53 protein-coding genes, 2 tRNA genes and 1 other RNA gene (2 of these 56 cut by a window edge) are annotated in these 56,446 nt (G+C 68.4%); 34 read left to right on the top strand and 22 right to left on the bottom strand.

Features of this window, described 5'->3' with window-relative positions; genetic code table 11:
- Window positions 1-798: the 3' portion of a YlbL family protein gene (locus tag AJAP_RS32915; RefSeq protein WP_179948475.1), read on the top strand. 207 nt of this gene lie to the left of the window's left edge; only the last 798 of its 1,005 coding nucleotides appear in the window; its start codon lies beyond the left edge, outside the window; the stop codon is at window positions 796-798.
- 131 nt (window positions 799-929) lie between these two features.
- Here the strand turns inward: AJAP_RS32915 and AJAP_RS32910 are convergent, their stop codons facing one another.
- Entirely contained in the window at window positions 930-1,478 is a 549-nt protein-coding gene (locus AJAP_RS32910; protein WP_037345940.1) for a PPA1309 family protein, read from the bottom strand.
- 156 nt (window positions 1,479-1,634) lie between these two features.
- Here AJAP_RS32910 and AJAP_RS32905 point away from each other — a divergent pair, with 156 nt between their 5' ends.
- Window positions 1,635-4,628, top strand: a complete 2,994-nt coding sequence (locus AJAP_RS32905; protein ID WP_038518766.1) for a UPF0182 family protein — start codon at window positions 1,635-1,637, stop codon at window positions 4,626-4,628.
- Window positions 4,629-4,695: 67 nt separating this feature from the next.
- Window positions 4,696-4,769: transfer RNA gene (locus AJAP_RS32900), tRNA-Met, on the top strand.
- Here the strand turns inward: AJAP_RS32900 and AJAP_RS42620 are convergent.
- Window positions 4,729-6,375, bottom strand: a complete 1,647-nt coding sequence (locus tag AJAP_RS42620; protein WP_267284164.1) for an FAD-dependent monooxygenase — start codon at window positions 6,373-6,375, stop codon at window positions 4,729-4,731. The genes AJAP_RS32900 and AJAP_RS42620 overlap by 41 nt on opposite strands.
- 147 nt (window positions 6,376-6,522) lie before the next feature.
- Between AJAP_RS42620 and AJAP_RS32880 the strand changes: the two genes are divergently transcribed.
- From AJAP_RS32880 to AJAP_RS32845, 8 genes are all read left to right on the top strand, one after another.
- The gene (locus AJAP_RS32880) at window positions 6,523-7,116 is read left to right on the top strand and encodes a TetR/AcrR family transcriptional regulator C-terminal domain-containing protein (protein WP_038524336.1); all 594 of its coding nucleotides are present in this window, start codon (window positions 6,523-6,525) and stop codon (window positions 7,114-7,116) included.
- A gap of 83 nt (window positions 7,117-7,199) precedes the next feature.
- A tRNA-Met gene (locus tag AJAP_RS32875) sits at window positions 7,200-7,273 on the top strand.
- Window positions 7,274-7,552: 279 nt separating this feature from the next.
- Window positions 7,553-8,053 carry a PadR family transcriptional regulator gene (locus tag AJAP_RS32870; protein WP_016331641.1) on the top strand — a complete coding sequence of 167 codons (501 nt, stop codon included), beginning with the start codon at window positions 7,553-7,555 and terminating at the stop codon, window positions 8,051-8,053.
- Window positions 8,054-8,119: 66 nt separating this feature from the next.
- The gene (gene prfB, locus AJAP_RS32865) at window positions 8,120-9,223 is read left to right on the top strand and encodes a peptide chain release factor 2 (protein ID WP_037345950.1); all 1,104 of its coding nucleotides are present in this window, start codon (window positions 8,120-8,122) and stop codon (window positions 9,221-9,223) included.
- Window positions 9,224-9,358: 135 nt separating this feature from the next.
- A complete protein-coding gene (ftsE, locus tag AJAP_RS32860) occupies window positions 9,359-10,048 on the top strand; it encodes a cell division ATP-binding protein FtsE (protein ID WP_005168409.1) in 690 nt (229 codons plus the stop codon).
- Between the two features lie 51 nt (window positions 10,049-10,099).
- The gene (ftsX, locus tag AJAP_RS32855; protein WP_038518756.1) at window positions 10,100-10,993 is read left to right on the top strand and encodes a permease-like cell division protein FtsX; all 894 of its coding nucleotides are present in this window, start codon (window positions 10,100-10,102) and stop codon (window positions 10,991-10,993) included.
- 52 nt (window positions 10,994-11,045) lie between these two features.
- On the top strand, window positions 11,046-11,528 hold the full coding sequence (smpB, locus tag AJAP_RS32850) for an SsrA-binding protein SmpB (RefSeq protein ID WP_038518755.1): 483 nt from the start codon (window positions 11,046-11,048) through the stop codon (window positions 11,526-11,528).
- Window positions 11,525-12,421: an amidohydrolase family protein gene (locus tag AJAP_RS32845; protein WP_038518753.1), complete on the top strand. Its 897-nt coding sequence runs from the start codon at window positions 11,525-11,527 to the stop codon at window positions 12,419-12,421. The genes smpB and AJAP_RS32845 overlap by 4 nt, the downstream gene beginning before the upstream one ends.
- Here the strand turns inward: AJAP_RS32845 and AJAP_RS32840 are convergent.
- The 5 genes from AJAP_RS32840 to AJAP_RS32820 all read right to left on the bottom strand — a co-directional run bounded on the left by AJAP_RS32840 (window position 12,411) and on the right by AJAP_RS32820 (window position 16,654).
- Window positions 12,411-13,736, bottom strand: coding sequence for an acyltransferase family protein (locus AJAP_RS32840; RefSeq protein WP_038518751.1), 1,326 nt, complete (start codon window positions 13,734-13,736; stop codon window positions 12,411-12,413). The two genes, AJAP_RS32845 and AJAP_RS32840, sit on opposite strands and share 11 nt — an antisense overlap.
- Window positions 13,737-13,830: 94 nt before the next feature.
- The gene (locus AJAP_RS32835) at window positions 13,831-14,064 is read right to left on the bottom strand and encodes a hypothetical protein (RefSeq protein WP_038518749.1); all 234 of its coding nucleotides are present in this window, start codon (window positions 14,062-14,064) and stop codon (window positions 13,831-13,833) included.
- Between the two features lie 82 nt (window positions 14,065-14,146).
- Window positions 14,147-14,788 carry a response regulator transcription factor gene (locus AJAP_RS32830; RefSeq protein ID WP_038518748.1) on the bottom strand — a complete coding sequence of 214 codons (642 nt, stop codon included), beginning with the start codon at window positions 14,786-14,788 and terminating at the stop codon, window positions 14,147-14,149.
- Between the two features lie 52 nt (window positions 14,789-14,840).
- Window positions 14,841-15,980, bottom strand: a complete 1,140-nt coding sequence (locus AJAP_RS32825; protein WP_038518746.1) for a sensor histidine kinase — start codon at window positions 15,978-15,980, stop codon at window positions 14,841-14,843.
- Window positions 15,977-16,654: a sensor domain-containing protein gene (locus tag AJAP_RS32820; RefSeq protein ID WP_038518744.1), complete on the bottom strand. Its 678-nt coding sequence runs from the start codon at window positions 16,652-16,654 to the stop codon at window positions 15,977-15,979. The genes AJAP_RS32825 and AJAP_RS32820 overlap by 4 nt, the downstream gene beginning before the upstream one ends.
- A gap of 155 nt (window positions 16,655-16,809) precedes the next feature.
- On the opposite strand from AJAP_RS32820, the gene ssrA reads away from it, so the two are divergent.
- The 5 genes from ssrA (at window position 16,810) to AJAP_RS43845 (ending at window position 20,192) form a co-directional block, all read left to right on the top strand.
- Window positions 16,810-17,182, top strand: a transfer-messenger RNA (tmRNA) gene (gene ssrA / locus AJAP_RS42755).
- Between the two features lie 123 nt (window positions 17,183-17,305).
- Window positions 17,306-18,289, top strand: a complete 984-nt coding sequence (locus tag AJAP_RS32815) for a type IV toxin-antitoxin system AbiEi family antitoxin (protein WP_158509816.1) — start codon at window positions 17,306-17,308, stop codon at window positions 18,287-18,289.
- Window positions 18,258-19,082, top strand: coding sequence for a nucleotidyl transferase AbiEii/AbiGii toxin family protein (locus AJAP_RS32810; protein WP_158509815.1), 825 nt, complete (start codon window positions 18,258-18,260; stop codon window positions 19,080-19,082). The genes AJAP_RS32815 and AJAP_RS32810 overlap by 32 nt, the downstream gene beginning before the upstream one ends.
- 21 nt (window positions 19,083-19,103) lie before the next feature.
- Window positions 19,104-19,841 (top strand): alpha/beta fold hydrolase, encoded by a 738-nt coding sequence (locus AJAP_RS32805; protein ID WP_038518738.1) that lies wholly within the window; start codon window positions 19,104-19,106, stop codon window positions 19,839-19,841.
- A 135-nt stretch (window positions 19,842-19,976) separates the two neighbouring features.
- Window positions 19,977-20,192, top strand: coding sequence for a hypothetical protein (locus tag AJAP_RS43845; RefSeq protein WP_037345970.1), 216 nt, complete (start codon window positions 19,977-19,979; stop codon window positions 20,190-20,192).
- Here the strand turns inward: AJAP_RS43845 and AJAP_RS32800 are convergent.
- Window positions 20,180-20,965, bottom strand: a complete 786-nt coding sequence (locus tag AJAP_RS32800; protein ID WP_038518736.1) for an IclR family transcriptional regulator — start codon at window positions 20,963-20,965, stop codon at window positions 20,180-20,182. The genes AJAP_RS43845 and AJAP_RS32800 overlap by 13 nt on opposite strands.
- Window positions 20,966-21,337: 372 nt before the next feature.
- Here AJAP_RS32800 and hutH point away from each other — a divergent pair, with 372 nt between their 5' ends.
- The 5 genes from hutH to hutI are packed head-to-tail and all read left to right on the top strand — an operon-like array spanning window position 21,338 to window position 28,160.
- The gene (hutH, locus tag AJAP_RS32795) at window positions 21,338-22,864 is read left to right on the top strand and encodes a histidine ammonia-lyase (protein WP_038518734.1); all 1,527 of its coding nucleotides are present in this window, start codon (window positions 21,338-21,340) and stop codon (window positions 22,862-22,864) included.
- Between the two features lie 4 nt (window positions 22,865-22,868).
- Window positions 22,869-24,521, top strand: a complete 1,653-nt coding sequence (hutU, locus tag AJAP_RS32790; protein ID WP_038518732.1) for a urocanate hydratase — start codon at window positions 22,869-22,871, stop codon at window positions 24,519-24,521.
- On the top strand, window positions 24,518-25,714 hold the full coding sequence (locus tag AJAP_RS32785; protein WP_038518730.1) for an allantoate amidohydrolase: 1,197 nt from the start codon (window positions 24,518-24,520) through the stop codon (window positions 25,712-25,714). The genes hutU and AJAP_RS32785 overlap by 4 nt, the downstream gene beginning before the upstream one ends.
- Complete coding sequence (locus AJAP_RS32780) at window positions 25,711-27,006, top strand: formimidoylglutamate deiminase (protein ID WP_038518728.1); 1,296 nt, start codon at window positions 25,711-25,713, stop codon at window positions 27,004-27,006. The genes AJAP_RS32785 and AJAP_RS32780 overlap by 4 nt, the downstream gene beginning before the upstream one ends.
- Window positions 26,994-28,160 (top strand): imidazolonepropionase, encoded by a 1,167-nt coding sequence (hutI, locus tag AJAP_RS32775; RefSeq protein WP_038518726.1) that lies wholly within the window; start codon window positions 26,994-26,996, stop codon window positions 28,158-28,160. The genes AJAP_RS32780 and hutI overlap by 13 nt, the downstream gene beginning before the upstream one ends.
- Window positions 28,161-28,187: 27 nt before the next feature.
- On the opposite strand, the gene AJAP_RS32770 is transcribed toward hutI, so the two are convergent.
- Entirely contained in the window at window positions 28,188-28,946 is a 759-nt protein-coding gene (locus AJAP_RS32770) for a hypothetical protein (RefSeq protein WP_038518724.1), read from the bottom strand.
- Window positions 28,943-29,152, bottom strand: coding sequence for a hypothetical protein (locus AJAP_RS32765; protein WP_016331662.1), 210 nt, complete (start codon window positions 29,150-29,152; stop codon window positions 28,943-28,945). Before AJAP_RS32765 ends, AJAP_RS32770 begins: the two co-directional genes overlap by 4 nt.
- 115 nt (window positions 29,153-29,267) lie before the next feature.
- Between AJAP_RS32765 and AJAP_RS32760 the strand changes: the two genes are divergently transcribed.
- Window positions 29,268-30,872, top strand: coding sequence for a histidine kinase (locus AJAP_RS32760; RefSeq protein WP_038518722.1), 1,605 nt, complete (start codon window positions 29,268-29,270; stop codon window positions 30,870-30,872).
- Window positions 30,847-31,521 carry a response regulator transcription factor gene (locus tag AJAP_RS32755; RefSeq protein ID WP_038518720.1) on the top strand — a complete coding sequence of 225 codons (675 nt, stop codon included), beginning with the start codon at window positions 30,847-30,849 and terminating at the stop codon, window positions 31,519-31,521. The genes AJAP_RS32760 and AJAP_RS32755 overlap by 26 nt, the downstream gene beginning before the upstream one ends.
- Here AJAP_RS32755 and AJAP_RS32750 read toward each other — a convergent pair.
- The gene (locus AJAP_RS32750; RefSeq protein WP_038518718.1) at window positions 31,466-32,587 is read right to left on the bottom strand and encodes an FAD-dependent monooxygenase; all 1,122 of its coding nucleotides are present in this window, start codon (window positions 32,585-32,587) and stop codon (window positions 31,466-31,468) included. The genes AJAP_RS32755 and AJAP_RS32750 overlap by 56 nt on opposite strands.
- 43 nt (window positions 32,588-32,630) lie before the next feature.
- Between AJAP_RS32750 and AJAP_RS32745 the strand changes: the two genes are divergently transcribed.
- Entirely contained in the window at window positions 32,631-33,176 is a 546-nt protein-coding gene (locus AJAP_RS32745) for a TetR/AcrR family transcriptional regulator (protein WP_038518717.1), read from the top strand.
- 188 nt (window positions 33,177-33,364) lie between these two features.
- Here the strand turns inward: AJAP_RS32745 and AJAP_RS32740 are convergent, their stop codons facing one another.
- The 3 genes from AJAP_RS32740 to AJAP_RS32730 are packed head-to-tail and all read right to left on the bottom strand — an operon-like array spanning window position 33,365 to window position 36,068.
- Entirely contained in the window at window positions 33,365-34,111 is a 747-nt protein-coding gene (locus AJAP_RS32740; protein WP_038518715.1) for an ABC transporter permease, read from the bottom strand.
- Window positions 34,108-35,154, bottom strand: coding sequence for an alpha/beta hydrolase family protein (locus AJAP_RS32735; RefSeq protein ID WP_038518714.1), 1,047 nt, complete (start codon window positions 35,152-35,154; stop codon window positions 34,108-34,110). The genes AJAP_RS32740 and AJAP_RS32735 overlap by 4 nt, the downstream gene beginning before the upstream one ends.
- Entirely contained in the window at window positions 35,151-36,068 is a 918-nt protein-coding gene (locus AJAP_RS32730; protein WP_038518713.1) for an ABC transporter ATP-binding protein, read from the bottom strand. Before AJAP_RS32730 ends, AJAP_RS32735 begins: the two co-directional genes overlap by 4 nt.
- 135 nt (window positions 36,069-36,203) lie before the next feature.
- On the opposite strand from AJAP_RS32730, the gene AJAP_RS32725 reads away from it, so the two are divergent.
- The gene (locus AJAP_RS32725) at window positions 36,204-36,992 is read left to right on the top strand and encodes an ion transporter (RefSeq protein WP_038518711.1); all 789 of its coding nucleotides are present in this window, start codon (window positions 36,204-36,206) and stop codon (window positions 36,990-36,992) included.
- Here AJAP_RS32725 and hrpB read toward each other — a convergent pair.
- On the bottom strand, window positions 36,977-39,370 hold the full coding sequence (gene hrpB / locus AJAP_RS32720; RefSeq protein ID WP_038518709.1) for an ATP-dependent helicase HrpB: 2,394 nt from the start codon (window positions 39,368-39,370) through the stop codon (window positions 36,977-36,979). The two genes, AJAP_RS32725 and hrpB, sit on opposite strands and share 16 nt — an antisense overlap.
- Window positions 39,367-40,194 carry a glutamate ABC transporter substrate-binding protein gene (locus AJAP_RS32715; RefSeq protein WP_038518708.1) on the bottom strand — a complete coding sequence of 276 codons (828 nt, stop codon included), beginning with the start codon at window positions 40,192-40,194 and terminating at the stop codon, window positions 39,367-39,369. The genes hrpB and AJAP_RS32715 overlap by 4 nt, the downstream gene beginning before the upstream one ends.
- Window positions 40,195-40,285: 91 nt before the next feature.
- Here AJAP_RS32715 and AJAP_RS32710 point away from each other — a divergent pair, with 91 nt between their 5' ends.
- Both AJAP_RS32710 and AJAP_RS32705 read left to right on the top strand, forming a co-directional pair.
- Window positions 40,286-40,774 (top strand): MauE/DoxX family redox-associated membrane protein, encoded by a 489-nt coding sequence (locus AJAP_RS32710; protein ID WP_038518706.1) that lies wholly within the window; start codon window positions 40,286-40,288, stop codon window positions 40,772-40,774.
- A 2-nt stretch (window positions 40,775-40,776) separates the two neighbouring features.
- Complete coding sequence (locus tag AJAP_RS32705; RefSeq protein ID WP_038518704.1) at window positions 40,777-41,571, top strand: DsbA family protein; 795 nt, start codon at window positions 40,777-40,779, stop codon at window positions 41,569-41,571.
- Between the two features lie 286 nt (window positions 41,572-41,857).
- Here the strand turns inward: AJAP_RS32705 and AJAP_RS32700 are convergent, their stop codons facing one another.
- On the bottom strand, window positions 41,858-42,736 hold the full coding sequence (locus tag AJAP_RS32700) for a LysR family transcriptional regulator (protein ID WP_038518702.1): 879 nt from the start codon (window positions 42,734-42,736) through the stop codon (window positions 41,858-41,860).
- Window positions 42,737-42,869: 133 nt separating this feature from the next.
- Here AJAP_RS32700 and AJAP_RS32695 point away from each other — a divergent pair, with 133 nt between their 5' ends.
- Window positions 42,870-43,691 carry a ThuA domain-containing protein gene (locus AJAP_RS32695; protein ID WP_038518700.1) on the top strand — a complete coding sequence of 274 codons (822 nt, stop codon included), beginning with the start codon at window positions 42,870-42,872 and terminating at the stop codon, window positions 43,689-43,691.
- A 169-nt stretch (window positions 43,692-43,860) separates the two neighbouring features.
- Here AJAP_RS32695 and AJAP_RS32690 read toward each other — a convergent pair whose 3' ends face one another.
- On the bottom strand, window positions 43,861-44,568 hold the full coding sequence (locus AJAP_RS32690) for an RraA family protein (protein WP_038518698.1): 708 nt from the start codon (window positions 44,566-44,568) through the stop codon (window positions 43,861-43,863).
- Window positions 44,569-44,577: 9 nt separating this feature from the next.
- Window positions 44,578-45,525: a hypothetical protein gene (locus AJAP_RS32685; protein ID WP_228694688.1), complete on the bottom strand. Its 948-nt coding sequence runs from the start codon at window positions 45,523-45,525 to the stop codon at window positions 44,578-44,580.
- A 180-nt stretch (window positions 45,526-45,705) separates the two neighbouring features.
- Between AJAP_RS32685 and AJAP_RS32680 the strand changes: the two genes are divergently transcribed.
- The 5 genes from AJAP_RS32680 to AJAP_RS32660 are packed head-to-tail and all read left to right on the top strand — an operon-like array spanning window position 45,706 to window position 50,275.
- Window positions 45,706-46,899 (top strand): lipid-transfer protein, encoded by a 1,194-nt coding sequence (locus AJAP_RS32680; RefSeq protein ID WP_202965551.1) that lies wholly within the window; start codon window positions 45,706-45,708, stop codon window positions 46,897-46,899.
- Between the two features lie 17 nt (window positions 46,900-46,916).
- Complete coding sequence (locus AJAP_RS32675) at window positions 46,917-47,348, top strand: type II toxin-antitoxin system Rv0910 family toxin (protein ID WP_016331679.1); 432 nt, start codon at window positions 46,917-46,919, stop codon at window positions 47,346-47,348.
- Entirely contained in the window at window positions 47,345-48,187 is an 843-nt protein-coding gene (locus AJAP_RS32670; RefSeq protein WP_038518694.1) for a MaoC/PaaZ C-terminal domain-containing protein, read from the top strand. The genes AJAP_RS32675 and AJAP_RS32670 overlap by 4 nt, the downstream gene beginning before the upstream one ends.
- A gap of 10 nt (window positions 48,188-48,197) precedes the next feature.
- Window positions 48,198-49,067: an SDR family oxidoreductase gene (locus tag AJAP_RS32665; protein ID WP_038518692.1), complete on the top strand. Its 870-nt coding sequence runs from the start codon at window positions 48,198-48,200 to the stop codon at window positions 49,065-49,067.
- A complete protein-coding gene (locus tag AJAP_RS32660) occupies window positions 49,064-50,275 on the top strand; it encodes an acyl-CoA dehydrogenase family protein (RefSeq protein ID WP_038518690.1) in 1,212 nt (403 codons plus the stop codon). Before AJAP_RS32665 ends, AJAP_RS32660 begins: the two co-directional genes overlap by 4 nt.
- Window positions 50,276-50,499: 224 nt before the next feature.
- Here AJAP_RS32660 and AJAP_RS32655 read toward each other — a convergent pair whose 3' ends face one another.
- Both AJAP_RS32655 and AJAP_RS32650 read right to left on the bottom strand, forming a co-directional pair.
- Complete coding sequence (locus AJAP_RS32655; protein WP_038518688.1) at window positions 50,500-52,986, bottom strand: DNA gyrase/topoisomerase IV subunit A; 2,487 nt, start codon at window positions 52,984-52,986, stop codon at window positions 50,500-50,502.
- A gap of 29 nt (window positions 52,987-53,015) precedes the next feature.
- Window positions 53,016-55,067 (bottom strand): DNA gyrase/topoisomerase IV subunit B, encoded by a 2,052-nt coding sequence (locus tag AJAP_RS32650; protein WP_038518686.1) that lies wholly within the window; start codon window positions 55,065-55,067, stop codon window positions 53,016-53,018.
- A 278-nt stretch (window positions 55,068-55,345) separates the two neighbouring features.
- On the opposite strand from AJAP_RS32650, the gene AJAP_RS32645 reads away from it, so the two are divergent.
- Entirely contained in the window at window positions 55,346-56,239 is an 894-nt protein-coding gene (locus AJAP_RS32645) for a hypothetical protein (protein WP_228694686.1), read from the top strand.
- On the opposite strand, the gene AJAP_RS32640 is transcribed toward AJAP_RS32645, so the two are convergent.
- Window positions 56,223-56,446, bottom strand: partial view of a glycoside hydrolase family 76 protein gene (locus tag AJAP_RS32640; RefSeq protein ID WP_038518682.1) — the 3' end only. The gene runs 1,201 nt beyond the window's last position; the window shows 224 of its 1,425 coding nt (coding positions 1,202-1,425); its start codon lies off the right edge, out of view; the stop codon is at window positions 56,223-56,225. The genes AJAP_RS32645 and AJAP_RS32640 overlap by 17 nt on opposite strands.

Here is a 56,446-nt window from a genome sequence, read left to right as displayed (position 1 = left end):
ATCACGCTGTTCAACGCGCTCGGGCTCTGGGCGAGCGGCCGGTACGCGCTGGCGCCGCGCGAGGAGTACTTCAAACCCGGCGAGACCAACGAGCAGGTCCGCCAGGAGAACATCCAGCAGCTGCAGGACTCGCAGACCGCCGCCCAGGTCGCCGCGCTGCGGCGCAAGTTCCCGGTGAAGGTGCTCGCGAAAACGATCGTCTCCGGCAGCCCCGCGGACAAGGTGCTCGCCCCGGGGGACCGGCTGCTGGTGGTCAACGGGGCGACGGTCAAGGAAGCGACCGATGTGCGGGCCGCTCTGAACGGGACGAAGCCCGGACAGACCGTCCAGATCACTTTCAAATCCGACGGGCAGGCCGAACGCACCGTGCCGCTCACGCTCGCGCAGCGGCCCGACGGGCCGGAAGGGTTCATGGGCCTGACCGCCGTGGACCGCGCGGACGTTCCCTTCGACGTGAAGATCTCGCTGCAGGACGTCGGCGGCCCGTCGGCGGGGCTGATGTTCGCGCTCGCGATCGTCGACAAGATGGAGCCCGGGGACCTCGCCGGTGGCAGGCACATCGCCGGAACGGGCGAGATCTCGGAGAAGGGCGCCGTCGGCGCGATCGGCGGCATTTCGTTCAAGGTGGTCGGCGCCCGCGAGGCCGGCGCGACCGACTTCCTCGTGCCCGCGCACAACTGCGCCGAGGCGAAGACCGCCGCGCCCGATGGCCTGAACCTGATCAAGGTTTCGACGCTCGACGAAGCGATCGCGCAGCTCGAGAACCTCAAGGCGGGACGGCCCACCGCCTCCTGCTGACCGCCGGGGGAGCAAGGGACCTTTGCTACCACCCCGCGGGCCTGGCTGAAGAGAGCAAGGGACCTTCGCTATCGCCCGGTGTGTGTCTCGGGCCGGGTGGTAGCAAAGGTCCCTTGCTCTCTTTTCGCAGGTCAGGGGAGCAGAGTCGCCTTCAGGGCTTCCAGCAGGTTGGGCGCTAGCTCCGGGTTCTCGATGATCTCGTCGACAGGGACGTCGCCGGGCTCTTCGGCCTTCCCTGCTCCGCGAAGCCGCATGACGCAGGCTCCGGCACCATCCCGCAGGACGGCCGCGACGAGCCGGGCCTCGGTCCGGCGAGGGTGGTCGGCGGCCGCCTGACGCAGGCGTTCGGCATCGGTCTCGGGCACGACGGGAAGCTCGGCTTCGGCGTCCGGCGGCAGCACGATGATCTCTTGCGCGAGCGCGCAGCCCAGAACCAGATCGGGCCACGCGATCTGCGCCAGCGCTTCACCGAGGTCGCCATCCGGCAGCGACTCCTGCGCGACGGGCGTCAGCGGGGCCGACGGATCGAGCTGTCCGGCCAGTTCGGGCTGCTCGTCCAGCAGCGCCGCGGTCGGGACCAGCGCGAACAACTGCGGCGGCTGATCCCATCCTCCGGAGGCGACGAACTCCTCGACTTCGCGGGCCAGGCCGGCCACGCCCTGCTGCTCACTCGGTGCCATTGCCACATCGTTCCAGGCGGCCGGGACAGCGGCGTCCCGAGTCCGGTTTGGGCGGGTTCCGGGAACTTCCGACGGCATCCGTAGAGTTAGAGCATCAGGGGCCGCACGCGGTACGCGCGTCCCTGCGAAAAGTTCACCAAACCAGGAGCGTGTGCAGTGGCCACTCGGCCCCCCGTGAGCCTGCCGAAGCTGTCCCGGCGCAGCCGGATCCTGCTCATCATCGCCGCCGTAGTCATCCTGGCCCTGCTGCTGGGCGCGAGACTGCTGGACACCTATGTCGACTGGTTGTGGTTCGGCGAGGTCGGCGCCCGGACGGTCTTCAGCACGGTGTTGATCACCCGTGTCGTCTTGTTCTTCGCCGTCGGGCTCTTAGTGGGAGGCTCGCTCGCGATCAGTTTGATGATCGCGTACCGGTCGAGGCCCGTCTTCGTGCCGATTTCCGGCAACGACGACCCGCTCGCGCGCTATCGGTCGGCGATCGTCGGCCGGATCCGCCTTTTCGGCATCGGCATCCCGGTGCTCACCGGGCTCATCGCCGGCGCGTCCGCGCAGAGCGACTGGCAGGTCGTGCAGCTGTTCCTGAACGGCACGCGCTTCGGGCAGACCGATCCCGAATTCGGCAACGACGTCGGCTTCTACGCCTTCGATCTGCCGTTCTACAACTGGCTCCTGGGCTGGCTGTTCATCTCCGTCGTCATCGCGTTCTTCGGCGCGTTGATCTCCCATTACATCTTCGGTGGCATCCGGCTCGCGGGTAAGGGCGGCCAGCTCGCCGGCCCGACCCGTGCCCAGCTCGCCATCACCATCGGCATCTTCGTGCTGCTGAAGGCGGTCGAGTACTTCTTCGATCGCTACAACCTGCTGCTCTCCGACAGGGGGGCGCCGCTCTTCATCGGTGCGACCTACACCGACCTGAACGCCGTCCTGCCCGCGAAGCTGATCCTTCTGTGCATCTCGGTGATCTGTGCCGTCGCCTTCTTCGCCGGCGCGTTCCTGCGCAACCTGCAGCTTCCCGCGATCGCACTGGTGCTGCTGATCCTGTCGAACGTGCTCGTCGGCGTCGCGTGGCCCGCCGTGCTCGACCAGTTCTCGGTGCGTCCCAACGCGAACGAGAAGGAGTCCGCGTCGATCCAGCGCAACATGGACGCGACCCGCCAGGCGTTCGGCCTCACCAACGTCGAGTACAAGGACTACACCGGAAAGTCCGAGGCGACCTCCGCGGAGATCAAGGCGGACAAGGGGACCGTCCCGAACATCCGGCTCCTCGACCCGAACATCCTCAGCGACACCTTCACCCAGCGCGTCGGCCGTGAGAACTTCTACGGCTTCCCGTCGAAGCTGGACATCGACCGCTACACCCTCAACGGGGTCACGCAGGACTACATCGTCGCGGCCAAGGAGATCAAGACCGAGGGCCTGACCGGCAACCAGACGAACTGGATCAACAAGCACCTCGTCTACACGCACGGAAACGGCTTCGTCGCCGCGCCGGCCAACACGATCGACCGCGCGCTGAAGGACGCCAACTCCGACGGCGGTTACCCGATCGCCACCACCAGCGACACCCAGAACCCGACGGGCGCCGGCTCGACCGACCCGAACAAGCCGGGCATCAAGGTGGACGAGCCTCGCATCTACTACGGCGAGCTGGCGACCGACGCCGCGTACGCGATCGTCGGCGGCAAGGCGGGACAGGCGCCCGGCGAGTACGACACCGCCGTCGACCGCGGCTACATCTACAAGGGCTCCGGCGGCGTGCCGATCGACAACTGGTTCAACCGGCTCGTCTTCGCCGCCGAGTACGGCGAGCGGAACATCCTCTTCTCCGACGCCATCGGCGACGGATCCAAGATCATGTTCAACCGCGAGCCGCGGGACCGCGTCGCCAAGGTCGCCCCGTGGCTGACCCTCGACGGTGACCCGTATCCGGCGGTCGTCAACGGCAAGATCATCTGGATCGTCGACGGCTACACCACGATGAACAACTTCCCGTACGCCCAGCAGACCCAGCTCGGCCAGGCGACCAACGACTCGCTCAGCGGCACCACCCGCCAGGCGAACTCCTCGCTCAACTACATCCGCAACTCGGTCAAGGCCACCGTCGACGCGTTCGACGGCACCGTGACCCTGTACGGGGTCGAGGACAACGAGCCGGTGCTCAACGCCTGGAAGAACGTCTTCCCGGGCCTGGTCAAGCCGAGCAGCGAGATCTCGCCGGACCTGCGGTCGCACTTCCGCTACCCCGAAGACCTCTTCAAGGTGCAGCGGGAACTCCTGTCGAAGTACCACGTGAACAACCCGGCGGAGTTCTACGCGCAGCAGGCCTTCTGGAGCGTTCCGCAGGACCCGACGCAGGAAGGCGGCGTGAACGCGTCCGCTTCCGGTGTCGCGAACCAGCCCGGCTACTACGTCCTGGCCACCGCGCCGGGAGACAACAAATCGCGATTCCAGCTCACCAGTTCACTGACCGGTCTCCAGCGGCAGTACCTGGCGGCCTGGATGTCCGTGTCCTCCGATCCCGAGGACTACGGGAAGATGCGCGTCCTGAGACTGCCGACAGGCGCCAGTGGATCGACCCAGGTGGACGGTCCCGTCCAGGTCCAGAACAGATTCCAAAGTGACCCACGGGTCGCGCAGGACCGGACCCTGTTCAACAACCCGAACGTCACCGTCACGTACGGAAACCTGATCACCCTGCCTGTCGCGAACGGCTTCCTCTACGTGGAACCGGTCTACATCCGGCAGCGGAACCAGCTGAGCTATCCGCAGCTGGCCCGGGTCTTGGTCTCCTATGGCACCAAGATCGGTTTCGCGCCGACGCTCAACGAAGCCCTGGATCAGGTCTTCGGGCCGGGCACGGGTTCCGGGGTCACGCCGCCGCAGACAGGAGGCACGCCCGGAACGACCACACCGCCCCCCGGCACCACGACGCCGCAGCCGCCGGCCACCGGCAACCCGGCGCTCGACAAGGCCGCGGGCGACATGCACGACGCCTGGGTCAAGTTCCGCGCCGCCCAGCAATCCGGCAACTACGCCGACCAGGGTGCCGCCCTGGCCGCACTCGAAGCCGCTTCGAAGGCCTACGAGTCGGCCAAGGCCAACCCGCCGGCGTCCGGTGCGCCCCCGACCTCCGGCCAGCCCGGAGGGTGACGTCGCTTACCTAAAGGGCACCTGCTTTGCGCCTGCTCGAAACGCAGGCGTAAGGTAGGTGTCACGACGCGGGGTGGAGCAGCTCGGTAGCTCGCTGGGCTCATAACCCAGAGGTCGCAGGTTCAAATCCTGTCCCCGCTACAGAGGTTGGAGGCCCGTGTCTGCGGAAAACGCAGATACGGGCCTCCTTCGCATTTGTCCCGGGGGTCGAACCCCCGGACCCCCGCCAGGAGGGCTCCGCCCCCTGGACCCCCGGAGTGAGTGGGTCGCCTCGGTGCCCAGGGTGACGGTGGTAGCGGGGGACCTTTGCTACCAGGTGGGGGAGCGGGGGACCTTTGCTACCGCGCGGGGGCGGGGCGGGGGCGGTCCAGCAGGCATAGCCATCGGGGCGGTACAGGACGGCTTCAGTGGCGGGCCACGGCAGGGACGTGACCAGCTGGGTGGTCAGGCGCGGCGAGCGGGCGTGGGCCCGGGCGGCGTCGATGTGGGCCGGGGTGGTCGTCAGGAGCACGAAGGCGCCGTCGCGGAAGAGTGTGCTGGGGCGCAGTGGGCCCTCTTCGGTCGCGACGTCCTCATCGGTCAGCCGCGAGCCGAGCGCGGGATGCGCGGTCCCGTGGGTCGTGTAGCGGATCCCCAGGCCCGAGACCATGCCCGACAGGTGCTTGCTCACCTCGGGCAGCGCGGCCAGGTCGGCGAAAACGGCACGAAGCGCGCGAGACGAATGAGACCGCGGAGTCAGCCCCAGTTGAGCGGCGACGTTGTGCAGCACTTGAGCGCCGACGGGGTGCCGCTCGGCCTCGTAGGTGTCGAGCAGGTCGTCGCCCGCCCAGCCGCGCACGGTCGCGGCGAGCTTCCAGCCCAGATTCATCGCGTCCTGCACGCCCAGGTTCAGCCCCTGGCCGCCGGCCGGGAAATGGATATGCGCGGCATCGCCCGCCAGCAGCACCCGCCCGGCGCGGTAGTGCTCCGCCTGCCGCGCGGCGTCGGAGAACTGTGACGCCCACCGGATTTCCGACACCTTCGCTGTCTCACCGTACGAGTCCAGCAGCGCTCGCCGGACTTCGTCGTGGGAGACGGCGGCCCGGAGGTCCGCAGGCCGCGAGGCCCTGTCGCCGTACACGAAGCGGTAGAGACCCGGTTCTCCCAACGGAATCAGGCCTTTGAACGTGGTCGCACCGGTCGGCTCGCCGGTGTTCCGCATCGTTCGCCACTGTTTTTGCGCGCCGTCAGGGATTCTGTCGAACAGGACGTCCGCGACCACGCCGAAACCTTCACCGTCCACTCCGGGAAAGTCCACGCCGAGTCCTTTGCGTACAACACTTCGAGCGCCGTCGCAGCCGACGAGGAACTTCGCGTACAGCACGTTCTCGCCGCTGTCTGTTCGGTACCGGACAGAGACAGAGTCCTTGTCCTGCACGAAATCGATTACTTCGGCGCCTCGGATCACCTTCGTTCCTTGTGCGGCAAGCCGTTCCTCCAGGTACTCCTCCACCTGTGCCTGCGGAATCCCCAGCTGGAAAGGGAAACGAGTGTCCCAGCCGTCGTAGCCGACCGGGATCATCGCGAAATGTCCGTCTCGCACCGTCGCGAACGAACGTTCCTCGGCGCCGTCCAGAAGTCCGCGCAGCTGCAGGATTTCCGCCGTGCGCGGCTGCAGGTTCAGCGCCTTCGACAGTCCCGTGCGCTCGTGAAGCCGTTCCAGAACCACGACATCGACACCGGCGAGCGCGAGTTCGTGGGCAAGCATCAGCCCCGTCGGCCCGGCGCCGGCCACGACCACGTCCGTCCCCAGGTTGTTCATACCACTCCTTAACGACGTTAAATTGACCGACGCCCAGCGTGCCCTTAACATTGTTAAATTGTCAAGGCGCTTCCGCTGGAAAGAGGGATGAAAGTGGGTCTGACCAGGCAGGACATCGCCCGCGCCGGGCTTCGGCTGCTCAATGACGTCGGGCTCAACGGGCTGACGCTCCGCCTGATCGCGCAGGAGCTCGGGGTCAAGGCGCCCGCGTTGTACTGGCACATGAAGAACAAACAGGAGCTGCTCGACGAGATGGCGACGCGGATGTACGCGGACGCGATGCCGGGTCGTGTGCCGGAAGGTATGGGGGAGCGGGAATCTCTCGAGCTGGCGGCACGGGCCTTGCGCCGGATGATGCTCGCTTACCGTGACGGCGCGAAGGTCTTCGCCGGGACTTTCCTGACCGACGACAGTCTGCTCGGTGACAATCCGCTGCAGGGTCGGGTCGACGCGGGGCTCGAACCGTACCTGGCCGGACGAGCGTTGTTCACCGTCTACACCTATGTCATCGGTTTCACCATCGAAGAACAGGCCGTTTATCCGGTTCCGGGCGAACGGGACCCGCGTTACGACGTGACGCCTACCGCGTGGGTCTTCGACGAGGACGTCGAAGGCAGGTTCGGCGACGGGCTGACCATGGTGCTCAACGGCGCCTTCGCTTGGCTGGATGACAAAGTCGCGCCATAAAGGCAGGTCAAAGGCCTTTTGGGAAGTTAAGGGCACCCCCGTGAAACCCGGTCCGGGCCCCGTGTAATCTATTAACACAACGACGCGGGGTGGAGCAGCTCGGTAGCTCGCTGGGCTCATAACCCAGAGGTCGCAGGTTCAAATCCTGTCCCCGCTACTGTGAAAACGAAGCGCGGATCTGCGGAAATCGCAGATCCGCGCTTCTTCGTTTTCCGGTTCCGTCGCCTGTGCGCCCTCCGGGGCGATCACTCCCCGTCGTTGGTCGGGGCGGGGGACGCGTACCGCTGTCCGTGGCGAAGGCCGGTTGCGTAGCGTGTTCGGTCCATTGTGGACAGGCGTAGTGCGTTGGGCCGAATGAGCGCATATCACTAGCCACAATGGACAGATGTGTTGACCACAGTGGACACAGGTTCCGAAAAGTGGGACCGTAGAGGACGTGTCCGAATTGAATGCAACAGCCGCCGCACTGCTCGGTCTTCTCCACGACGGTCCCGCCACGGGCGGGCAACTGGTCGCGGGGGCGGGTGAGCGTTTCGGCGCCTTCTTCAGCGTGACTCGCAGCCAGGTGTACCGGGAGCTCCCCGCCTTGTCGAAGGAGGGCCTCGTCCGCCTCGGCAAGCAGGGGCCGCGGTCGAGCCAGCAGTACCTCATCACCGCGGCGGGCAAGAAGGCGTTCAAGACGTGGCTGTCCTCCGAAGCCGGTCCTGACCACCTCCGCAGCCCGCTGATCCTCCGTCTCGTGCACGCCGGTTCGTTGACGGTGAAGCAGCGCGCGACCCTGCTCGAATCGGCCCGCGCGAGCTACACGCAGCAGCTCGACGAGGCCAAGGCCGCCACCAAGGCCGCCGACGGCCCGTACGCCAAAGCGGTCGCCGAGTTCGCTCAGGCGCAGGCCAAAGCCGCACTGAAACTGCTGGATTCCATCCCCCAGTCCTGACCCGGACAGGTGCCCACGGCCGGTTCCCCGCAACCGGTCGTGGGTTTTGCCGTAACCTTGGCCGACGTGAGTGATGAGTTCGATGCGGCACTGAAGGACCTGGCCGGCAAGCTGACGCAGATCGAGTCGGTGATGGACCTGGATGCGCTGCGTGCCCAGGTGGCCGAGCTGGAGGAACAGGCATCCAGCCCGAACCTCTGGGACGACCCCGAAGCGGCGCAGAAGGTCACCAGCCAGTTGTCCCACCGGCAGAGTGAGCTGCGACGCATTTCCGAGCTGCGGCAGCGGCTCGACGACCTGGGCGTCCTCTATGAACTGGCCGAGGCCGAGGGCGACTCCGCCAGTGTGGCCGAGTCCGAGTCCGAGCTCACGGCGCTCACCAAGGACATCGACGGGCTCGAGGTCCGCACCCTGCTGTCGGGTGAATACGACCCGCGGAACGCCGTGGTCACCATCCGGTCCGAAGCGGGCGGTGTCGACGCCGCCGACTGGGCCGAGATGCTGCTCCGGATGTACCTGCGGTGGGCGGAGCGCCACAACTACCCGACGGACGTCTACGACATCTCCTACGCCGAAGAAGCGGGCATCAAGTCCGCCACCTTCAAGGTGAGCGCCCCGTACGTCTACGGCACGCTCTCGGTCGAGCAGGGCACGCACCGGCTGGTGCGCATCTCGCCGTTCGACAACCAGAGCCGTCGCCAGACCTCCTTCGCGCACGTCGAGGTGATGCCCGAGGTCGAGGAGGTCGACCACGTCGACATCCCAGAGAAGGACATCCGCGTCGACGTGTACCGGTCGTCCGGCCCGGGCGGGCAGAGCGTGAACACGACGGACTCGGCGGTGCGGATCACGCACATCCCGACCGGCGTGGTCGTTTCGTGTCAGAACGAAAAGTCGCAGCTGCAGAACAAGGCGGCCGCGATGAAGGTGCTCCAGGCGCGGCTGCTGCAGCGGAAGAAGGAGGAGGAGCGCGCCGAGATGGACGCGCTCAAGGACGGCGGCTCCAGCTGGGGCAACCAGATGCGCTCCTACGTGCTGCACCCGTACCAGATGGTGAAGGACCTGCGGACCGAGTTCGAGGTCGGCAACCCGTCGTCCGTGCTCGACGGCGAGATCGACGGCTTCCTGGAGGCCGGCATCCGCTGGCGCAAGCAGTCCGGAGCCGCGTAACAACCCTGCGTGAGAGAGCAAGGGACCTTTGCTACCACTTTCCGAAAGAGAGTGATAGCAAAGGTCCCTTGCTCGCTCGGCCGCCGGGACCGGGCTACCCGGGCTTAACGGCGGGCATGGGTAGTATGCCGAACCGTGATCCGGCTCGAAGAGGTTTCCAAGGTCTACAAGACCTCGACCCGTCCCGCCCTTGAGCGGGTGTCGGTCGAGATCGACAAAGGCGAGTTCGTCTTCCTGATCGGTCCTTCGGGATCCGGGAAGTCGACCTTCCTGCGTCTCCTGCTGCGCGAAGAGGTGCCGAGCAAGGGTCGCGTCATGGTCTCCAACTTCGACGTCGCCAAGCTCGCCCGTCGCCGGGTGCCGCGGCTGCGGCAGACCATCGGCTGCGTCTTCCAGGACTTCCGTCTGCTGTCGAACAAGACCGTCGCCGAGAACGTCGCCTTCGCGCTCGAAGTCATCGGCAAGCCGCGCCCCACGATCCGCAAGGTCGTGCCCGAGGTGCTCGAACTCGTCGGCCTCGACGGCAAGGCCGACCGGCTCCCCAACGAACTCTCCGGTGGTGAGCAGCAGCGCGTCGCGATCGCCCGCGCGTTCGTGAACCGCCCGCTCGTGCTGCTCGCCGACGAGCCGACCGGGAACCTGGACCCCGACACCAGCCAGGACATCATGTTGCTGCTGGAGCGGATCAACCGCACCGGCACGACGGTGCTGATGGCCACCCACGACCATTCGATCGTGGACTCGATGCGGCGAAGGGTCGTCGAGCTCCAGCTCGGCAAGGTCATCCGTGACGACGCCCGAGGCGTCTACGGCATCGGCCGCTGACCGGCCCCGCCCTCCTCCGTAACCCACGACTTCCAAGGGACATCAACCCCGATGCGCGCCAGTTTCGTCTTCAGCGAGGTAGTCACCGGCTTGCGCCGGAACGTCACGATGACCATCGCGATGATCCTCACCACCGCGGTCTCCCTCGCCATGCTCGGCTTCGGTCTCCTGGCCGTCGGCACGATCGACAAGATGAAGGCCAACTTCCTCGCCGACGTCGAGGTTTCGGTCTATCTGGTCAACGACATCAGCGCGGGTGACCCGAACTGCTCGCAGTCCGCCTGCCAGACGCTGCGTCAGGAGCTGCAGGGCAACGAAGGCGTCGAGTCGGTCGTCTTCGAGAACCGCGAGCAGTCCTACGAGCGGTTCAAGAAGATGTTCGAGAGCCAGCCGGAACTGCTCGCGCTCACCGGGCCGGAGGCGCTGCCCGCGTCGCTCCACGTCAAGCTGAAGAACCCCGAGCGCAGCCAGGCGATCATCCAGGAGTACACCGGCAAGCCCGGCGTCTCCAAGGTCGACGACCAGCAGAAGGCGCTGGACCGCGTGTTCAACGCGCTCAACGGTGTGCGGAACCTGGCCTTCGGCGCCGCGCTGATCATGGCCATCGCCGCGCTGCTGCTGATCGCCAACACGATCCAGGTGTCGGCGTTCACCCGGCGCACCGAGGTCGGCATCATGCGGCTGGTCGGTGCGACCCGCTGGTACACGCAGCTGCCGTTCCTCCTGGAGGCGGTGGTCGCCGGCCTGGTCGGTGCCATCATCGGTATCGTCTTCCTGGTGCTCACCAAGGTGCTGTTGCTCGACTTGGTGCTCACGGGTGACGTGTTCCCCGCGGTCGGCATGCTCGAATTGCTGTTCCCGGTGGCGCCGATCCTGCTCGCAGTTTCGATCGTCATTTCGGCGATCACCGGCTACGTGACGCTGCGCCTGTACGTGCGCCACTAGCCGCCCCGATAACCACCTGCCCGAACACAGAAACTCACGTAGAGTCGCCGCTATGCCCAAGGAACGTGGACACAAGGTGATCGTGTCGAACCGCAAGGCTCGCCACGATTACTCCATCCTCGATACCTACGAAGCCGGTCTCGTGCTCGTCGGTACCGAGGTGAAGAGCCTGCGTGAAGGACGGGCATCGCTGGCCGACGCGTTCGCCACGGTGGACGACGGCGAGGTCTGGCTCCGCAACGTGCACATCCCGGAGTACGTGCAGGGCACGTGGACGAACCACACGCCGCGGCGCACCCGGAAACTGTTGCTGCACCGCCAGGAGATCGAGAAGCTCATCGGCAAGACCAAGGAGAGCGGTCTTTCGCTGGTCCCGCTGTCGATGTACTTCAAGGACGGCAAGGTCAAGGTCGAGATCGCGTTGGCGAAGGGCAAGAAGTCCTACGACAAGCGGCAGGACATCGCCAAGCGGGACGCGGAGCGCACCATCAGCCGGGCCATGGGCCGGGCGCTCAAGGGCCGGTACAACGATTGATCCACGGGCCCGCGTCGGACGCCGAGATCCCCGGCTGGATCTCGGCGCTGGGCATCGACGGGCTCGTGGACCTTCACCTGCATTTCCTGCCGAAGCCCGTCATGGACAAGGTGTGGGCCTATTTCGACCAGGCCGAGGAGCACTACGGCATGGCCTGGCCGGTGCTTTACCGCACGTCGGAGGAAGAACGCGTCGAAACCTTGCGCTCGTTCGGCGTGCGCAGGTTCGCGCCGCTGGTCTATCCGCACAAGCCGGGCATGGCCGCATGGCTGACGTCGTGGGCGCTGGAGTTCGCGGAACGCGTCCCGGAGGCGGTGCCGACCGGAACGTTCTACCCGGAGCCCGGCGCGTTGTCCGTTGTGGACGGTGCGCTGCGCGCGGGCGCCCGGTGTTTCAAGGCGCACGTCCAGATCGGCGCCTACGACCCGCGTGACGAGCTCCTCGACGACGTCTGGGGCGCGCTGGCGGACGCGGGTGTCCCGGTGGTCGTCCACTGTGGACACGGTCCGTTGAAGGGCGCCTACACCGGGCTACGGCTGTTCGAAGAGATCCTGGTGCGGCATCCCCGCCTGACGCTGGTGCTCGCGCACGCCGGCATGCCGGAGATCGATTTCGCCTTCGAGCTGGCCGGGAGGTATCCGCGCGTGTACCTCGACACCACGATGGTCGGGGTGGAGTTCACTTCGCACGGCAACCCGCTCCCGCCGGACTGGCAGGACCTCCTGGCGGAATTCCCCGATCGCGTCGTGTTCGGCACCGACTTCCCCAACATCCCGTACTCGTACGCCACACAGCTGCAGGCGATCGCCGGCTGGGCAGCCGACGATCGCCTGGGTGAGCCGTTCCTGCGGGCGGTGCTGCACGACACCCCCGCGAAACTGCTCAGCGTTTGAGCTGTGCCACCTCGGTGACCGACACGGCGCGGCCGAGTAGCCGCGTCCCCAGCTCCGAGACCGGGATCTGCTTGCCCGCCAGCAGGAATCCGCCCGTCGCCAGCGCCACCCACGGCGCCGGGCCCTGCGCCAGACCATCGCTCAGCGGGGCGAAACCGTGCGCTGCGAGGCCGAGCAGCCCGCCGGCGATCGCCAGTCCGGCCACCACGAGCTGAGGCGTGTGCGCGGTCGAAGCGGGGCCGGAACCCTGCGTTTCGAAGCGGGCGAACATCCGCAGCAGGCCGAGGAGCACGAGCCCGCAGGCGCCGAGCCAGGCCGGGAGCATCGTCAGCCACAGCACGGAACCCGGTTCGGGGGTTTCGTAACCGAGGCCGTAGACCGCGACACCGGAGACGACGATCAGCGCCGGCATGTGCCACAGGTAGACGCTCATGAACCGCGGGCCGATCCACTTCAGGGCGGCGTCGAGGTTCGGCCGGGCGGCCAAGGCGTTCAGCTGGGGCTTGAAGGCCAGCAGGAGCCCGATCTGGCCGATCGCGAGGAAGGCCAGCAGCGCGGTCGGCGGGCTCATGTTCGACACCGGGGCGCCCGGCATGCCGATCATGCTCGCCGGGTACGGGCCGAAGGCGACCATCAGCGCGGTGATACCGAAACCGGCTGCGGACATGCCCAGCGCGGCGTTGCGGCTCAGCGACCCGAGACGTCCCTGCGTGTAGTGGAAGCCGAGCTGGTGCACGGCCATCCAGACGAAGACGGCGTTCGCGAAACCGATCAGGCCGAGGTCGTTGAAGCGGGCGACGTCCACGAGTACGGCGGCGGCGAGCATCACGAGCGGGACCTTCAGGCCCCAGCGGCGATGTGCCGCGGCCAGCATCGGGGTGAGCAGCACGGTGAGCACGTACACGGCGAGGAACCACAGCAACTGGGCGGCGATCGCGCCGCCGACCTGCAACGGCTGCTCCGGAACGCCCATGCCGCGCAGGATGTCCGGGACGAACAGCCAGACGGCCACCAGCGGCAGCACCGGGATCATCAGCCGCTTGAGACGGGCCGCGAGCCAGGAACGGGAACTTTCCGCTCGGCTCAACGAGATCAGGTTCGCCGCGCCGCCGGCGAAGAAGACGAGCGGCATGACCTGGCTGAGCCAGGTGATGATCCACCAGCCGGGCGTCGCGAGGGCGTTCCCGGTGGCGAGACGGCCGTCGGCGTAGGAGAGCACCGGCATACCCCAGTGCTGGACGACGACCGCGAGGATCGCGACCGCTCGGACGATGTCCAGGAACCTGTCCCGGCCCTGTTTCCCGCTTGTGTGCATGGAAAAGAGCCTGGTGCTTCGGGGCCGCGAAAACAGTGGTGCGGGCCGCCGTATCGATCTTCGGGGTTTTCGCCCTCGGAAGGTGGAGTTTTCCCTACCCCACGCCGTCGGTCTCGGGCTCCGGGAGCGGGGCGGCGCACAGCCGGAACTCCCAGCAGTCGTCTTCGGCGCGGCCGAGTTCGTACCGGGTTTCGATTTTGGGCCCGTCGTGGAGATGGACGTGTTTGAGGACGGTGCCCACGATCGGCTCCGTGTCACCGAGTTCCTGGACACGGCCGTCGAGCGGCCCGCCGAAGAAGCGGACGCTGCGGGAGGTCCGGTCGGTCATGGGGCCTCCTCGGCTCGGCTCGTTTCCTCACCAACAGTCTGCCCATGTTAGGTGAGTGACGGCTTCGCCACCAAGAGCTACTTCAGCGTCCTAAGTAAGTGAGTACCGCGCGGACCCGGCGGTGCTCCACCGAGCTCGCTTCGAGCCCGAGCTTCGAGAAGATGTTGCCGATGTGCTTCTCGACCGCGCCGTGCGAGACGACGAGCGAGTTCGCGATCGCGGTGTTCGACAGGCCCTGCGCCATCAGCCCCAGCACCTCGGACTCGCGGGCGGTGAGCGCGTCGAGCGGGTTCTTGCGGCCCCGCGCCATGAGCTGCGCGATGACGTCCGGATCGATGGCCGTGCCGCCGCCGGCGACCCGCTTGACCGCGTCGAGGAAGTCCCCGACGTCGGCGACGCGTTCCTTGAGCAGGTAACCGACTCCGCCCGCGCCACCGGACAGCAGCTCGACGGCGTAGCTCTCTTCGACGTACTGGGAAAGCACGAGGACCGGAAGGCCGGGAACGGCCTCACGAGCGCCCAGTGCCGCACGCAAGCCCTCGTCGGTGAAGGTGGGCGGCATACGGACGTCGACGATCGCGAGGTCCGGCCGGTGCTCCTTGACCGCGACCAGCAGGTCGTCGCCGTTGTCCACGGCGGCGACCGTCTCGATGTCCTCGTCGGCGAGCAGTCGGATCACCCCCGCGCGCAACAGAACCGCGTCTTCGGCGATGACAACCCGCATGCTGCCCCCAGCGTCGTGAGTGAATGGCAGAGCCTATTCACTCACGAGCGGGTCACCATTGGCACGGCAGGTCCGCGCGAATCACCGTCGGGCCACCGGGCGGGCTGACGACGGTGATCACGCCGTCGATCGTGGCCGCGCGGTCGGCGAGCCCGGCGAGGCCGCCACCTGGCCGGACTTCGGCGCCGCCGTGCCCGTTGTCGGTGATCTCGACGATGACCATCGACTCGGTGCGCCACACCTTCACGCCCGCTTCGGTCGCGCCCGAATGCTTCGCGATGTTGGTCAGCGTCTCGCCGACGATGAAGTAGGCCGTCGTCTCGACCGCGGCCGGCGGTCGCGGCTCGACGTCCACCTCGACGTCGACGTGGATCGGCGATTTCGCGGCCTGCGCGGACAAGGCGGCGTCGAGACCGCGGTCGCCGAGGACGGCCGGGTAGATCCCGCGGGCGAGATCGCGCAGTTCCGACACCGCGAGCTTGGCGTCGAGGTGCGCCTCGTCGATCAGTTCGCGCACGGCGTTCGGGTCCTGGTCGAACTTCGACTTCGCGCGGCCGAGGCTCATCGCGACGGCGACCAGCCGCTGCTGGGCGCCGTCGTGCAGGTCACGCTCGATGCGGCGGCGTTCGGCCTCGGCGGCGTCGACACCGCGAGCCCGCGACGCCTGCAGACGCTCGGCCTTCTGTTCCAGTTTCGCGGCGCGGTTCGGGCCGAGCAGCGAGTACGCCAGGTTGCCGTGCAGCCACCCGACCCACGGGGTCACCCAGATCGCCATCGGCAGCAGCACGATCGACGCGATCGCGATCGGCAGCTCCAGGCAGGCCAGCGGGAACGCCGCCATGAGGTAGGCGAGGTCACGCCAGGTCGTCGCGTCGGTCAGGCGGGTCAGCCAGCGCTTGACCAGCGAAAGTCCTTCGAGGGGGAGCCGCTCGACCGGCTCCAGCGGGGTTTCGAGCATCGTCCGCGCCCAGCCCCGCTCCCGGTCGGCGGACCAGCGGATGAAGCTGGTCGTGGCCATCAGGATCGGGAAGCCGATCCACACCACCGCGGTCGCGATGCCGACCGCCAGCCCGACGACGATGAGGATGAACTGGAGCAGCCGGAAGAAGAAGCTGACGAACATGTAGGCGATCGTTCGCATCGGCCGCGGCCGCGGGATCCCCACCTGCTGTACCTGCTGGTCGATCGTCATCCGTGAACCTCGCCCCAAGAATTTTCCAGACGGCGGCGCTGGGCGTGAGTCGGCCCGAGCAACGCCGCCGCGAGCCGGGCATGCATCCCGGCCAGCGCCTTCGTCAACGCTACCGAGAGCGCGATGCAGAGCACTCCGAGCGCCGCCCAAGGCAGCGCGGAGACCGTCGAATCGACGGTGAACCACGCGTTGTCCCAGGCCGGGAAGCGGTATTCGCCGCCGGGCAGGAAGCGGTAGTAGATCGGCAGCCCGGCGAGGCCGAGACTGGTCGCCCAGAACGCGGTGACCAGGACGAACTCGACGATCCCGAGCGGGAACAGTAGGAAGAAGTAGCCGAGGTCGCGCCAGGTCGAGCCGTCCTTCAGGCGTGCCTTCCAGCGCACGGACTGGCCGGCGACGGGCAGCGGGAGGTACGGCAGGTCGATGTAGCGGTCGAGCAGCGCGTACACCCTGGCGCGCTCCATCCGGGCCGCGCCGCGGACCGTCAGGATCACCAGCGCGAGGACGGGCAACCCGATCCAGACGACCGCCGTGCCGATGCCCGCCGAGATGAAGGACATCAGGAGCGCGAAGGCCAGGACGCCCATCGGCAGGTTCATCAGCAGGTAGACCAGCGAGCCGCCGAACGACGGATCGGACCTGCTCAGCTCCCGCTCGGCCGCCAGCGAACTCATGGTCGTGCTCCTCTCCTGTTCGAGGAGTCAAGCATCGCGCGCGGGGACGTCCGCTGACATGGTGCTCGCGGGCATCTCCCAGGTAGGGCTAGCCCCACCTGCGGGATTAACCCGGTTGCCGCCCGCGTTATGATGTACAGGTTGTGTCCCACCAAGGGGGTGAACGGTTTCGACTTTGGACGTTGAATCAGGAGAAGCGTGCCGGTGCAGGCGAGAGACCACCGTAAGCGTCATCGCAAACCAATAAGCGCCGAGCCTAAGAGCCAGCGCGAGTTCGCTCTTGCTGCCTAAGCAGTAGAGCAACTCTGTCGGTCCGGGGTCGCCTCCGACCCGGTCACCGGCATCAGCTAGGAGGCTTACTGTCACACTCGGCTACGGAGTGTGGTTGGGAATCAAACAGTGGCTGGGCTCGTCACTTCAGCTTGTTCGCGTGACTGAAGGGGCCAAGTAGAGACATAGCGGACTGCGCACGGAGAAGCCCTGATGATTCGCCAGAGGACCCGGGTTCAATTCCCGGCACCTCCACCGTCGGAATGGCGAGTGCTCGTGATCGAGCACTCGCCATTCGTCGTTTCGGCGGCGTGCGGGTTGCGCCGGAGGCTCGCGCGTGTTCAAAATAGACGTATGTTCAATCTGAATGAACATGATGGCTTGCTGAACGACGAGGTGTGCTCCCGGCTCCAGGAGCTGGGCTTCCATGTCGACGTACTCGCCGATGCCCTGGTGAAGCTCACAGCGCGATCCGGTGCCGCCCGGACATACGGTGTCGAGCTCAAGCGACGGATGACCCCGGAACTGGCCACGGCGCTCCATTTCCCGCCGTCCCCTCCTCCTCTGATGGTCACCACCTACCTCAGCGAACCGGTCGCCGAGCGGCTGCGGGCCAGGGGCATCGACTACGTGGACGCCGCGGGCAACGCCCACCTGTCGTGGGACGACGTCCTGATCGATGTCCGAGGCCGTCGCAAGCCCGCCGTTCCGGCCGGACGAGTCTCGTCGCGGGGGGCGGGAGCCTTCGGCAGGGCAGGCCTTCAGGTCCTGTTCGTCCTGCTCAGCTGGCCGGAGACGGCCGCCTTTCCGTATCGTCGCTTGGCCGAGATGAGCGGTGTTTCGCTCGGTACGGTCAAGACGGTCATCGATGAACTCACCCGTGCCGGCTATCTGTACGAACGAGGGAACGAGCGACGGCTGGCCCGCGGAGCCGAGCTGCTCGACCGGTGGTCGGAGGCTTACTCGATCACCTTGGACACTTCGTTGGCTCTCGGCGAATTCGTGGTGGCCGACCTGTCGTGGTGGCGTGACGCGGAAGACGACCTGCTTTCCTCCGGGGTCCAGGTGGGCGGAGAAGCTGGGGCGAGTCTCATTGATCCGCGTCTGCGGCCCGCCTCGCTCACCCTCTATGCCGGCGGGATACCGGCGCGGCTGATCGGCCGGTATCGCTTGGCGCGAGCGGAAAACGGCGGCAACGTACACATCAGGCGCCGGTTCTGGCAGGCGCCCGGGCCGGAGTCGTGGATAGTGCCTTCGCCGCTGATCTACGCTGACCTGCTGGCCTCGGGCGATCCGCGCCAGCGCGAGCACGGCGACCGGATTCGGAGCGATGATGATCGACTTAAGCGCATCGACCGAACCTGATCTGCGGCTCGCCGCGAGAGTGCTGGCTCGGGTCGATGCCGTCGCCAATGCCGTGGGGGTCGAGTACCTCGTGGTCGGAGCGACCGCGCGCACGATCCTGTCGATCGGGTTGGTCGGTGGCCCGCCCGAGCGGGCCACTCAGGACATCGACATCGCCGCCGCGATGGGCACCTGGGACGATTTCGAAGAATTCGTGAGCAGGCTGGACCGACATGGCCGGAGCGCGCATTCGTTTCTGGTGGAGGGCATCGAAGTCGACGTGCTGCCTTACGGCGGTATCGAGGATGAAGACAGAACCATCCTCTGGCCCGACGACCACCGCATGAGTGTTCGCGGATTTCGCGAAGCCGTCGCATCGGCCGAGTCGGTGATCCTGCCCGGCGGGCTCGTCATCAAGGTTCCCGCGGTACCGGCGCTGGCTCTGCTCAAGCTCTTGACCTGGTGGGACCGGCGCGCCACGACCACGCACGACGCCATCGACCTCGGGACGATGATCGGCTGGTACTCGTCGGGACCGTATTGGGACCGGCTCTACGACGAGGAACTCGAAGTACTCGAACGGCACGGCTTCGACCCCGCGCTCGCGGGAGCCTGGCTGCTGGGCTCACATATGCCCGCATTGCTGGATTCCGATGGTGTCGCGGTACTGCTCGACATCGTCGGCGACGACGATGTGCTGGGCCGGTTGGGCAGCGACGTTCGCCTCACGCGTGGGCCCGTCCTCGTCGGTGCGCTCGCAGAGGGCATCAGGGAGGCGTCTTCGTGTACCCGATCGGGCGGGCTCGAGTCGTGAGAGCCTCATAGGCTCGGAACCATGCGCCTTCATGTGCATCAGTGGGGATCCGGACCGCGTGTCGTTCTCGTGCACGGCGTCCTGCTCGGCGGCCGCGAGGCGTGGCGGGCTCAGCGCCCGCTGACCGAGCGGTGGACGTTGCTCGCACCGGACCGCGTCGGTCACGGGAAATCGCCGGACGGCGTACAGGATTTCGAGGTCGACTCCGAGTTGATCGCGGAGCAGGTGCTCGACGAGCCCGCGCATCTGGTCGGGCTCTCCTACGGCGCGATCGTCGCGATGCTGTCGGCCGCGCGGCGGCCGGAGATGGTCCGGACGCTCACCGTGGTCGAACCGCCCGCAGCGGGGATCGTCCGCGGTGACGAGGTCGTCGACGCGTGGGACGCCGAATTGCGGCGATTTCTCGACGGGCCGCTCGACGATCCTCGCGAGGTGTTCAAGGCGTTCTTCCCGCTCGCCGGCGTTCCGCTGCCCATCCCGGACCCTGTGCCGGAGACGCTGCGGCGCGGTGCCCGCGCACTGGTCGGGATGCGGCCGCCGGGTGACGCGGACTTACCGCTCGCTGCGCTGGCCGAAGCGGATTTCCCGACGCTCGTGGTCACCGGCGGCCACCGGCCGGAGTACGAGATCATCGCCGACGCGATCGCGGACGCGGTCGGCGCCCGCCGGGAAATCGTGCGGGGGATGGGGCATTTGGTGCCCGACACGGGTGCGCCGTTCAATGAGCTTTTGGAAGGATTTCTGAATCACGGAGAGTAGCTGTAGCAAGGTCGATTTCATCTCGATTCACCCGCAATGGCGATCTTGTTCCGGTGAAGTGTCATGCTGTGTGTCCGACCATGGCTCTCTTTCGAAACGACCCCGTGTCGCCGGAGGGCCGGAAGAAGGTGGCAGATGACCTGGGCCAGGCATTCCAGTCGTCCCGACCCCGCTGAAGACCAGAGCCGGATGGCCGGTGTGCGCGCGGAGGAAGAAGTCCGCCTCACCCTGCAGAACGGCAGAGCCGCTCGAACCGTCGCAGGGCACGCCTCGGACGCCATCGACTGCGCGGAACTGCTGGCGATGCTCGGACTCGAAGGAGTCCAGAAGAAGCACGCTCAGCGCACCTGACCCCCGATCCGGCTGGTCAGTTCGGCCGCGGTCAGCCGGACCTCCTCGGCGAGGTCCGGCCAAGTCTCCTCACACCCCTCGGCTCCCGGGCAGAGGTGGCGGAGGGTCACGCTGATCGCGGCCATCGGCCGGCCGCCGTGGTCGAAGACCGGGCAGGCCACCGAGGCGAATCCTTCGGTGACGTGACCGTCTTCGACCGCCCAGCCGAGCCTGCCTTCCGCGTTCAGCGTGCGGCGCAGTTCGGCGAGGGTGCGCGGGCCGCGACCGGTGCGCAGGACGAACGCCGACGCGGCAGGGAAGAGCGCGCGCACATGCGGTGAGGGCAGATGCCGCAGGATCGCCCTGCCCGACGCCGTGAGCTGGCCCGGGAGCCGGACGCCGACCTCGGTCACCAGGGTTTCCGGGCGCGTGGGGCGCTCTTTGACCAGGTAGAGCGACTCGTTGCCGTGCAGCACGCCCAGATGTGCGGTGTGGCCGACGCGGTCGGCGAGTTTGCGCAGCAGCGGGACCGCGAGTCGTTCCAGCGGGTCGTGCCGCAGGTAGGCCGACCCGAGTTCGAACGCGGCGATGCCGAGGCCGTAGCGGCGCTCGGCGGGCAGGTGCGTCACGAATCCGGCGGCTTCCAGTTCGGCGAGCAGGTGATATGTCGTCGACCGCGGGAGACCGAGCTCGCGCGCGATCGCGGCCGCGGACACCGGGCCGGGCCGCGCGGCGAGGGCGCGGAGGATGCCGAGGCCGCGTCGGAGGGCCGGCACTTCGCTGCTCTCGCCCATGGTCGGCCTCCTTCGTTTTCGTGCGGCTGTTCGTGCGGCGGGGGAGCAAGGGACCTTTGCTACCACTTCTCTCAATGTCGAGATGAGTGGTAGCAAAGGTCCCTTGCTCCCTTTTGGCAGGTGGGAGCGGTGACTGTGTGGATTTCGGGTCATCCAACGCACCAAAATCCACACAGTCGGTAGTCGTCGCTACGCGGGGTAGGGGGTGTGTGGATATAGAGACACTCAACGTCCCTATATCCACACACCCCCATCCCGGCGGCGACCCGTGGTAGCAAAGGTCCCTTGCTCCCACCGTGCGTGTCTTGGATACCAGACACAACCACCGGTTGGCGCCGCCCACCAGCGGGCATGGCGTTGTCCAATGGGGCTATGCCGGAAACCGTACTTCTGGGGTCCGAACCGCTTCGGCCCGAACAGGTCGTCGCGGTCGCCCGTGACCACTCGCCCGTCGCGGTCAGCGAAGCGGCCGAGAAGAACCTTGCCGCGACGCGTAAGCACATCGACGACCTCGCGCACGCCGAGACGCCGACGTACGGCGTTTCGACGGGCTTCGGGGCGCTCGCGACCAGGCACATCCCGCTCGAGAGTCGCACCGCGCTTCAGCGGTCGCTGATCCGGTCGCACGCGGCCGGCGCGGGCCCGGTCGTCGAGACCGAGGTCGTGCGCGCGCTGATGTTGCTGCGCCTCCGCACTCTCGCCAGCGGGTACACCGGCATCCGTCCGCAGACCGCGCAAGCGCTTGCGGCGATGCTCAACGCCGGGATCACCCCGCTCGTTCACGAGTACGGCAGCCTCGGCTGCTCCGGCGACCTCGCGCCCCTCGCCGCTGTCGCGCTCGCGCTGATGGGGGAGGGCGAAGTCGAGTACAACGGCGAAATCGTCCAGGCCGACGTAGCGCTGAAGCACGCTGGGATCGAGCCGATCGTTCTCGCGGAGAAGGAGGGCCTCGCCCTCACCAACGGGACCGACGGCATGCTCGGCATGCTCCTGCTCGCCGCCGCCGACCTGCGCAAGCTGCTCGACACCGCCGACATCACCGCGGCGATGAGCGTCGAAGCGCTTCTCGGCACCGACCGCGCCTTCGCGGCCGACCTCCAGGCCTTGCGTCCGCACCCGGGCCAGGCGCTGAGCGCCCAGCGTATGTGGACGGCGCTGCAGGACTCGAAGATCGTCGAGAGCCACCGCGGTCCCGACTGCAACCGCGTCCAGGACGCGTACTCCCTCCGCTGCGCACCCCAGGTGCACGGCGGCGCGCGGGACAGCCTCACGCACGCCGAACTCGTCGCCGAGCGTGAGCTTCATTCCGCGGTCGACAACCCGGTCGTGTTGTCCGACGGCCGCGTCGAGTCCAACGGCAACTTCCACGGCGCCCCGGTCGCGTACGTGCTCGACTTCCTCGCCATCCCGCTCGCGGACGTCGCGAGCATCGCCGAGCGCCGCACGGACCGCATGCTCGACAAGGCTCGTTCGCACGGCCTGCCGCCGTTCCTCGCGTTCGACCCCGGCGTCGATTCCGGCCACATGATCGCCCAGTACACGCAGGCGGCCGTGGTCAGCGAGCTCAAGCGGCTCGCGGTGCCGGCGTCGGTCGACTCGATCCCGAGCAGCGCCATGCAGGAGGACCACGTCTCCATGGGCTGGTCCGCCGCGCGCAAGCTGCGCAAGGCCGTCGAGGGCCTCAACACCGTGCTCGCCATCGAACTGCTCACCGCCGCGCGCGCCCTCGACATGCGTGCGCCCCTGGTCCCGTCGCCGGTCACCGGCCGGGTCCGGGATCTCGTCCGCACCAAGGTCGAGGGCCCCGGCCCCGACCGTCATCTGGCGCCGGAGATCGCCGCCGCCGAAGAACTCGTCGCGTCGGGTGCCGTCCTCGCCGCGGCCCAACTGGAGGTCTGAGCCCATGACCCGCACGGTCCGTGCCGCCCGAGGCACCACGCTCACCGCGAAGAACTGGCAGACCGAAGCCGCGCTGCGGATGTTCCACAACAACCTCGACCCCGAGGTCGCCGAGCGCCCCGAGGACCTGGTGGTCTACGGCGGCACCGGCAAGGCCGCCCGCAACTGGGCCAGCTTCGACGCGATCACCCGCGAACTGACCACTTTGGACGCCGACGAGACACTGCTCGTCCAGTCCGGCAAGCCGGTCGGCGTGTTCCGCACGCACGAATGGGCGCCGCGCGTGCTCATCGCGAACTCCAACCTCGTCGGCGACTGGGCGACGTGGCCGGAGTTCCGCCGCCTGGAGGCCCAAGGCCTGACCATGTACGGCCAGATGACCGCGGGGTCCTGGATCTACATCGGCACGCAGGGAATCCTGCAGGGCACGTACGAGACCTTCGCCGCCGTCGCGAAGAAGCGGTTCGGCGGCAGCCTCAAGGGCACGCTCACCGTCACCGCCGGTCTCGGCGGCATGGGTGGCGCGCAGCCGCTCGCGGTCACGATGAACGACGGGGTCGCGCTCGTCATCGAATGCGACCCGCAGCGCGCGCACCGCCGCGTCGAGACCCGCTACCTCGACGAGGTCGCCGACGACCTCGACGACGCGATCCGCCGGGTGGAGGCCGCGAAGAAGGAGAAGCGCGCGCTGTCCGTCGGCGTGGTCGGCAACGCCGCCGAGGTGCTGCCCGAACTGCTGCGCCGCGGCGTCGAGGTCGACATCGTCACCGACCAGACCTCCGCGCACGACCCGCTTTCCTATCTGCCCAAGGGAATCGGCGTCGACGAGTGGCAGGACTACGCGGACAAGAAGCCCGACGAGTTCACCGAACGCGCCCGCGAGTCGATGGCGGAGCACGTCGAGGCGATGCTCGGCTTCCTCGACAAGGGCGCCGAGGTCTTCGACTATGGCAACTCCCTGCGCGGCGAGGCGAAACTCGGCGGCTGCGAGCGCGCGTTCGACTTCCCGGGATTCGTGCCGGCCTACATCCGCCCGCTGTTCTGCGAGGGCAACGGCCCGTTCCGCTGGGCGGCGCTGTCCGGCGACCCCGAGGACATCGCGGCGACCGACCGCGCGATGCTGGAACTGTTCCCGGAGAACGAATCCCTCGCGCGCTGGATCCGGCTCGCCGGGGAACGGGTGGCCTTCCAGGGCCTTCCGTCGCGCATCTGCTGGCTCGGCTACGGCGAGCGGCACCTCGCGGGGCTGCGGTTCAACGAGATGGTCGCCAGCGGTGAACTGAAGGCGCCGGTCGTCATCGGCCGCGACCACCTCGACTCGGGCAGCGTCGCCTCGCCGTATCGCGAGACCGAGGGCATGGCCGACGGTTCCGACGCGATCGCCGACTGGCCGCTGCTGAACGCGCTGGTCAACACCTCGTCGGGCGCCAGCTGGGTGTCGATCCACCACGGCGGCGGCGTCGGCATGGGCCGCTCCATCCACGCGGGCCAGGTCAGCGTGGCCGACGGAACCCTGCTGGCGGCGCAGAAACTCGAGCGCGTGCTCACCAACGACCCGGGCATGGGCGTCATCCGGCACGTCGACGCGGGCTACGACCGCGCCGCCGACGTCGCCGACGAGCGCGGCGTGCGCGTGCCGATGCGGGACGCCGAGTGACCGCGTCCTCGCTGCTGGAGGAGATCTCGGACGTCGGCCGCGACCCGAAGCGCGGAGGCTATTCCCGCCACGCCTTCGACGCGGCCGAAACCGAGCTGCGCGCGTGGTTCGTCGAGCGCGCCGGACGGCTGGGACTGGGCGTCGAGACCGACCGCAACGGCAACATCTGGGCCTGGTGGGGCACACCCGGCCCGGACGCGGTCGTCACCGGGAGCCATCTCGACTCGGTGCCCGGCGGCGGTGCCTTCGACGGTCCGCTCGGTGTCGCGAGCGCGCTCGACGCGGTGGAGATCTTGCAGGCCAAGGGATTCCGTCCGGCCAAGCCGTTCGCCGTCGTGGTCTTCGCGGAAGAGGAGGGCGGCCGATTCGGTGTGCCGTGCCTCGGATCGCGTCTCCTGACCGGGACCATCGCCGCGGACAAGGCACGCGGCCTGCGCGACCCGGACGGTGTCACGTTCGCCGAAGCGGCGGCGAAATCCGGCCTCGATCCGGATCGGGTCGGCCGTGACTCCGAGCGGCTCGGGCTGATCGGGCGGTTCCTGGAGCTGCACGTGGAGCAGGGGCGCGGGCTGATCGACCTCGGTTCGCCGGTCGCAGTCGGCAACACCGTGATTGCGCACGGACGATGGCGATTCTCCTTCCAGGGGCAGGGAAACCACGCCGGTGCGACGCTGATCGGCGATCGTCGTGACCCGATGATCCCGGCGGCGGAGACCGTGCTCGCAGTGCGGAAACTGGCGAAGGCGACCGCTGACGCGAGGGCCACCGTCGGCAGGCTCGTGCCGACGCCCGGCGGGACGAACGTCATCGCGTCCACTGTGGACCTTTGGCTGGACGCACGGGTGCCGGGCACGGATACGCCCGCACTGGTCGCGGAAATCGCGAAGCTGGCGGAAGAGGCGGCCGGACAGGAAGGGTGCCGCGTCGAGGTCACCAGGGAGTCGTACTCCGACGACGTGATCTTCGACGACGTGCTGCGCCGTGACCTGGGCACGTGGCTGGGCGGGCCGCCGGAACTGCCGACCGGCGCCGGGCACGACGCGGCGATCCTCGCCGGGTTCGTCCCGTCCGGAATGCTCTACGTGCGTAACCCCACCGGGATCAGCCATTCCCCGGAGGAGTTCTCCGAGCCCGACGACGTCGACCACGGTGCCCGCGCGCTCGCGGACGTCCTGGAGAAACTGTCGACATGACGACATATTGGTGTGAACGCGCCTGGCTGCCGGACGGGATCGCCGACGCCGTCCGGATCGAGGTCGACGGCGGCAAGATCGCGTCCGTGACGGCGAACGCGCCTCGCGAAGGGACTGTCCTGAGTGGACTGACCTTGCCGGGCTTCGCGAATGGGCACTCGCACGCGTTCCACCGTGCCCTGCGCGGGCGGACGCACCACGACCGCGGCACCTTCTGGACGTGGCGCGAGCGGATGTATTCGCTCGCGTCCCGGCTGGATCCGGATTCGTATTACCGGTTGGCGCGCGGGGTTTATGCCGAGATGGTGCTTGCCGGGTACACGAGCGTCGGCGAGTTCCACTATCTGCACCACGCGCCGGGCGGAAAGCCTTACGCCGAGCCGAATGCGATGGGCGAGGCCTTGCGGCAGGCCGCCAGGGACGCCGGGATCCGGCTGACGTTGCTCGACACGTGCTACCTCGCGGGCGGGATCGGCGTCGAGCCCGACGAGGTGCAGCGGCGGTTCTCCGACGGGACGGCCACCAAGTGGGCGCAACGAGTCGGCGAACTGCGGGAGGACGAGACGTTCCGGATGGGTGGGGCGATCCATTCGGTGCGTGCCGTTCCCGAGGATCAACTGTCCGAAGTGGCCGGTGGGGCCGGGCCGCTGCACATCCACCTTTCGGAGCAGCGTGCCGAGAACGAGCAATGTGTGGCGGCTTATGGCCGGACGCCGACGGGGCTGCTGCACGACCACGGCATCCTCGGCGAGCGGCTCACCGCGGTGCACGCCACGCACCTGACCCCGGATGACGTCCAGCGGTTGGGAGCCGCGAGGAGTCGCGCCTGTTTCTGCCCGACGACCGAACGGGATCTCGGCGACGGCATCGGCCCCGCGCGGACGCTGCTGGACGCGGGGGTGCGGCTGTCGATCGGCAGCGACAGCAACGCGGTCGTCGACGCGTTCGAGGAGACCAGGGCACTGGAATTGAACGAGCGGCTCGCCAGCGAGAAACGCGGCCGGTTCACCGCCGAGGAACTGCTCGTGGCCGCGACGGATCACGGCGCGGTCGGCTGGGACGAGGTCGGCACGCTGGCTCCGGGCGCGGGCGCGGACCTGGTCACGGTCGGGCTCGGGTCGGTGCGGACCGCGGGGATCGAGCCGTCCGGGGTGGTCTTCGCCGCTTCGGGTGCGGACGTCCGGGACGTCGTCGTCGCCGGGCGTGAGATCGTCCGCGATGGCGCGCATCAGCTGATCGACCGGCCGGAAACGGTCCTGGCCAAGGAGATCGAGGCATTGTGGCAGTCCTGATCACGGGAATCGGCGAGCTCACCACGAACGACGCCGAACTGGGCAAGCTCCGCGACGCGGCCGTCGTTATCGAGGGCGAAGCGATCGCGTGGGTCGGTGCGGCGGCGGACGCGCCCGAGGCGGACGAGCGGGTCGACGTCGAAGGGCGCGCGGTGCTGCCCGGCTGGGTGGACAGTCACACGCACCTCGTCTTCGCCGGGGACCGCACCGCCGAGTTCGAGGCGCGGATGGCCGGGAAGGCGTACAGCGCCGGGGGTATCGCGGTCACGGTCGATGCGACGCGGTCTGCTTCCGATGAGCAGCTGGCGGCGAACCTGCGGCGTCACGTGGACGAAGCGGCGAGGCAGGGCACGACCTGCCTGGAGACGAAGACCGGATACGGGCTCAACGTCGAAGACGAGGCTCGTTCGGCGCGGATCGCGGCCGATGTGGCCGACGAGGTCACGTTCCTCGGTGCGCATCTGGTGCCGCCGGGCGCGGACGCGGAGTCCTATGTGGACCTCGTGTGCGGTGACATGCTCGACGCCGTGGCCCCGCTCGTGCGGTGGGCCGACGTGTTCTGCGAGACCGGCGCGTTCGACGAGGCGCAGTCCGGACGGGTACTCAAGGCGGCGCGGGAGCGTGGGCTCGGGCTGCGGGTGCACGGGAACCAGCTGGGGGAGGGGCCGGGAGTGCGGCTCGCCGTCGAGCTGGGGGCGGCGAGTGTCGACCACTGCACCTACCTGAGCGAAGCGGACGTCGAGGCTCTCGCTGCTTCGGACACTGTCGCGACCTTGCTGCCGGCGTGCGACCTGTCGACGCGGCAGCCGCTGGCGCCGGCGCGGCGGCTTCTCGACGCGGGGGCGACGGTCGCGCTGGCGAGCAACGCGAATCCGGGCAGCTCGTACACGACGTCGATGGCGTTCTGCGTGACGACCGCGGTGCTGCAGATGCGGATGACGATCGACGAGGCGGTGTGGTCGGCGACGGCGGGCGGTGCCCGGGCCCTGCGGCGTGACGACGTGGGCTTCGTGCGGCCGGGGGCGCGTGCCGATCTTCACGTGCTGGAGGCGCCTTCGACGACACATCTCGCGTACCGGCCCGGGGTGCCGCTGACGGCTGGGGTGTGGCGGCGCGGAAGGCGTCTGACCAGCGGTTTCGCCTCAAAGTGGTAGCAAAGGTCCCTTGCTCCCCCGCGCCGGTCAGGAGGCTTGGCCGAGGGTCTCCTGGACGCGTTCACGCAAGGCGGGCGGGAGCTCGTCGAGCAGGTGGGACCACTGCTCGACCCGCTTGTCGCTCAGGTGCGTGAGCAGGTCGAGCACCGGCGCCCACAGGCCCTCGTCGGCGGCCGCGACCCCCAGGAGACCGCGGAACCGGGCTTCGGGAAGCAGCCCGAGGACGTGATCGATCCGGCTCTTGTCGTCGAGGACGAACGCGATCCGGATCAGCGCCTCGTCACCGATGACGGCCAGCGCCCGGCGCACCGTCGGATCGGGCAGGTGCCCGACGAACCGGCCGACGGTGATCCAGTCCTCGCGGCGCACCAGCTCACCGGCCACCTCGACGACGGTGTCGAGCGGGATCCGCGCGATGATCGCGCTCGCCCGCCGCGGGTCCAGTTCGGCCGCGACGTCGGCCAGGAACGGCGGCTTCAGCCGCTTCGCGACGTCGACGCCCCGAGAGACGTCGACCAGCCCGGCGATCCGCGCGCACAGAAGCGGGCCGAAGACCTTCTCGGCGATCTTCGCGAGAATCGGGCTCGGGACGAGCTTGCTCGCCATCGCCATCCGCTCCAGGGCGGCGAGGTTGGCGTCGAACAGCGTGTCCGTGACCTGCTCGCGGAACGCCTGGAGCTCGGCGGCGTCCACGTTCTCCAGGTACGAGAGCCGTTCCGGGGTGGTGCCGAGGACGCGGGCGAGTTTGAGGATCTCCGCCTGCGAGGCGAAGTTTTCGGTGGTCACAGGCCCACCACCTTCCGAACGGCGCCGCGCAGGAGCGCGGGTACGTACTTCAGGCCCTCTTCACCCGCTTCGGCCAAGGCCTTGGCCTGGCGGTGGCGCGCGTCCCGCAACGCGTCGGAGAGGTCCTGTTTCTCGTGGTCGGCCAGCGCTTCGATGCCTGCCGGGACAGGACCGCCTAGCTGACCGGTGAGTGTGCGCTCGGCCATGGTCGATCATCATGCGTCATCGGACCGGGGAAGCAGGGGACCTTTACTTTCGTCCATGGCGGACCGCTCGTCGCGGCTTGTAGCGTCCTGTCGTGTGAAGGACGCTGAGGAGCCCGTGCGGCGTGGGCGGCGGCTGGTCATGGACGTCGCCTTGTGGCTCGGGCTCTGCGGCTGGGTGGTCATCGACGCCGGATCCAGCACGAGGCACTGGGAGCTGCTCGCCGGCCTCACCGCGACCACCACCGCGATCGCGGCGGCGCGCCGGTATCCGCTCGTGTCGCTCGCCATCGCGATGGTGGCCAGTTTCGTCGTCATGGGCAGCTTCGGCGGCCGGGTGCCGATCTGGGAAGGCTTCGTCCTCGTCGCGGTCGGTTACCTCGCCGGCTATCGGCAACCGGTCGCGAAACCGATGCTGCGCCTCTTCGCCGCCGTTTCGGTGCTTGCTGTCCCTGTCGCGCTGCTGTGGAGCAAGGACGGCTTCGCGTCCTGGGGTGCGTTGCTCGGCGTCCTCGTCTTCGCGGGGGTGACGCCCTGGCTGCTGGGCAGGTACGTCCGGCAGCGCGAGGACATGGCGCGCGACGGCTGGCGTCGCGCCGAGGAGATGGAGAGCCGTCAGCGGCTCGTCGCCGATCGCGCGCGGTTGCGTGAGCGCACCCGGATCGCCAGTGACATGCACGATTCGCTGGGCCACGAGCTGAGCCTGATCGCGGTGCGCGCGGCGGCGCTGGAGGTCGCGGGCGGACTCGACGAACCACAGCGACGGGCCGCGGGTGAGCTGCGGCAGAGCGCCGCGACGGCGACCGAACGGCTGCGCGAGATCATCGGCGTCCTGCGAGAGGACGACGCGCCGACCGAGCCGGTGCACGAGAGCATCGACGAACTGCTCGACCGGACCAGGGCTTCGGGCGTGCTGATCGAGTCCTCAGTGGACGAACCGCTCGACGGTGAGCCGCCGATGGTCGACCGCGCCGCGTACCGCGTGGTCCAGGAATCGGTCACGAACGTGGTGAAACACGCGCCGGGTGCCGCGGTCACGGTCCGGGTCGTACGGGCCGAAGGGCAGACGGACGTCGTGGTCACCAACTCCGCGCCGCCCGCGGGACCGCTGCCGGGCAGGGCATCGGGCAAACGCGGGCTGATCGGCCTGCGCGAACGGGTCCGTCTCGTCGGCGGAACTCTGCGGGCAGGCCCTCGTGACGGCGGATTCGAGGTCAGCGCGACCTTGCCGCACGACGCGGCGCCGTCGGAGGAATCGCCCGAGAGCCAGGCGGCGATGGACGCCGAGGTGGGGCAGTCGACGTCGGCGAGGGAACTGGAACGCGCCCGCCGGGACGTCCGGCGCAGCCTGATCCAGGCGATCGTCGTGCCGATGGGGCTCTTCGGCGTGGTGGTCGGGATCAGCGGGGCCGTGTTCCTCGTCAAGTGGTACGGCTCCGAACTCCCCGGTGGCGACTACGCCCGCATCCACGTCGGCCAGACCCGCGCGGAGATCGCCTCCCTCTTGCCCGGCGGTCAGCGGATCGCGCGGCCACGTCAGCTGGAACCGCCGGTGCCCGCCGGGGCGATATGCGAGTACTACGGCACCGAACGCAGTCTGTTCGACAGGTACTACGAGGCGTACCGGCTGTGTTTCGCGGGTGGGAAACTCGTGTCGAAGAACGTGATCAGCGAAGACGAGAAAAAGGGGGACCCGGATGATCCGGGTGGTGCTGGCCGATGACGAGGCGATGATCCGCGCCGGGGTGTCGGCGATCCTGGCCGCGGACGCCGGGATCAAGGTGGTCGCGGAGGCCGAGGACGGGCGCGCCGCCGTCGAGCAGACCCGCGCGACCAGGCCGGACGTGGTGCTCCTCGACATCCGGATGCCGGTCATGGACGGGCTCAAGGCGGCCGAGGAGATCCGGCGGCTGCTGCCCGAGGTCGGTGTGATCATGCTGACGACGTTCGGCGAGGACGCCTACATCGAACGCGCGCTCGGCCTGGGCGCGAGCGGTTTCCTGCTGAAGTCCGGCGATCCCCGCGAACTGCTCGGCGGTATCCACGCGGTCGCGGGTGGGGCGGCGTTCCTTTCGCCGAAGGTCGCACAGCGGGTCATCGCCCGCTTTTCCGGCAATCAGGTTTCCCGCGCCGAAGAGGCGAAGGCGCTGATCGAGAAGCTGACCCCGCGTGAGCAGGAAGTGCTGGCGCTGCTGGGTTCTGGACTGTCCAATGCGGACATCGCCGCGAAACTGTTCGTCGTCGAGGGCACGGTGAAGGCCTACGTGAGCACCATCCTCAACCGGCTCGGCGCGCGGAACCGGGTGCAGGCCGCGATCACCGCGTACGAGGCGGGGCTGGTCGGCGGGGGACGGGAGGAGTCCAGCCGCTGACGCCGGCGCCGATGCGTGCGGTGAGCGCGCCGGGGAGCAGCCGGAACACGCCGTTGCGGACGGCCACGGCGAGCGGATTGCGCAGTTGCGGCCCGACTTTTCCCGCCTGGACCGAGGCTTTCACGACGCCTTGGCTGCGCGGACGGCGCTGCTCGTCGTAACTTTTCAATGCCGCGTCGACGTCTTCGATGGTGCTGAGCGCGGCGGCGAGGACGACGGCGTCTTCGATCGCCTGGCAGCCGCCTTGGCCGAGGAACGGCGGCATCGCGTGGGCCGCGTCGCCGAGCAGTGCGACGCGGCCTTTCACGTACGAGGGCAGGGGAGTGCCGAGTAGGTCGAGATCGTGGTGGAGCAGCGTCTCGGGCGCGGTCGCTTCGATGAGTTCGGGGATGGGGTCGTGCCAGCCGCCGAAGCGGTCTCGCAGATATGCCTTCGGATCCTCGTGGCGGACGCCCGCTTCGGCGACGTAACTCGCCCACCAGTAGACGCTGTCGTCGTGCAACGGGATGGCGCCGATCTCGGCGCCGTCGTCCCAGCTGGTGCTGAGCTCGATCTTCCGGTCGACGGTGGTCACCGCGCGGAACGCCGTGCTTCCGCTGTAGACCGGTTCGGGGTGTCGTGGCCACAGCTGCTTGCGGGCCATGCTGTGGATCCCGTCCGCGGCGACGATGACGTCGGCGTCGAGGTCGTCGATTCGGGTGACCTCGACGCCGGTGCGGACGCAACCCTCGGGAAGGGCGTCGTGGAGCGCGCCGATGAGATCCGCGCGGTGGATGGCGGCGAGCGGGCGGCCGTGATGACGGCGGAAGGCCTCGGCATCCCATCGGGTGATGCGGCGGCCGTCGCGGTCGTGGAGACCTCCGGACGATTGCTCCCGCAGCTTGCCGAGCCGGACGCCCAGCGTCTCGAGTGAACGCAGCGCGTTCGGCCACAGGGAGATGCCCGCGCCGGCGGCGGTGAGCGCCGGTGCCTGTTCGAGGACGGTGACCTCCCAGCCGATGCCGTGCAGCCCGATGGCGGCGCTCAGTCCGCCGATTCCCCCGCCGATCACGATCGCTTCGCGCATGTCGACCTCCTCTACACCTGTAGAGTACTACTACACTTGTAGAGTGCGAAAGGCGACGATCGGGGACGCGGCCATCGAGGTCATCGCGGCCGAGGGGATGCGGGGGCTGACGCATCGCGCGGTCGACCGGCTCGCCGGGCTGCCGCCGGGTTCGACCTCGTATTACGCGCGGACGCGGGCGGCGCTGCTGGAGCTGGCGATCTCGCGGATGGTCGAACTCGACGAGGTCACCCTCGACCCGCCGCCCGGGCAGCTGGCCGAGTATGTGGCGGGGTTCGCGCACGCGGCGATCACGAAGGGGCGGACGCGGATGCTCGCGCGGTACGAGTTCGCGCTGGAGGCGACGCGGCGGCCGGAGCTGCGGGAGGCCTACGACCGGGGTGGGCTGGTGATCCGGCGGCGGTGCGCGGAGGTGCTCACGGCGTGTGGATCGGCGGAGCCCGAACGGCACTCGCGGGTGCTCGTCGCGTGGCTGGAGGGGACGGTCTTCGACGCGCTGGCCGGGACGGGTTCGCTGCGGCCGCCGGGGCTGGAGGAGTTGACGCGGGGGGCGCGGGAGGTTTTGGCGGGGCTCGGGGTGACGGGGTAGCAAGGGACCTTTGCTACCAACCAGGGCGCTGACCTGCGGAAAGAGAGCAAGGGACCTTTGCTACCACTGGAGGCGTCGGTCCTGGAGCGAGAAGTCGCGAAAGCCACTTTCGGGACATCTGACGTCCTGAAAGTGGCTTTCGCGACGTGCGGCCGGCGCGGGTGGTAGCAAAGGTCCCTTGCTCCCCGTCAGGCGTCGCGCCGCCGCAGGACGGTGGAACCGGTCGCAAGCCCGGCCGCGGCCCAAGCCGCACAGAGCGCGACGCCGACCCAAGGCGCGTAGGGCGCGATGCCGCCGAAGATCGGATTACGCTGCCCAGGCGTGACCATCGCGTTGACGCCCGCGAAGCCGGGGAAGTAGTTCACGAGGTCCTCCGCGCCCAGCGAACCGGCGAACATCGGGATCATCACCAGCAGCACGAACACCGTCACGATCGTCCCCGCCGTCGAGCGCAGCGCCGTCCCCAGCCCGAGGCAGAGCAGGCCCAGCAGCGCGAAGTAGGCACCCATGCCGGCCGCGGTCCCGAGCACCTCGCCGACCGAAGAGTCGGGCGAGGGGATCTGCGGCGCCGAAACCGCCACACCGGCGAGCGTGTTCAGCACGCCGTAGCCGAACAGCACCGGCAGCAGGACGGCCGACTTCGCCATCAGGACCCGGTTCCGCACCGGGACCCACTGCAGCGTCGAGCGGATGCTGCCGCTGGCGTATTCGCTCGTGATGAACAGCGTCGCCAGCGCGACGACGGCGAACTGCGTCAGGTAGAACGCCGCCCCGGCCACCACCGAATGCGCCGCCATCGGACGGCTGCTGCCGTCGCTCAGCGAGAAACCCATCCCGGCGGAGTAGGCGAGCATCAGGAAGACCCCGCCGATCAGGCACCACCAGGTCGACCGGACCGACCAGAACTTGGTCCATTCCGAAGAGATCGTGTTCATCGTGCGCTCCACTGCTTGAAGAAGCCGGTCAGCTCGGTACGGAAGAACTCCAGCGCCTTCCGCGAGTCGATCGAGCCGTACTGGTTTTCGATCTCGGTCGGCGGGAGCTGCGGTCGCAGTCCCAGCTGGTCGATCAGGATCGCCGCGTCCGTCACCGACGAGTGACCGCTGTTCTCGACCAGGTCCTGCCTCTTCGGGCCGGTGAGCCGCGGCCACGTCTCGTCCCAGGACGCGCGGAAGTACTTCTCGCCGGTCGGGCTGGTCAGCAGCAGGAACGGCCGGTCGATCGAGACGTCGCCGTAGAACGGGCCGTCGACGTTCACGCCCGCCTTGATCCGCCGGTCCGCGGTCATCGCGGCGGCGGTCGCCGAACCCCCGGCGGAGTGACCGGCCATCCCGATCTTCGTCGCGTCGATCGACCAGCGCCGGTCCTTCAGCAGCGTGTCGACGACGAACGACGTGTCCACGGCGCGGTTGGCGATCGCGGAGGGCCACGGCTCGCCGGAGAGTCCACAAGCGACACACTGGCGCAGCCCGTCGGGGAACTCCGTCGCCCAGGCTTCGTAGGCGTGATCCACTCCGGCGACCACGAAACCTTGCGCGGCAAGGTGTTCGGCCACCGAGGTCAGCGTGATCCGGTTGTTGCCCGCGCCCGGCGAAAGCACCACCAGCGGACGCCGTCCCGGTAGGGAGGGCGCGTTCTCCCGCGAGTGGACCCGCACCTTGCTCAGCGCGTCCGGCGGCAGGTCGAGCTTCCGCCCGGCGACCGCGGCCGCCGACTCGGCCTTCGTCATGTACAGCGGCGCGCGGCCGATCGGCACGGCCGGGTACCAGACGTTGACCATCAGTTCGCGGCGCTTTTCGGGCACCCAGGGGTCGGCTCTCCGCTGATCGGTGAGATGCAGCGTGCGCAGCCCGATCGGGAACGGGCCGTACGGCGCGGGCAGCGACAGCGCCGGAGCCGGTGCCGGTGCCGCCGACGCGGCCGCCGGCACCCCCAGCAGGCCGGCGATCACCGCCACCATGACCATGAGTGATTTCATGCCGCGACTCCCGTTCCGTATTCGACCGACGACGCGGTCAGTTCCATGTACGCCTGTTCGAGCGAGGCGGTCCGTTCGGTCAGCCCGTGTACGCGGATCCCGAGTTCGTGCACCGCGTCGCCGACGAGATGAATGGGCAGGTCGTGCACGACCAGTTCGCCCTGATCGGCTTCCGTGGTCGCGCCGAGCGCGTGCAGGCGCTGTTCGAGAGCATGGAGTTCGGCGGGGGCGGGCACCCGCACCGCGACCGAAGTCCGCGAATTGCCCGCGATGAATTCGTCGACCGGCGCGTCGGCGAGGAGCTTCCCCTTGCCGATGACGACGAGCCGGTCCGCGGTCAGCTGCATCTCGCTCATCAGGTGGCTCGACACGAACACCGTGCGGCCCTCCTCCGCGAGCGACCGCATCAGGTGCCGCACCCAGCGGACGCCGTCGGGGTCGAGCCCGTTCACCGGCTCATCGAACATCAGCACGCCGGGATCACCCAGCAAGGCGCCGGCGATCCCGAGCCGTTGCCCCATGCCGAGGGAGAACGTTCCGGCGCGTTTGCCCGCGACGTCGCTGAGGCCGACCGTCGCGAGCACCTCGTCGACCCGGCTCGCCGGGATCCCGTTGCTGCGCGCCATCGCCAGAAGATGTTTGCCCGCGCTCCGGCCGGGGTGCAGCGCCTTCGCCTCCAGCAGCGCGCCGACCTCGCGCAGCGGGAAGCGCAGGTCCTCGTACCTCTTGCCGTCGATGCGGACTTCGCCGTCGTTCGGCGCGTCGAGGCCGAGCGTCATCCGCATGGTCGTCGACTTGCCCGCGCCGTTGGGACCGAGGAAACCGGTCACCTTGCCCGGCTCGACGGCGAAGGTCAGCCCATCGACCACCGTCTTCTCGCCATAGCGCTTCGTGAGTCCTCGAAGCGTGATCATCCGCGTCCTCCTTCGTGTCCCTGAATCCTCCGATGTGGGGACACCCGAGGACATTGCCCCGAAGTCATCGGCCACCCCTTACTTTCGGCAGGTGCCGCTCGGCACGAGTCGGCGCGGAAAGGCACAATCGGCGCCATGACCACCCGCGAACAACGGCGCGTGAATCCGCTCGACCTGGTGATGCTCGTCCTCGCCGTGTTCTCGGTCGGGCTGCTCGCCTACGTGACGTTCTTCCCGCATTCGGCGGAGACGGCGCACCGCGTCTTCGTCATCGACACGACGGTGTGCGGGATCTTCGCGCTGGAATTCCTCTGGCGGTGGCGGCGCAACGGCTGGGAGAAGCGGTTCCCGCTGCGCAACTGGTACGAAATCCTCGGCATGATCCCCATCGCGCATCCGGCGCTGCGCGGCTTCCGGCTGTTGCGGATCATCGTGGTGCTGGTCCGGCTCGCCCGTACGGCGGACAGGGCGTTCGGGGAGCGGTTCACGCAGCGGCTGGTCGAACGGCTTTCGCGGCCGATCGTGCTGGCGATCAAGAAGCCGATCACGATCGCGGTGCTCGACGAGGTCGTGAAGGTGCTGGAAACCGGGAACTATCCGCAGAACCTCGCGCGTTCGCTCGGTGAGAACCAGACGCTGCTGCGCGGGATCATCGCGGAGAAGCTCAAGAACGATCCGCAGGCCGGGCGGCTTTCGAAACTGCCGTTCCACGACGAAGTGGTGCGTTCGGTGATCGACACCGCGATGCGCGTGATCCTCGAAGTGCTGACCGATCCGCGGATCGACGAGTTCTTCGCGCATGTGGTGCGGGAGAACCGGGAGCAGATTCGCAGCGCCGTGCAGCTGGGATTGAACGAGCGTGAGGACGACGAGGAGCTGGCGGCGCAGTTGCCGACCAAGCCGCAACATCAGCTGATGGACTGACCTCTTGAGGTACGCCGGGTGGGCGCGGCGGTCAGCGGATCCTCCGGCCACGGGTGTTTCGGGTAGCGGCCGCGAAGATCGGCGCGCACGGCCGCGTACCCGTTGCGCCAGAACGATTCCAGATCGGCGGTGACGGCGGCCGGCCGCCCGGCGGGGGAGAGCAGGTGCAGCACCACCGGGACACCCGCCAGCTTCGGCGTCGCGAGCCAGCCGAAGGTCTCCTGCAGCTTCACGGCCAGCACCGGCTGCTCGCCCGAATAGTCGACCCTGATCCGCGAACCCGACGGCACCTCCAGCCGATCCGGCGCCAGTTCGTCCAAACGCGACGCTTCGGGCCAGGGCAGCAATCCACGCAGCGCGGCACCCGCGTCCAGCGATGCCAGGTCCGATCGGCGGCGAGCCGAGCCGAGGTCCAGCCAGCTGTCCACAGTAGACAGCAGGTCCGCATCGCCGAACGCGGGCCAAGGCGGGCCCAGTACTCGATGCAGGAAAGACAGCCGCTCGCGCAGTCGCTTCCCGTCTTCCGACCAGCGAAGCAGGCTGAGTCCTTCGGTGCGCAAACCGTCCAGCAGCGCGGCGCGGATCGCGTCCGGCGCGGGTGAGCGCAACGGTTTCTCCGCGAGCACGATCGCCCCGAGCCGTCGCACCGATCGCGCGACGACGTCACCCGAAGACCAGCGCACTTCGTCCTCTGAGGACACCAGATTCGGCGCCGCGCGCACGGCGAGGTCCTCGTCGGCGGGGGCGGCCAGCCGGATGATGCCTTGTGCGCGGCCGGGATCGCGGGTCGCTTCGGCCACGGCCAGCCATTCGACGTCGGCGAGTCCGCTGCCGCGCGGGAGTTCGGCCGCAGTTCCGCCTGCCATCAGATACACCGGCGTCCCCGCGGCACGCCGTCGCGCGAGCCGCTCGGGATGCGCGAGCGCCACCACCAGTGCCGGATCGGACGCGTTGCCGCCGTCGGGCACCAGCCGGGAAAGCCGTCGTACGTCACGCTTCCAGCGCTCGTCGCCGCGCACTCGGCGCAGCTCGGCTTCGAGGTCGGTCAGGGTGCCGCCGCTGTCCAGCAGCGCGACGACTTCGGCGGCCGAGCGTGCGTTGGTCCGCGCCGCGCCGTCCAGCAACGCCCTCGCCAGCCGTGGATGCAGGCCCAGCCCGGCCATCTTCCGGCCGCGTTCGGTGACCGTGCCGTCCTCCGCGGTCGCCCCGAGCGTGGTCAGCAACGCTCGCCCGGCGGCCAGCGCGCCTTCGCCGGGCGGGTCCCACCAGGCGAGGCCGGAACCGTCCGGAGTGGACCAGCAGGCGAGTTCGAGGGCGAACCGCGCCAGTTCCGCCGTCCGGATCTCGGGTTCGGGATAGGCGGGCAGCGAACCCTGCTCGTGCGCGGCCCAGCAGCGGTACGCGCGGCCCGGCGCCTCACGTCCGGCGCGACCGGCGCGCTGTTCCGCGACCGCGGCCGAAACGCGGACCGTCGCCAATCCGGGCAGGCCGCGCCGGTGATCGACGCGGGGAACGCGGGAAAGTCCGCAGTCCACCACCGCGCGTACCCCCGGCACGGTCAGGCTGGATTCGGCGACCGATGTCGAGAGCACCACCCTGCGACGATCGCGCGGGCGCAGCGCGTCGTCCTGGCTCGCCGCCGAAAGCCGTCCGTGCAAGGGCAGCACGTCGGCGTCGAGACCGTTGAGAAGTCCGCTCACCCTGGCGATCTCACCGGCGCCGGGCAGGAAGGCGAGGACGTCACCGTCCACTTCGGACAGTGCTTTGTGGATCACGCGGGCCACGGTCGCCTCGATCCGCTCGCCGCGCGCGGGCGGGGAGTACGAGACGTCGACGGGATAAGTCCTCGCGTGCGCGGTGATCACCGGCGCGTCGCCGAGCAGGGCCGCCAGCCGTCCGGAGGCCACCGTGGCGGACGTCGCGAGCAGCCGTAGGTCGTCCCGCAGCCCGGCGCGCACGTCCAGTAGCAGCGCGAGCAGGAGGTCCGCGTCGAGATGGCGTTCGTGGCATTCGTCGAGCAGGACGGCCGACACCCCGGCCAGCTCGGGATCGCCCTGCACCCGCCGGACCAGCAGGCCCGAGGTGACCACTTCGATCCGCGTCGAAGAAGACACCTTCCGATCGCCGCGGACCGAATAGCCGACCGTCTCACCGACCCGTTCGCCGAGCAGAGACGCCATCCTCGCCGCGGCGGCCCGTGCCGCGAGCCGCCGCGGTTCGGCGACGATCACCCGGCCTTCGCCGTTGTCCAGCGCGAGCGGCACCAAAGTGGTCTTTCCGGTGCCAGGGGGCGCGACGAGGACCGCGGTGCCGTGGGCGTCGAGTGCGGCTTCGAGTTCGGGCAGGACGGCGCGAACCGGCAGATCGGGAAGGGTCACCGCTCGGTCACCTGTGGCGGAGGCGGGATCCGGTAGCCGGACGGGCCGATGTTGCGGTTCAGCGAATCGAGCCATTCCCCGGACGAGATCATCTTCTGGATCGCCTTGGCCACCGCCGCGCGGCCCTCGATGTCGTCCTTGCGCAGGCCGACGCCGTACTTCTCCTTCGAGAAGGGCTTGCCGACGACCCGCAGCAGTTCCGGGTTCTGCGCCACGTAACCGGCGAGGATGACGTCGTCGGTGGTCACCGCGTCCACCTGTCCGGCGAGCAGCGCCGTGACGCAGTCCTGGTAGCGCGGGTACTCGACGAGCTGCACGGCCTGGGCGAACTTGTCGCGCACCTGCTCCGCCGAGGTGGTGCCGCCCACGGCGCACAGCTTACGGCCGTTGAGGTTCTCGGGACCGGTGATGTCGGTCGACCGGAGGCGGACGAGGAGATCCTGGCCGGTGTCGAAATAGGGGCCGGCGAACGCGACCACCTGTTTGCGTTTTTCGGTGATCGAGTAGGTCGCCACCATCAGATCCGTGGTCCCCGAGGTGATGTCCGTCTCGCGGGACGACGGCCTGCTGTCGTGCCAGGTGATGTGATCCTCGTCGACACCCAATTCGCTCGCCACGTACTTCGCCACGTCGACGTCGAAGCCGACGTACCGGCCGTCGACCGTCCGTTTGGAAAGGCCCGGCTGGTCGAAGCGGATGCCGATGGTGAGCTTGTTGGACGCGACGGCGCGCGCGACGAGAGAATCCGACGGACCGGCCTCTTCGCCGCAGGCCGCCGCTGTGACCAGCATCAAGCAGGCCACCAGCAGGGCGCGTCCCCTCATCGGGTGCCTCCGTCCGCCGCCTCACGTTGTTCTCAGGGTCGGCGGTTAGCCTAGGCCCGTGCGTAGACCGCCCCAAGTCGTACTCGACGCCGTGGGCACACTCGCCCGGCTCGGACTGGCCGCCGTCTGGTTAATTTCCGGAGCGCTGAAGATCAGCGCCCCGGGGCAGACCTACATCGCGGTCCAGGCGTTCGATGTCCTGCCGGACGGGCTCGTCCGCCCGGTCGCGATCGGGATGCCGCTCGTCGAACTGGCGCTCGGCCTGTTCCTGCTCGCCGGGTTCGTGACCCGGTGGGTGTCGGTGCTGTCGGTGCTGCTGCTCGCGGTGCTCATCGCCGCGATCGCCCAATCCTGGGCGCGCGGGCTGAGCATCGATTGCGGCTGTTTCGGCGGTGGCGGTCAGATCGCCGCGGATCAGACGCAGTATCCGCAGGAGATCGCCAGGGACCTCGGATTCGCGCTCCTGGGTGTCTGGCTGATCGTGCGGCCGCGGACCTGGTTTTCCGTGGACGGCTGGCTCGGGAACTCTCGCGCCTCCGCCGACGACGACTATGTGGGTATCGCTGAAGGGAACGAATAATCGTGGGTGGAGCTGAGCGCAACGCTCGGAAACGCAAGCAGCAGCAGACGGCGGCGCGTTCGGTGGCACAGGCCAGGGGCGTCGCGGGCGGCGACAAGAAGAAGGTCGTCGCGATCACCGTCGCGGTGGTCGTCCTCGCCGCGCTGGTGATCGGTGGTGTCATCTGGACGACCTCCAGCAAGGACAGCACCGAGGGCAAGGTGATCGGCGCGCAGACGGGCACATCGGCGCCCGGCGTCGTCGAGAAGCGCGACGGTGCCGTCGTGACCGTCGGCAAGCCCGAGGCGAAGAAGACCATCGACGTCTACGCCGACTTCCTGTGCCCGGTCTGCAAGCAGTTCGAGGAGACCTTCAAGGGGCAGATCGAGGAGCAGGTGAACAACGGGACCTTGCAGGTCCGGTACCACATGCTGCCGATGCTGAACCAGCGTTCCGACCCGCCCGGCTACTCGCTGGACTCCGCCAACGCCTCCCTCGCGGCGGCCGACGCGGGCAAGTTCCTCGCCTTCCACGACGCGCTGTTCAAGGACCAGCCGGAGGAAGGCGGCCGCGGGTTCGACAAGGCGCAGCTGATCAAGCTCGGCCAGGACGTCGGCATCACCGACCCGACCTTCGTGCTCAAGGTCAACAGTGGCGCGTACGAGCAGGAGATCCAGGACGCGTACAAGAAGATCTCGACGGACCCGTCGCTGCAGCAGGACTTCGGCAACGGCCCCGGTTTCGGCACGCCGACCGTCACCTCGAACGGGCAGGTCGTGAAGCTCGAGCAGGACTGGGTGCAGAAGGTCGTCAGCTAGTTTTCCCGTGATGGCCCCCTTCCCTCGGATCAGCCGAGGGAAGGGGGCCTTCACGCTGTTCGGGGCCGGTGGGGGCGGCCGGGTGGTAGCAAAGGTCCCTTGCTCTCCGCGCCGCGGTGACCGTGTGGATTTCTGGTCATCCAACGCACCAAAATCCACACAGTCAGTCAACACCGCTACGCGTCGTACAGGGTGTGTGGAAATAGGGACACTCAACGTCCCTATTTCCACACACCCCTGCCCGCCGGGGACGTGGTAGCAAAGGTCCCTTGCTCCCTTTCGCAGGTCAGGGGTGCGAGGCGACGGCGGCGAAGGCCTGTACGCGCGCTGTCTCCGCGGAGCGCGGCCAGACGAGGCCCCACTCGACGTCGGGTGATCCGGCGAAGGGCACGAAGCGGATCCGCGGGTGGCTGAAGTACTCCCGCGCGTGCGCGGCGAGCGGGCAGATACCGGCACCGGTGGCGATCGCGGCGAGCAGCTCTTGAAAGGTCGCGAAGGGGGCGCCCCGGGTCACGGGGTGCCCGGCCGGCGTCAGCCACTGTCGCGGTTCTTCGACCCAGTACGGCTCCGGCGGATGCGCCGCGCGAAGGACGGTGTCGCGGGCGAGGTCGTCGAGAGTGACCGACTTCCGTCGCGCGAAAGGGTGTTTCGACGACACCGCGAGCACCATCGGTTCGGTGTACACGGCCGGTCCGGTCGTGAGATCGGGTTCGTCGACCGGAAGCAGCGTCACCAGCACGTCGATCTCACCCGATCGCAGCATCGCGAACGGGTCGGCGAAATCAGCCTCGCGAATGAGCGGTTCGGTGTCCGGGTAGCGCTGCCGGAAACGGTCGAGCAGCTCTTCGGTCAGGTCGGCGACGCCGGGTGCTTCGAAACCCAGCCGCAGCACGCCGCCGATCCCGCGGCCGGCCGCGATCGCGCGGTCGACGCCTTCGTGCAGCGCGCGGTAGGCGGGGCCGAGGTCGTCTCGCAGCCGTTCGCCGATCGGGGTGAGCCGGACCCGTCGGCTGGTGCGGGCGAACAGCGGTACACCGATCCGGCGCTCCACCTGCTTGATCGACTGGCTCACCCGCGCCTGCGAGACGTGCAGGCGCTCCGCGGTACGGCCGAAATGTAGCTCGTCGGCCAGCGCCAGGAAGATCTCGATATCCCGCAGTTCCATAATCTCCAGGTTATCGATGCGGCTCCGTGCCGGTCACCGGGAACCGTATTTCTCGCAGGTCTAGACCATCGATGCTGTGTCATGTGTTAATTCAAGCAATGAATTTACGCGTTCTCGGCATGGGTGGTGAGGTATGACGAAATTCGTGGTCCGGCTCGCTCTGCTGTTCGTTTCGTGTCTCGCACTGGCGTCGGCGCCGGTGGCGGCGCAGGCGGCACCCGCGTTCAAGGTGCTCGCGTTCTACAACGGCACCTACGACGCGGCGCACATCAGCTTCGTCAAGGAAGCCAACCAGTGGTTCCCGAAAACCGCTTCGCAGAACAACTTCAGCTACACCGCGACCAACGACTGGAACCGGCTGAGCTCGCTGCAGCCGTCGCAGTATCAGGTCGTGCTGTTCCTGGACGACCTGCCGCAGACCTCCTCGCAACGCTCGGGCTTCGAGCGCTACATGAACGCGGGGGGCGCGTTCTTCGGCTTCCACGTGGCCGCGTTCACCACCAATCCGTCCACATGGGACTGGTACCACAACAGGTTCCTCGGCACGGGTGCGTTCAAGTCCAACACCTGGGGCCCGACGACGGCGACGCTGAAGGTGGAGAACCGGCCGCATTCCTCGACCACGCGGCTGCCCGCGACCTTCACCTCGTCGGTGAGCGAGTGGTACGCCTGGAACAGCGACCTGCGCAAGAACCCGGACATCCGGATCCTCGCGTCGGTGGATCCGGTGAGCTTCCCGCTCGGGACCGATCCGAACCAGTCCTGGTACAGCGGGTACTACCCGATCCTCTGGACCAACGCCAAGTACAAGATGCTCTACGCCAACTTCGGGCACAACAAGATGAACTACGAGACGAACCAGCCGCTTTCGTCGACCTTCGGCAGCGAGGTGCAGAACCGCTTCGTCGTCGACGGTCTGCTGTGGCTCGGTGGAAGGCAAACCGCACGAGGATGAGCCGGGCCCCTGCTCCCTTTCCGCAGGTCAGGGGCCTCGGTGGTAGCAAAGGTCCCTTGCTCTCCCGCGGTGCCGTGAAGGCCTCCTTGCCTACCCTGAAGGTAGTGAAGGAGGCCTTCGCGGACGGCCTGCGCGGGGTCCGGGGCCGGGTGATAGCAAAGGTCCCTTGCTACTCCTCGATGGCGCCCCCGACCGCCCGCAGGTGCTGCCGGAACGTCAGCGAAGGTGACTTCGCCCGCTCCGCGAGGAAGTCGGCGAAGCGGACCTGCTCGCGAAGGGACTCTCCGCCGCGGATCCGGTCGGCCTGGCGCCGCTCGGTGTCGCGGATGCCTTCGGCGCGGTCCAGGACCTCGTCCGCCCGGTCGGCGGGGACGAACAGGACGCCGTCCTCGTCGCCGAACACGAGGTCTTCCCGCGTCACCGTCCATTCCCCGATGGCGGCCGATTCGAGCGCGCCGTCCGGGCGGGCGGAGACCGAGAGCGGGCCGGTCGGGATCGACCCGAGGCTGAACACCGGCAGCCCGATCTTCTTGATGTCGGCCGTGTCGCGGTGCAGCCCCCAGATCACCACGCCGCTCAGCCCGGCCGCCTCCGCTTCGAGGACCGCGAGGTCCCCGACGCAGCTCTCGTCGAGCCTGCCGCCGTTGTCGACGACGAGGACGTCGCCGGGGTTCGCGATTTCGTACGCCTCCAGGAAGACGTCGACGCTGCCGACGTGCCGGGCGGGGGTGACCCGCCCGGCGACGCGGACGCCGGGCACGACCGAGTGCGTGCCCGCGGGCGCGCACCGGACCTGAACGCCGGCGCGCACGCAGCCGTCGGTCAGATGCGCGGTGGTCAGCAGGGAGAACCGCTGCCGAAGCTCTTCGGGATCCATGCCCCGACTTTAGCCACGGCGCCACACCACGAGCTTGTCGAAGTAGTCGTCGTCCTGCAGGGTCCCCATGATTTCCCCGTTGTCGCCCACGATCGCGCCGCAACCGCTGGACGGCGCGGGAAGCGTCTCGACCGGGCCGCCCGGCGTCCACGCCGCGGGAATCGTGGCGGTACCCATGGTCCGCAAGCAGCCGGCGAGGAGTCCCGACCCGTTGAGCGCGGTCACCGTCATGGTCTCCGGCACCGGGATGGAGGTGTCAGGGGCCGTCCAAAGCCGTTGGCCCCCTTGGAGATCGGCCAGCACCTTGCCGTCCCGGATCGCGATGGCTCGTGCTTCGCGGACGCCCTCGGGAAGGGCGAGTTGCCTTGCCACGCCGTCCTTCCAGAGCCAGGCGCCGCCGCCCTGCTCCTGCATCAGGATCGTGCCATCGTGATCGATGTCCACCGGGCTGAGCAGCGGCGGGGAGTCCAGGAGCACCGGGTGCGCGCGGTCGCCGGCCGGCCAGAACGCCGCCCGTGAGCCGTATCGCGGATCGTTGAACACGTCGCCGACGATGTCGCCGCGGTTGTTCATCCCGGTGACGACCGTCTGGGCGTACCCCGGGACGTTCTCCAGGAGCTGGAACCCGCCGTTCTGGTGGACGAACGAGCGTTTGGTCCTCGTCGAGATCGCGTACCCGTTCGTGAGAATCGCCTTCGACGTGTTCTCGTCCACGGCTTCGACCGTGTCGTAGCCCGCCGGGAAGCCGTGGTTGCGCACCATCCAGCCCGACCAGGTGAGCAGTCCCCGGTCGGAGTGCCCCGCGTAGCTCCCGGCCCCGTCGGTGGCCACCACCCGGATGGCGTCTCCGCCCGGCGGCCTCAGGTAGCTCATCGTCCAGTCGCTCGCCGACGCGGTGCCCGCCGACATCAGCCCGGCGGCGACGGTGGCCGCCAAGACCATGCTCGTCCGTTTCATCAGTACCCCCTGTGAGTCGTGTTTTCCCTGTTTAACGGGGGTGCGGCTCGCCCGTCTGCGTCACCTGACACGCAACGTGCCGGAAGTAACATCCGTTCAGACCTGTATGTAAAGGTTGATAAATACAAACCTGTCTGTATCTTCAGTGGCAGCAGCGACCCGGCAACGACAAGGAGCGTCGTGGTGGCCAACAAGGTGTACGTCGTCGGCGTGGGCATGACGAAGTTCGAGAAACCCGGCCGCCGCGAGGGCTGGGACTACCCGCAGATGGCCAAGGAATCCGGGACCAAGGCGCTCGCCGACGCCGGAATCTCCTTCGACGAGGTGCGGCAGGCCTACGTCGGTTACGTCTACGGCGAGTCGACCTCGGGGCAGCGCGCGGTCTACGAACTCGGCATGACCGGGATCCCGGTCGTCAACGTCAACAACAACTGCTCGACCGGGTCGACCGCGCTGTACCTGGCCGCGGAGGCGATCCGGGGCGGCCGTGCGGACTGCGCGCTCGCGCTCGGCTTCGAGAAGATGCAGCCAGGATCGCTCGGCTCGACCTACGACGACCGCGAGCAGCCGATGGGCAAGCATCTTCAGGCGCTCGCGGAGATCTCCGAGGTGCTCTTCCCACCCGCGCCGTGGATGTTCGGCGCGGCCGGCCGTGAACACATGAAGACCTACGGCACCACCGCCGAGCATTTCGCCAAGATCGGCGAGAAGAACCACCGGCATTCGGTGAACAATCCGTACGCGCAGTTCCAGGAAAGCTATTCGCTGCAGGACATCCTCGACTCACGGATGATCTACGACCCGCTCACGAAGCTCCAGTGCTCACCGACCTCGGACGGTTCCGGCGCGGCGATCCTCGCCAGCGAGTCCTTTGTGGACTCGCACGGGCTGGACGGGCAGGCCGTGGAGATCGTCGGGCAGGCGATGACCACCGACTTCGCCAGCACCTTCGACGGGACCGCGAAGAACATCATCGGCTACGACATGAACGTCCAGGCCGCGCGCCAGGTGTACGACCAGGCCGGGCTCGGCGCGGAGGACTTCCAGGTCATCGAGCTGCACGATTGCTTCTCCGCCAACGAACTCCTGCTCTACGAAGCGCTCGGTCTCTGCGCCGAAGGGGAGGCCGGGAAGCTCGTCGACTCCGGAGACACCACCTACGGCGGGAAATGGGTCGTCAACCCCTCCGGCGGGCTGATCTCCAAGGGACATCCGCTCGGCGCCACCGGCCTCGCGCAGTGCGCCGAACTGACCTGGCAGCTGCGCGGGACCGCCGGCAAACGCCAGGTCGACGGCGTCCAGGCCGCGCTGCAACACAACATCGGACTCGGCGGCGCCGCCGTCGTCACCGCCTACCAGCGCGCCGAGCGCTGATCCCGAAAGGAAGAACCATGGGCAAGATCAGTGCCTCCGTCGAACTCCCGGCCGCTCCCGACAAGGTGTGGGCGGAGTTCTCCAACCCCAACAACTTCGAGAAGTGGCTGACCATCCACACCAAGTGGAAGGGTGAGGTCCCGGCCGAATTCTCCAAGGGAGCACAGGCTTCCGAGGTCGTCACGATGCTCGGCATGCCGAACACGATCACCTGGACCGTCGACGAGTTCGAGGCGCCGTCGAAGCTGGCGATCTCCGGCACCGGGATGGCCGGGGTGAAGGTCAAGTTCGAGCTGTCGGTGGAGGCGTCCGGAGACGGTTCGCTCGCCAGCATCGACGCGGAGTTCGCGGGTCAGATGATCGTCGGCGCGCTCGGCAAGGCCGTCGAGAAGGACGGCAAGAAGAACCTCGACGCCTCCCTCGAGAACTTCAAGGCGCTGGTCTCGTGACCGAGCGGTTCGACCCCGGCGGGCTCGGCGAATGGACCGACGAGTCGCGGTTCGAGGTCACGCGCGAGCGGCTGATCGAGTACGCGAAGGCCACCAACGACCCGATCCCGGCGCACCTCGACGGTGACGTCGCGAGCCCCGTGTTCGCGATCGTGCCGGTGTTCGAGTCGCTGATGGAACCCGCGCTCGAAGTCGTCCCGGTCGGCTTGTTCGGCCGGATCGTGCACGGAGAGCAGGAGTTCCGGTTCCATCGGCCGATCCGTCCCGGCGACAAGCTCGTGTCGCGGGCGCGGATGACCGGTTACGAGGGCCTGCCGAACGGTACCCGCGGCACCATCCACCTCGAATGCCGGACCGACGACGGAGACCTGGTCAACGAGCAGTACGTGACGCTGTTCGTGCGCGGGTTCGACACCGGGGAGACCCGCGGCGAACTCGGGCCGGACCACAAGTTCGACGAAAACCTCCGTTCGCAGGCGCCGGTGGCGAAGGTGAACCAGCACGTCGACGACGACCAGACATATCGGTACGCGCCCGCCGCCGGCGACCCGATGCCGATCCATCTCGACGAAGAGGTCGCGAAGGATTCGGGGCTGCCGGGGATCATCGCGCACGGCCTGTGCACCATGGCGTTCACCTCGTGGGCGCTGCTGACCGAGATCGCCGGGTCCGATGTGGACAGACTGAAGCGGTTCGCCGTCCGGTTCGCCAAGCCGGTGCTGCCCGGCCAGGACCTGACGACGCGGATCTGGCGCGCGGGCGCCGGGAGCTACGCGTTCGAAACCACCGTCGGCGAAACCGTCGTGATCAAGGACGGTCTCGCGGAATTCGCGGAGTAGGAGCAAAGCCATGGGAGCACTCGACGGACGCGTCGCCGTCATCACCGGCGCCGGACGCGGGATCGGCCGCGAGCACGCGCTGCTGTTCGCGCGGGAGGGCGCGAGCGTCGTGGTCAACGACCTCGGCGGGGCGAACGACGGCAGCGGCAGCGACGCCGGGCCCGCGCAGGAGGTCGTCGACGAGATCCGCGCGGCGGGCGGGAAGGCCGTGGCGAACACGGCCAACGTCGCCGAGTGGGCGGGCGCCGCCGAGCTGGTGACGCAGGCGGTGGACGAGTTCGGCAGGCTCGACGTCGTCGTGAACAACGCCGGCATCCTGCGCGACGCGTTCATCGCCGGACTTGAGGAGTCCCAATGGGATTCCGTGATCGCCGTGCATTTGAAGGGGCACGCGGCGGTGCTGCGGCACGCGGCCGCGTACTGGAAGACCGCGAGCAAGGCAGGCGAGCCGGTGGCGGGCTCGGTGATCAACACCGCCTCCGCGTCCGGGACCACGCTGCCGAACGCGGGGCAGGCGAACTACGGCGCGGCGAAGGCGGGGATCGCCGCGCTGACGCTGGTCGCCGCCGAGGAACTGGAGCGCTACGGCGTGCGGGTGAACGCGATCGCGCCGATCGCGCGCACGCGGCTCACTCTGGCGACGCCGGGGATGGGCGCGATCTTCGCCCAGGAGGTGGAAGAGGGGGAGTTCGACGCGTTCTCCCCGGCGAACATCTCGCCGCTGGTCGCCTACCTCGCGACCGAGAAATGCCCGCTCACCGGCAAGGTGTTCGCCGTGCAGGGCGGCGCGATCTCCGAACTCGCGGGCTGGCACGACGTCAAGGTGATCGAAACCGAGGCCGCCTGGGAGATCGACGACATCGCCGCGAGGCTCCCGTGATCGAGTGGTCCGAGACCGAACTGCTGATCAGGGACGCGATCCGGGAGTTCGTCGACAAGGAGATCCGGCCGCACCTCGACGCGCTGGAAAGCGGGACGCTGCCGCCGTACGACATCATCCGGAAGATGTTCGCGTCCTTCGGCATCGACGCGCTCGCCCGGGAATCGGTGTCGAAACTGCTGTCGAAGTCCCCTGGATCCGGTTCGGGTGGTGGCCTGGCGTTCGGTGGGCAGGAGGCGATGGCGCTCATCGCGGTGAGCGAACTGGCCGGGGTCAGTCTCGGCATCGTCGCTTCGCTCGGCGTGAGCATCGGGCTGACCGCGCAGACGATCCTGACGAAGGGCACGCAAGCGCAGAAGGAACGCTGGCTGCCCGGGCTGGCGACGTTCGAGAAGGTCGGGGCGTGGGCGATCACCGAACCCGACTCCGGCTCGGACGCTTTCGGTGGCATGAAGACGTCGGTGCGGCGCGACGGTGACGAGTACGTCCTCAATGGACAGAAGACGTTCATCACCAACGGGCCTTACGCCGACACGATCATCGTGTACGCGAAGCTCGACGACGGCTCGGCGGTCCGGGACCGCAAGGTGCTGACGTTCGTGCTGGACAAGGGGATGCCGGGGCTGACGCAGGGCAAGCCGTTCAAGAAGATGGGCATGATGTCGTCGCCGACCGGCGAGCTGTTCTTCAGCGACGTCCGGCTCGGGCGGGACAGGCTACTCGGCGAGTCCGAGACCGGCCGCGACGGCGACAGCAAGGCCGAGGTGAAGTCCGGGTTCGCCGTCGAGCGGATCGGGGTCGCGGCGCTGGCGCTCGGGATCATCAACGAATGTCATCGGCTGTGCGTGGACTACGCGAAGAACCGGAAGCTGTGGGGCCAGGAGATCGGGCGGTTCCAGCTGATCCAGCTCAAGCTGGCGAAGATGGAGGTCGCGCGGATCAACGTGCAGAACATGGTCTTCCAGCTGATCGAGACCCTGCGCGCGGGCAAGATGCCGACGCTGGCCGAGGCTTCGGCGATGAAGCTGTACTCGTCGGAGGCGGCCACCGAGGTCGCGATGGAGGCCGTGCAGTTGTTCGGCGGCAACGGGTACATGGCGGAGTACCGGGTGGAGCAGCTGGCGCGGGACGCGAAGTCGCTGATGATCTACGCGGGGAGCAACGAGATCCAGGTGACACACATCGCGAAGGGCCTGCTCGGTCGCTGAGGGAGCAAGGGACCTTTGCTACCACGTGGGATCCCGGCTCCCCGACGGACGACACCCGTGACCAGCCGGACGACACGCGTGATCGGACGGACGACACGCGTGACTGAAGGCGGAACTCGCGTGATTGGAGGCGGAACTCGCGTGATTGGTGGCGGAACTCGCGTGCTTGGGGCCGGAACGGCTCCAAGCACGCGAGTTCCGCGCTCAATCACGTGAGTGCGGGGTCAGTCGCGTTCGATCAGGTGACCGACGACCTCCGGGCCGGGGTGTGCGTGGCCGGAGCCGTCGCGACGGAGGTCGACTTCGGGGAGTTCCACCGGGTCGCCGTTGCGGGCGGCACCGGCCGGACGCGGGCCGATCCAGCCGACGATCAGCCGCGTTTCGCCCTTGAGGAACCGCTGCGCCCGGACACCACCGGTCGCGCGGCCCTTGGCCGGGTACTCGCTGAACGGGGTCACCTTCACACTCGCGCCGGTCGCGGTGACGACCATCGGCTCGCCGTGTTCGGCGTCGTCGGTGCGGATCGCGCCGAAGAAGACCACTTCCGCCTCGCCGCGCACGACGATGCCTGCCATGCCGCCGCCCTTGAGACCCTGCGGCCGTACCAGCGAAGCGGCGTAGCGCAGCAGTGACGCTTCGGACGACAGGAACGCCAGCGTCTCGTTGCCGTCGGTGAGCCAGGTGGCGCCGACGACCTCATCGCCGTCCTTCAGGCTGATCACGTCGAACTCGTCGGAGCGGACCGGCCATTCCGGCGCGCACACCTTCACGACGCCGTGTTTCGTGCCGAGCGCGAGGCCAGGGGAGCCGGCGGCCTGTTCGCCGAGCGGGGCCAGGCCGATGACGCGCTCGCCCTTCTCCAGCGGCACCAGTTCCTTCGCGGCCATCCCGCCGCGAAGCGACACGGTGCCCGCCTGCTCGGGCAGCACCGGCAGCGGCAGGACGTCGGTCTTGAACGCGCGGCCACGGTTGGTCACCAGCAGCACCTGCCCGCGTGCGGTCGAATGGACCACCGCGGCCACCGAGTCGTGTTTGACGCGGCCGTTGCGGCGCCGCACCTCCGACGCCTCCTCCGATTCCGCGGCCGTCCGCGCGACCAGCCCGGTGGCCGACAGGATCACCTGGCACGGATCGTCGGCGACCTCCAGCGGACCCGACGGCTTCGACGCGGCGAGGACCTCCTTGAGGTCGCCGTCGATCAGCGCGGTGCGGCGTTCGGCGGGGGAGTCCTTGGCGACCTTGGCCAGCTCGGCCGAGACGACCTTCTTCAGCACCGACTCGTCGTCGAGGATCTTCGACAGCTCGGCGATCTCCTCGCGCAGCTTGTCCTGCTCGGACTCGAGCTCGATCCGGTCGTACTTCGTGAGCCGCCGCAGCGGGGTGTCCAGGATGTAGGTCGCCTGGATCTCCGAGAGCTTGAACCGCTTCATCAGGCCGTCCTTCGCGGCCGCGGCGTTCTCGCTCTCGCGGATCAGCTTGATCACCTTGTCGATGTTGAGCAGGGCGATCAGCAGACCGTCGACCAGGTGCAGCCGCTCTTCGCGCTTGCGGCGCCGGTACCGCGTGCGGCGGGTGACGACCTCGTAGCGGTGGCTGAGGAAGACCTCCAGCAGCGCCTTGAGCCCCAGCGTCTGCGGCTGCCCGTCCACCAGCACCAGGTTGTTGATGCCGAACGACTGCTCCAGCGGCGTGAGCCGGTACAGATCCGCCAGCAGCGCCTGCGGGTTCACGCCGACCTTGCATTCGATGACCAGCCGTGTGCCGTTCTCGCGGTCGGTGAGGTCCTTGACGTCGGCGATACCGGTGAGCCGCTTGGACTTGTTGACCTCGTCGGTGATCTTCTCGATCACCTTCTCGGGGCCGACGCCGTACGGCAGTTCGGTGATGGTGATCGCCTGCCGCCCGCGGCTGCCCTCCAGCGGCCCGGTCTCGGCGCTGGCGCGCATGCGCACCACCCCGCGGCCGGTCTCGTACGCGCGGCGGACCTCGTCCAGCCCCAGCAGCGAGCCGCCGGTCGGCAGGTCGGGACCCGGGACGAACTCCATCAGCTTGTCCAGCGTGGCGTTCGGGTGGTTGATCAGCCACCGCGCCGCGCCGATGACCTCGGTCAGGTTGTGCGGGATCATGTTGGTCGCCATCCCGACCGCGATCCCGGAAGTGCCGTTGACCAGCAGGTTCGGGAACGCCGCGGGCAGCACGGACGGCTCTTCGAGCGAGCCGTCGTAGTTCGGCCGGAAGTCGACGGTGTCCTCGCCGAGCTCACCGACCAGCAACATCGCCTCGGGGGAAAGCCGCGCCTCGGTGTATCGGGAGGCGGCCGGGCCGTCGTCGGGGGAGCCGAAGTTGCCGTGCCCGTCGACCAGCGGGACGTTGAGCGAGAAGTCCTGCGCGAGCCGGACCATGGCGTCGTAGATCGCCGTGTCGCCGTGCGGGTGGTACTTGCCCATCACGTCGCCGACCACGCGGGACGACTTCACGTACGCGTGCGTCGGCCGGTAGCCGTTCTCGTTCATCGAGTACATGATCCGGCGGTGTACCGGCTTCAGCCCGTCCCGCGCGTCCGGGAGCGCCCGCGAGTGGATGACCGAATACGCGTACTCCAGGTACGAATCCTCGATCTCCGTCTTCAGCGAGTTGTCGAAGACGTTCGCGCCTGGCTTGTCGAACGCTGACGGGTCGACCTTGGTCGTGGTGCCCTTACGGCGTGCCATTGCTCAAAGCTCCTTGAATAGCAACGAAATCAGGCGTCGATGGCTTCGCGGTCGACCCGGTCGGAGGATTCGACCAGCCAGTTGCGGCGCGGCTCGACCTTCTCGCCCATCAACAGTTCGAGCGCGTTCTCCGCGGCTTCGACGTCGTCGAGGGTGATGCGGCGGACCGAGCGGGTGGCCGGGTTCATCGTGGTGTCCCACAGTTCGTCGGCGTCCATCTCGCCGAGACCCTTGAACCGCGGCACCGGCGTGACGATCTGCTTGCCGGCGCGTTCCAGCTCCGCGAACTTGGTCTCCATCTCCTTCTGGGTGAAGGTGAAGTGGGTTTCCGGGTTGCGGCCCTTGGTGACCAGTTTGTGCAGGGGCGGCATCGCGGCGTAGAGCCTGCCGTCCTCGATGACCGGCCGCATGTACTTCGCGAACAGCGTGATCAACAGCGTGCGGATATGCGAACCGTCGACGTCCGCGTCGGCCATCAGGATCACCCGGCCGTACCGCATGGTCGACAGGTCGAACGTGCGCCCGCTGCCCGCGCCGAGCACCTGCACGATGGAGGCGATCTCGGCGTTCTTCAAGGTGTCGCCGAGCGACGCCTTCTGGACGTTGAGGATCTTGCCGCGCAAGGGAAGCAGCGCCTGGTACTCCGACACGCGCGCCATCCGCGCCGAACCGAGGGCGCTGTCACCCTCGACGAGGAACAGCTCGCTGCGGGAGACGCCGGTGGTGCGGCAGTCGACCAGCTTCGGCGGCATCGCCGCGCCTTCGAGCGCGGTCTTGCGCCGGGCCGCGTCCTTCTGCTGCTTCTGGGTGAGCCGGACGCGTGCCGCGTCGACCACCTTCTGCAGCACGATCTTCGCCTCGGACTTGGTCTTGCGCTCCTCGGTCCAGGACCGGATGTGCTTGTCGACGACGCCCTGGATGACGCGGGTGATGCCGGCGGTGGACAGCTCGTCCTTGGTCTGCGAGGTGAACTGCGGCTCCGGCAGCCGGACGTGGACGACCGCCGTCATACCTTCGAGCACGTCCTCGACGGTCGGCATGTCCTCCTTGGGCTTGAGCAGCCCGCGGGTTTTGGAAATGGCGTCCTGCAAGGCTTTCAGCACCGCGCGGTCGAAACCGCGGCGATGGGTGCCGCCGTGCACGTTGCGGATGGTGTTGGTGAAGCATTCCACCGTGCGCTCGTAGCCGGTGCCCCAGCGCAGCGCGACCTCGATCTCCGCGTGACGCACCACATTGGACTGCATGACACCGCTGGCGTCGGCCGCGTTCTCCTTGTACGTGCCCTCGCCGTTGATGATCAGCGTGCCGCAGACGGGTTTCTCGCTGTCCGGGGCGAGGAAGTCGACCATGTCGGCGAGGCCGTTGGGGAAGTGGAAGGTCTCTTCGCTGATCGAGTCGTCGACTGCGGTGCGCAGCACGTACGTGACGCCGGGGACCAGGAACGCGGTGTTGCGCATCTTCGCGCGGACACCCTCGACGTCGAGCGCGGCGCCGCTCTCGAAGTAGCGCGAGTCGTACCAGTACCGGATCGACGTGCCGGAGCGCTCGCCGCGCTTCATCTTGCCGGTGACGTTCAGCCCGGACTTGCGGGTGAACTTGGCCTTCGGGCCGGGCCCGTCGAACACGCCGGGGACGCCGTGCGCGAACGACATCTGGTGGACCTTGCCGCTCTGCTTCACCGTGACGTCGAAGCGGTGCGACAGCGCGTTCACCGCCGAGGCGCCGACACCGTGCAGACCGCCGGAGGTCTTGTAGCCCGAGCCGCCGAACTTGCCGCCCGCGTGCAGCCTGGTCAGCACCAGCTCGACACCGGACAAACCGGATTTGGCGTGCGTTCCGGTGGGGATGCCGCGGCCGTCGTCGTCGACCTGGACGCTGCCGTCGGCGTGCAGGGTGACCACGATCTTCGTGGCGTGACCCGCCACGCCCTCGTCGGTCGAGTTGTCCACGACCTCGGAGAACAGGTGGTTGATGCCGCGGCTGTCGGTGGAGCCGATGTACATCCCGGGGCGCTTGCGGACCGCTTCCAGACCCTCGAGATGCGTCAGGTCGTCGGCCCCGTACAGGGTCTCAGCAGTCACTGGGTACTTCTCCTGGAGTCGTGGCTCGCGAACTAGCTCGTGGAGGTGGTGTTCAACGCGACACCGTACTGGAGGATATCCGTCCCCTCCGACAGCTTCGTTCTCCCGAGCCCCGCGTGTGGCGCATCACCCTGTCCCGATGGGCGGGTCACGGCTGGGGAAAGCGGCTTCCTCAAGGCTCGGATGAGGCGTTATCGTTTCCGGTGTCACAGGGTGACGGGGGGAACAAGGTGGCCGTCGGAACCGGTCCCACACGCGTCTCGACCGCACAACGCGTCGTGAGTCTCTGGTATTTCGTGGTGGTCATCGGCTCGCTCGGGCTGCTCGCGCCGCTGCCGTTCGTGCACGCGGCGATCCGGCTGCGCCGCACGTTCGTGGTGCTCTACGTGTTCCTCTACGGCGGAGTCTCCTACGGGCTGCTCTACCTGCTCTCCCTCGAGGAGACGGAGGGCCCGGTCGGGACGGTCATGGCCCTCTCGTGGTTCTTCGGCACGATCCTGTTGATCACCGTGTCCTGTGTCCATCTCGCGCTGCTGCGGAAGAAGATCCTCTACCCGCCGCCGACGGCGTGGGTCGAGTCCGGCATGCACTGCGGGCTGTTCTCGATCGACATCTCCGGGTTCGGGCAGGTCGGCCGCAGCAGCGAGGTCTTCGTCCAGGTCCGGCGGATGCTCTTCGGCGTTCTCTCCACCGCCTTCGAGGCCAGCGGGATCGCCTGGGAGGCCTGTCTGAAGCGCGACACCGGGGACGGCATGATCGTCGTGGTCCCGCCGCATTTCCCGAAGTTCCGCCTGGTGTACCCGCTGGTGTCCCGGCTGGCCGCCGAACTGGCCCGGTACAACGTCGGCACCGAGCCCGCCCTGCGGATCCGGGTCCGGGTGGCGATCCACGCCGGCGAGATCGCGCTCGACGAGTACGGCGTGACGGGACGGCCGAAGGTGCTGCTCGCCCGGCTGCTGGACTCGCGGGTGCTGCGGGACGCGCTCGCCGAAGCGCCGGGCGAGTCGCCCGTGGTGGTGCTCGTGTCGGACCGGTTCCACGAGGACGTCCAGGACCAGGGCGGCCCCGGTCTCGACACGATGAGCTACCGGCAGGTGCTCGTGCACGAGAAGGAGACCGAGGTCCGCGCCTGGCTGCACGTCCCGGATCCGGTGTTCAGAGAGCTGCCGTGAGGACCTCCAGCGCGCTGTGCTGACGGGCGGCGTCGATCTTGTCGACCGGTCCCGCCCAGCGCAGGCCGTGCTGATCGAGCGACGTGCGGTTGTTCGCGATCGTCGAGTTCGCTTGGCGCGTCAGGTAAGCGCGGTACGGCCTGCCCGCCAGCGCCCGGTCGAGCTCGCCGAGGCCCCTGGCGTACGCGCCCTTGAACGACGGCCCGT

The organism is Amycolatopsis japonica, from assembly GCF_000732925.1.
Classification (GTDB): domain Bacteria; phylum Actinomycetota; class Actinomycetes; order Mycobacteriales; family Pseudonocardiaceae; genus Amycolatopsis; species Amycolatopsis japonica.
The sequence above is the reverse complement of the archived record's forward strand: the minus strand, read 5'-3'. Positions and strand labels throughout refer to the sequence as shown.

What these genes read in the sequence shown, in the direction of transcription:
- AJAP_RS32910 (WP_037345940.1), bottom strand. Translation starts at nt 1,478, where the DNA reads ATGGCACCGAGTGAGCAGCAGGGCGTGGCCGGCCTGGCCCGCGAAGTC.
- AJAP_RS42620 (WP_267284164.1), bottom strand. Translation starts at nt 6,375, where the DNA reads ATGCTTGCCCACGAACTCGCGCTCGCCGGTGTCGATGTCGTGGTTCTG.
- ftsX (WP_038518756.1), top strand. Translation starts at nt 10,100, where the DNA reads ATGCGCGCCAGTTTCGTCTTCAGCGAGGTAGTCACCGGCTTGCGCCGG.
- smpB (WP_038518755.1), top strand. Translation starts at nt 11,046, where the DNA reads ATGCCCAAGGAACGTGGACACAAGGTGATCGTGTCGAACCGCAAGGCT.
- AJAP_RS32840 (WP_038518751.1), bottom strand. Translation starts at nt 13,736, where the DNA reads ATGCACACAAGCGGGAAACAGGGCCGGGACAGGTTCCTGGACATCGTC.
- AJAP_RS32835 (WP_038518749.1), bottom strand. Translation starts at nt 14,064, where the DNA reads ATGACCGACCGGACCTCCCGCAGCGTCCGCTTCTTCGGCGGGCCGCTC.
- AJAP_RS32830 (WP_038518748.1), bottom strand. Translation starts at nt 14,788, where the DNA reads ATGCGGGTTGTCATCGCCGAAGACGCGGTTCTGTTGCGCGCGGGGGTG.
- AJAP_RS32825 (WP_038518746.1), bottom strand. Translation starts at nt 15,980, where the DNA reads ATGACGATCGACCAGCAGGTACAGCAGGTGGGGATCCCGCGGCCGCGG.
- AJAP_RS32820 (WP_038518744.1), bottom strand. Translation starts at nt 16,654, where the DNA reads ATGAGTTCGCTGGCGGCCGAGCGGGAGCTGAGCAGGTCCGATCCGTCG.
- AJAP_RS32810 (WP_158509815.1), top strand. Translation starts at nt 18,258, where the DNA reads ATGATCGACTTAAGCGCATCGACCGAACCTGATCTGCGGCTCGCCGCG.
- AJAP_RS32805 (WP_038518738.1), top strand. Translation starts at nt 19,104, where the DNA reads ATGCGCCTTCATGTGCATCAGTGGGGATCCGGACCGCGTGTCGTTCTC.
- AJAP_RS43845 (WP_037345970.1), top strand. Translation starts at nt 19,977, where the DNA reads ATGACCTGGGCCAGGCATTCCAGTCGTCCCGACCCCGCTGAAGACCAG.
- AJAP_RS32800 (WP_038518736.1), bottom strand. Translation starts at nt 20,965, where the DNA reads ATGGGCGAGAGCAGCGAAGTGCCGGCCCTCCGACGCGGCCTCGGCATC.
- hutH (WP_038518734.1), top strand. Translation starts at nt 21,338, where the DNA reads ATGCCGGAAACCGTACTTCTGGGGTCCGAACCGCTTCGGCCCGAACAG.
- hutU (WP_038518732.1), top strand. Translation starts at nt 22,869, where the DNA reads ATGACCCGCACGGTCCGTGCCGCCCGAGGCACCACGCTCACCGCGAAG.
- AJAP_RS32780 (WP_038518728.1), top strand. Translation starts at nt 25,711, where the DNA reads ATGACGACATATTGGTGTGAACGCGCCTGGCTGCCGGACGGGATCGCC.
- AJAP_RS32765 (WP_016331662.1), bottom strand. Translation starts at nt 29,152, where the DNA reads ATGGCCGAGCGCACACTCACCGGTCAGCTAGGCGGTCCTGTCCCGGCA.
- AJAP_RS32755 (WP_038518720.1), top strand. Translation starts at nt 30,847, where the DNA reads ATGATCCGGGTGGTGCTGGCCGATGACGAGGCGATGATCCGCGCCGGG.
- AJAP_RS32750 (WP_038518718.1), bottom strand. Translation starts at nt 32,587, where the DNA reads ATGCGCGAAGCGATCGTGATCGGCGGGGGAATCGGCGGACTGAGCGCC.
- AJAP_RS32740 (WP_038518715.1), bottom strand. Translation starts at nt 34,111, where the DNA reads ATGAACACGATCTCTTCGGAATGGACCAAGTTCTGGTCGGTCCGGTCG.
- AJAP_RS32735 (WP_038518714.1), bottom strand. Translation starts at nt 35,154, where the DNA reads ATGAAATCACTCATGGTCATGGTGGCGGTGATCGCCGGCCTGCTGGGG.
- AJAP_RS32730 (WP_038518713.1), bottom strand. Translation starts at nt 36,068, where the DNA reads ATGATCACGCTTCGAGGACTCACGAAGCGCTATGGCGAGAAGACGGTG.
- AJAP_RS32725 (WP_038518711.1), top strand. Translation starts at nt 36,204, where the DNA reads ATGACCACCCGCGAACAACGGCGCGTGAATCCGCTCGACCTGGTGATG.
- AJAP_RS32715 (WP_038518708.1), bottom strand. Translation starts at nt 40,194, where the DNA reads ATGAGGGGACGCGCCCTGCTGGTGGCCTGCTTGATGCTGGTCACAGCG.
- AJAP_RS32700 (WP_038518702.1), bottom strand. Translation starts at nt 42,736, where the DNA reads ATGGAACTGCGGGATATCGAGATCTTCCTGGCGCTGGCCGACGAGCTA.
- AJAP_RS32695 (WP_038518700.1), top strand. Translation starts at nt 42,870, where the DNA reads ATGACGAAATTCGTGGTCCGGCTCGCTCTGCTGTTCGTTTCGTGTCTC.
- AJAP_RS32690 (WP_038518698.1), bottom strand. Translation starts at nt 44,568, where the DNA reads ATGGATCCCGAAGAGCTTCGGCAGCGGTTCTCCCTGCTGACCACCGCG.
- AJAP_RS32685 (WP_228694688.1), bottom strand. Translation starts at nt 45,525, where the DNA reads ATGAAACGGACGAGCATGGTCTTGGCGGCCACCGTCGCCGCCGGGCTG.
- AJAP_RS32675 (WP_016331679.1), top strand. Translation starts at nt 46,917, where the DNA reads ATGGGCAAGATCAGTGCCTCCGTCGAACTCCCGGCCGCTCCCGACAAG.
- AJAP_RS32665 (WP_038518692.1), top strand. Translation starts at nt 48,198, where the DNA reads ATGGGAGCACTCGACGGACGCGTCGCCGTCATCACCGGCGCCGGACGC.
- AJAP_RS32655 (WP_038518688.1), bottom strand. Translation starts at nt 52,986, where the DNA reads ATGGCACGCCGTAAGGGCACCACGACCAAGGTCGACCCGTCAGCGTTC.